The sequence below is a fragment of the Methylobacterium sp. WCS2018Hpa-22 genome (assembly GCF_031843785.1).
GTDB lineage: Bacteria > Pseudomonadota > Alphaproteobacteria > Rhizobiales > Beijerinckiaceae > Methylobacterium.
Genome location: NZ_JAVTJA010000013.1, coordinates 55860 through 111204 on the forward strand (window position 1 = coordinate 55860; position 55345 = coordinate 111204).

General features: G+C 65.1%; 58 protein-coding genes (1 of these 58 running past the window's edge). 31 read left to right on the plus strand and 27 right to left on the minus strand.

From position 1 onward, the window contains the following. On the minus strand, window positions 1-409 hold the 5' portion of the coding sequence (locus tag RQI43_RS17615; protein ID WP_311275996.1) for an SHOCT domain-containing protein. The gene continues 347 nt to the left of window position 1, outside the view; the window shows 409 of its 756 coding nt (coding positions 1-409); its start codon is at window positions 407-409; the stop codon falls past the left edge of the window. 230 nt (window positions 410-639) lie between these two features. On the opposite strand from RQI43_RS17615, the gene glgX reads away from it, so the two are divergent. The 3 genes from glgX to RQI43_RS17630 all read left to right on the plus strand — a co-directional run bounded on the left by glgX (window position 640) and on the right by RQI43_RS17630 (window position 5153). Beyond that, window positions 640-2916 carry a glycogen debranching protein GlgX gene (gene glgX, locus RQI43_RS17620; RefSeq protein WP_311275997.1) on the plus strand — a complete coding sequence of 759 codons (2277 nt, stop codon included), beginning with the start codon at window positions 640-642 and terminating at the stop codon, window positions 2914-2916. A 240-nt stretch (window positions 2917-3156) separates the two neighbouring features. After that, entirely contained in the window at window positions 3157-4794 is a 1638-nt protein-coding gene (locus tag RQI43_RS17625) for a histidine kinase famiy protein (RefSeq protein ID WP_311276108.1), read from the plus strand. A gap of 35 nt (window positions 4795-4829) precedes the next feature. After that, complete coding sequence (locus tag RQI43_RS17630) at window positions 4830-5153, plus strand: plasmid stabilization protein (protein WP_207413518.1); 324 nt, start codon at window positions 4830-4832, stop codon at window positions 5151-5153. 246 nt (window positions 5154-5399) lie between these two features. Here RQI43_RS17630 and RQI43_RS17635 read toward each other — a convergent pair whose 3' ends face one another. Further along, window positions 5400-6611, minus strand: coding sequence for an NADP-dependent isocitrate dehydrogenase (locus tag RQI43_RS17635; protein ID WP_056432812.1), 1212 nt, complete (start codon window positions 6609-6611; stop codon window positions 5400-5402). 209 nt (window positions 6612-6820) lie between these two features. Here RQI43_RS17635 and RQI43_RS17640 point away from each other — a divergent pair, with 209 nt between their 5' ends. The 3 genes from RQI43_RS17640 to RQI43_RS17650 all read left to right on the plus strand — a co-directional run bounded on the left by RQI43_RS17640 (window position 6821) and on the right by RQI43_RS17650 (window position 10608). Continuing rightward, on the plus strand, window positions 6821-7369 hold the full coding sequence (locus RQI43_RS17640) for a formaldehyde-activating enzyme (protein ID WP_018042789.1): 549 nt from the start codon (window positions 6821-6823) through the stop codon (window positions 7367-7369). 105 nt (window positions 7370-7474) lie between these two features. Continuing rightward, a complete protein-coding gene (locus RQI43_RS17645; RefSeq protein WP_056432815.1) occupies window positions 7475-8197 on the plus strand; it encodes an RNA methyltransferase in 723 nt (240 codons plus the stop codon). Window positions 8198-8262: 65 nt separating this feature from the next. Next, window positions 8263-10608: an EAL domain-containing protein gene (locus tag RQI43_RS17650; protein WP_311275998.1), complete on the plus strand. Its 2346-nt coding sequence runs from the start codon at window positions 8263-8265 to the stop codon at window positions 10606-10608. Here RQI43_RS17650 and RQI43_RS17655 read toward each other — a convergent pair whose 3' ends face one another. The 3 genes from RQI43_RS17655 to RQI43_RS17665 all read right to left on the minus strand — a co-directional run bounded on the left by RQI43_RS17655 (window position 10609) and on the right by RQI43_RS17665 (window position 13731). Then, window positions 10609-11907 carry an aminotransferase class I/II-fold pyridoxal phosphate-dependent enzyme gene (locus RQI43_RS17655; protein ID WP_311275999.1) on the minus strand — a complete coding sequence of 433 codons (1299 nt, stop codon included), beginning with the start codon at window positions 11905-11907 and terminating at the stop codon, window positions 10609-10611. It lies immediately after the preceding gene. A gap of 35 nt (window positions 11908-11942) precedes the next feature. After that, window positions 11943-12341 carry a response regulator gene (locus tag RQI43_RS17660; RefSeq protein WP_056432823.1) on the minus strand — a complete coding sequence of 133 codons (399 nt, stop codon included), beginning with the start codon at window positions 12339-12341 and terminating at the stop codon, window positions 11943-11945. 109 nt (window positions 12342-12450) lie between these two features. After that, complete coding sequence (locus tag RQI43_RS17665) at window positions 12451-13731, minus strand: O-acetylhomoserine aminocarboxypropyltransferase (protein WP_207413510.1); 1281 nt, start codon at window positions 13729-13731, stop codon at window positions 12451-12453. A gap of 370 nt (window positions 13732-14101) precedes the next feature. Between RQI43_RS17665 and RQI43_RS17670 the strand changes: the two genes are divergently transcribed. The 3 genes from RQI43_RS17670 (at window position 14102) to RQI43_RS17680 (ending at window position 16583) form a co-directional block, all read left to right on the plus strand. Continuing rightward, a complete protein-coding gene (locus RQI43_RS17670; RefSeq protein WP_311276000.1) occupies window positions 14102-14467 on the plus strand; it encodes a DUF3140 domain-containing protein in 366 nt (121 codons plus the stop codon). Between the two features lie 238 nt (window positions 14468-14705). After that, window positions 14706-15989: an MFS transporter gene (locus tag RQI43_RS17675; protein ID WP_311276001.1), complete on the plus strand. Its 1284-nt coding sequence runs from the start codon at window positions 14706-14708 to the stop codon at window positions 15987-15989. Between the two features lie 165 nt (window positions 15990-16154). Continuing rightward, on the plus strand, window positions 16155-16583 hold the full coding sequence (locus RQI43_RS17680) for a hypothetical protein (protein ID WP_156467915.1): 429 nt from the start codon (window positions 16155-16157) through the stop codon (window positions 16581-16583). Window positions 16584-16649: 66 nt separating this feature from the next. On the opposite strand, the gene RQI43_RS17685 is transcribed toward RQI43_RS17680, so the two are convergent. Beyond that, a complete protein-coding gene (locus RQI43_RS17685) occupies window positions 16650-17564 on the minus strand; it encodes a calcium-binding protein (protein ID WP_162241478.1) in 915 nt (304 codons plus the stop codon). A gap of 242 nt (window positions 17565-17806) precedes the next feature. Continuing rightward, window positions 17807-18373, minus strand: coding sequence for a CoA-binding protein (locus RQI43_RS17690; RefSeq protein WP_311276002.1), 567 nt, complete (start codon window positions 18371-18373; stop codon window positions 17807-17809). A gap of 64 nt (window positions 18374-18437) precedes the next feature. Here RQI43_RS17690 and RQI43_RS17695 point away from each other — a divergent pair, with 64 nt between their 5' ends. From RQI43_RS17695 to RQI43_RS17715, 5 genes are all read left to right on the plus strand, one after another. Next, on the plus strand, window positions 18438-18866 hold the full coding sequence (locus RQI43_RS17695; RefSeq protein WP_311276003.1) for a PaaI family thioesterase: 429 nt from the start codon (window positions 18438-18440) through the stop codon (window positions 18864-18866). 922 nt (window positions 18867-19788) lie between these two features. Then, on the plus strand, window positions 19789-20250 hold the full coding sequence (gene rplM / locus RQI43_RS17700; RefSeq protein ID WP_056252523.1) for a 50S ribosomal protein L13: 462 nt from the start codon (window positions 19789-19791) through the stop codon (window positions 20248-20250). 2 nt (window positions 20251-20252) lie between these two features. Continuing rightward, window positions 20253-20732, plus strand: a complete 480-nt coding sequence (gene rpsI / locus RQI43_RS17705; protein WP_026175762.1) for a 30S ribosomal protein S9 — start codon at window positions 20253-20255, stop codon at window positions 20730-20732. An 83-nt stretch (window positions 20733-20815) separates the two neighbouring features. Then, window positions 20816-21067 carry a hypothetical protein gene (locus tag RQI43_RS17710; protein WP_056432842.1) on the plus strand — a complete coding sequence of 84 codons (252 nt, stop codon included), beginning with the start codon at window positions 20816-20818 and terminating at the stop codon, window positions 21065-21067. A 98-nt stretch (window positions 21068-21165) separates the two neighbouring features. Continuing rightward, complete coding sequence (locus RQI43_RS17715) at window positions 21166-23256, plus strand: prolyl oligopeptidase family serine peptidase (RefSeq protein ID WP_311276004.1); 2091 nt, start codon at window positions 21166-21168, stop codon at window positions 23254-23256. 6 nt (window positions 23257-23262) lie between these two features. Here the strand turns inward: RQI43_RS17715 and RQI43_RS17720 are convergent, their stop codons facing one another. From RQI43_RS17720 to cyoA, 5 genes are all read right to left on the minus strand, one after another. Next, complete coding sequence (locus tag RQI43_RS17720) at window positions 23263-24006, minus strand: SURF1 family protein (protein ID WP_311276005.1); 744 nt, start codon at window positions 24004-24006, stop codon at window positions 23263-23265. Window positions 24007-24128: 122 nt separating this feature from the next. Next, window positions 24129-24530: a cytochrome o ubiquinol oxidase subunit IV gene (gene cyoD, locus RQI43_RS17725; protein WP_056432852.1), complete on the minus strand. Its 402-nt coding sequence runs from the start codon at window positions 24528-24530 to the stop codon at window positions 24129-24131. After that, window positions 24527-25156, minus strand: coding sequence for a cytochrome o ubiquinol oxidase subunit III (gene cyoC, locus RQI43_RS17730; RefSeq protein ID WP_056432855.1), 630 nt, complete (start codon window positions 25154-25156; stop codon window positions 24527-24529). The genes cyoD and cyoC overlap by 4 nt, the downstream gene beginning before the upstream one ends. 5 nt (window positions 25157-25161) lie before the next feature. Next, window positions 25162-27165 carry a cytochrome o ubiquinol oxidase subunit I gene (gene cyoB / locus RQI43_RS17735; protein ID WP_311276006.1) on the minus strand — a complete coding sequence of 668 codons (2004 nt, stop codon included), beginning with the start codon at window positions 27163-27165 and terminating at the stop codon, window positions 25162-25164. A 132-nt stretch (window positions 27166-27297) separates the two neighbouring features. Continuing rightward, window positions 27298-28422 (minus strand): ubiquinol oxidase subunit II, encoded by a 1125-nt coding sequence (gene cyoA / locus RQI43_RS17740; protein ID WP_311276109.1) that lies wholly within the window; start codon window positions 28420-28422, stop codon window positions 27298-27300. A 367-nt stretch (window positions 28423-28789) separates the two neighbouring features. On the opposite strand from cyoA, the gene RQI43_RS17745 reads away from it, so the two are divergent. Next, the gene (locus tag RQI43_RS17745) at window positions 28790-30121 is read left to right on the plus strand and encodes an MFS transporter (protein ID WP_311276007.1); all 1332 of its coding nucleotides are present in this window, start codon (window positions 28790-28792) and stop codon (window positions 30119-30121) included. A gap of 81 nt (window positions 30122-30202) precedes the next feature. Here RQI43_RS17745 and RQI43_RS17750 read toward each other — a convergent pair whose 3' ends face one another. Both RQI43_RS17750 and RQI43_RS17755 read right to left on the minus strand, forming a co-directional pair. Continuing rightward, entirely contained in the window at window positions 30203-30658 is a 456-nt protein-coding gene (locus RQI43_RS17750; RefSeq protein ID WP_311276008.1) for a hypothetical protein, read from the minus strand. A gap of 503 nt (window positions 30659-31161) precedes the next feature. Continuing rightward, the gene (locus RQI43_RS17755) at window positions 31162-31689 is read right to left on the minus strand and encodes a hypothetical protein (protein WP_311276009.1); all 528 of its coding nucleotides are present in this window, start codon (window positions 31687-31689) and stop codon (window positions 31162-31164) included. Window positions 31690-31904: 215 nt separating this feature from the next. Here RQI43_RS17755 and argC point away from each other — a divergent pair, with 215 nt between their 5' ends. The 4 genes from argC (at window position 31905) to RQI43_RS17775 (ending at window position 37212) form a co-directional block, all read left to right on the plus strand. After that, window positions 31905-32840, plus strand: a complete 936-nt coding sequence (gene argC, locus RQI43_RS17760; RefSeq protein ID WP_311276010.1) for an N-acetyl-gamma-glutamyl-phosphate reductase — start codon at window positions 31905-31907, stop codon at window positions 32838-32840. Window positions 32841-34202: 1362 nt separating this feature from the next. Then, the gene (locus RQI43_RS17765; RefSeq protein ID WP_056432877.1) at window positions 34203-34727 is read left to right on the plus strand and encodes a MucR family transcriptional regulator; all 525 of its coding nucleotides are present in this window, start codon (window positions 34203-34205) and stop codon (window positions 34725-34727) included. A gap of 827 nt (window positions 34728-35554) precedes the next feature. Then, the gene (locus RQI43_RS17770; RefSeq protein ID WP_311276011.1) at window positions 35555-36067 is read left to right on the plus strand and encodes a DUF4365 domain-containing protein; all 513 of its coding nucleotides are present in this window, start codon (window positions 35555-35557) and stop codon (window positions 36065-36067) included. Continuing rightward, window positions 36064-37212, plus strand: coding sequence for a hypothetical protein (locus tag RQI43_RS17775; RefSeq protein WP_311276012.1), 1149 nt, complete (start codon window positions 36064-36066; stop codon window positions 37210-37212). The genes RQI43_RS17770 and RQI43_RS17775 overlap by 4 nt, the downstream gene beginning before the upstream one ends. Before the next feature lie 118 nt (window positions 37213-37330). Here the strand turns inward: RQI43_RS17775 and RQI43_RS17780 are convergent, their stop codons facing one another. From RQI43_RS17780 to RQI43_RS17815, 8 genes are all read right to left on the minus strand, one after another. Beyond that, window positions 37331-37834, minus strand: coding sequence for a hypothetical protein (locus RQI43_RS17780; RefSeq protein ID WP_311276013.1), 504 nt, complete (start codon window positions 37832-37834; stop codon window positions 37331-37333). A 42-nt stretch (window positions 37835-37876) separates the two neighbouring features. Further along, entirely contained in the window at window positions 37877-38350 is a 474-nt protein-coding gene (locus RQI43_RS17785) for a hypothetical protein (RefSeq protein ID WP_311276014.1), read from the minus strand. A 111-nt stretch (window positions 38351-38461) separates the two neighbouring features. Beyond that, window positions 38462-38737: a hypothetical protein gene (locus tag RQI43_RS17790; RefSeq protein WP_311276015.1), complete on the minus strand. Its 276-nt coding sequence runs from the start codon at window positions 38735-38737 to the stop codon at window positions 38462-38464. Window positions 38738-38775: 38 nt separating this feature from the next. Further along, a complete protein-coding gene (locus RQI43_RS17795) occupies window positions 38776-39228 on the minus strand; it encodes a hypothetical protein (protein ID WP_311276016.1) in 453 nt (150 codons plus the stop codon). After that, complete coding sequence (locus RQI43_RS17800; RefSeq protein WP_311276017.1) at window positions 39215-39502, minus strand: hypothetical protein; 288 nt, start codon at window positions 39500-39502, stop codon at window positions 39215-39217. The genes RQI43_RS17795 and RQI43_RS17800 overlap by 14 nt, the downstream gene beginning before the upstream one ends. Then, window positions 39495-39896, minus strand: coding sequence for a hypothetical protein (locus tag RQI43_RS17805; RefSeq protein ID WP_311276018.1), 402 nt, complete (start codon window positions 39894-39896; stop codon window positions 39495-39497). The genes RQI43_RS17800 and RQI43_RS17805 overlap by 8 nt, the downstream gene beginning before the upstream one ends. Beyond that, entirely contained in the window at window positions 39889-40209 is a 321-nt protein-coding gene (locus RQI43_RS17810; RefSeq protein ID WP_311276019.1) for a hypothetical protein, read from the minus strand. Before RQI43_RS17810 ends, RQI43_RS17805 begins: the two co-directional genes overlap by 8 nt. A gap of 133 nt (window positions 40210-40342) precedes the next feature. Continuing rightward, window positions 40343-40750, minus strand: coding sequence for a hypothetical protein (locus RQI43_RS17815; protein WP_311276020.1), 408 nt, complete (start codon window positions 40748-40750; stop codon window positions 40343-40345). Window positions 40751-40941: 191 nt separating this feature from the next. Between RQI43_RS17815 and RQI43_RS17820 the strand changes: the two genes are divergently transcribed. The 8 genes from RQI43_RS17820 (at window position 40942) to RQI43_RS17855 (ending at window position 45719) form a co-directional block, all read left to right on the plus strand. Next, complete coding sequence (locus RQI43_RS17820; protein WP_311276021.1) at window positions 40942-41463, plus strand: hypothetical protein; 522 nt, start codon at window positions 40942-40944, stop codon at window positions 41461-41463. Between the two features lie 88 nt (window positions 41464-41551). Next, entirely contained in the window at window positions 41552-43123 is a 1572-nt protein-coding gene (locus RQI43_RS17825; RefSeq protein WP_311276022.1) for an AAA family ATPase, read from the plus strand. Window positions 43124-43133: 10 nt separating this feature from the next. Beyond that, window positions 43134-43307, plus strand: a complete 174-nt coding sequence (locus tag RQI43_RS17830) for a hypothetical protein (RefSeq protein ID WP_311276023.1) — start codon at window positions 43134-43136, stop codon at window positions 43305-43307. Then, window positions 43297-43536 (plus strand): hypothetical protein, encoded by a 240-nt coding sequence (locus tag RQI43_RS17835; RefSeq protein WP_311276024.1) that lies wholly within the window; start codon window positions 43297-43299, stop codon window positions 43534-43536. The genes RQI43_RS17830 and RQI43_RS17835 overlap by 11 nt, the downstream gene beginning before the upstream one ends. After that, complete coding sequence (locus RQI43_RS17840) at window positions 43523-43870, plus strand: hypothetical protein (protein ID WP_311276025.1); 348 nt, start codon at window positions 43523-43525, stop codon at window positions 43868-43870. The genes RQI43_RS17835 and RQI43_RS17840 overlap by 14 nt, the downstream gene beginning before the upstream one ends. 32 nt (window positions 43871-43902) lie before the next feature. Next, on the plus strand, window positions 43903-44511 hold the full coding sequence (locus tag RQI43_RS17845) for a hypothetical protein (RefSeq protein WP_311276026.1): 609 nt from the start codon (window positions 43903-43905) through the stop codon (window positions 44509-44511). Between the two features lie 94 nt (window positions 44512-44605). Then, window positions 44606-44986 (plus strand): hypothetical protein, encoded by a 381-nt coding sequence (locus tag RQI43_RS17850; protein ID WP_311276027.1) that lies wholly within the window; start codon window positions 44606-44608, stop codon window positions 44984-44986. Between the two features lie 184 nt (window positions 44987-45170). Then, window positions 45171-45719 (plus strand): hypothetical protein, encoded by a 549-nt coding sequence (locus RQI43_RS17855; RefSeq protein WP_311276028.1) that lies wholly within the window; start codon window positions 45171-45173, stop codon window positions 45717-45719. 165 nt (window positions 45720-45884) lie between these two features. Here RQI43_RS17855 and RQI43_RS17860 read toward each other — a convergent pair whose 3' ends face one another. From RQI43_RS17860 to RQI43_RS17880, 5 genes are all read right to left on the minus strand, one after another. Beyond that, a complete protein-coding gene (locus tag RQI43_RS17860; RefSeq protein WP_311276029.1) occupies window positions 45885-46814 on the minus strand; it encodes a histone deacetylase family protein in 930 nt (309 codons plus the stop codon). Window positions 46815-46892: 78 nt separating this feature from the next. After that, entirely contained in the window at window positions 46893-48416 is a 1524-nt protein-coding gene (adh, locus tag RQI43_RS17865; protein WP_311276030.1) for an aldehyde dehydrogenase, read from the minus strand. A gap of 376 nt (window positions 48417-48792) precedes the next feature. Further along, entirely contained in the window at window positions 48793-48909 is a 117-nt protein-coding gene (locus tag RQI43_RS17870) for a DUF2474 family protein (RefSeq protein ID WP_311276031.1), read from the minus strand. Window positions 48910-48920: 11 nt separating this feature from the next. Then, window positions 48921-49934: a cytochrome d ubiquinol oxidase subunit II gene (cydB, locus tag RQI43_RS17875; protein WP_311276032.1), complete on the minus strand. Its 1014-nt coding sequence runs from the start codon at window positions 49932-49934 to the stop codon at window positions 48921-48923. A gap of 5 nt (window positions 49935-49939) precedes the next feature. Next, window positions 49940-51382 (minus strand): cytochrome ubiquinol oxidase subunit I, encoded by a 1443-nt coding sequence (locus RQI43_RS17880; protein ID WP_311276033.1) that lies wholly within the window; start codon window positions 51380-51382, stop codon window positions 49940-49942. Between the two features lie 265 nt (window positions 51383-51647). Between RQI43_RS17880 and RQI43_RS17885 the strand changes: the two genes are divergently transcribed. The 4 genes from RQI43_RS17885 to RQI43_RS17900 all read left to right on the plus strand — a co-directional run bounded on the left by RQI43_RS17885 (window position 51648) and on the right by RQI43_RS17900 (window position 55270). Further along, a complete protein-coding gene (locus RQI43_RS17885) occupies window positions 51648-53594 on the plus strand; it encodes a heavy metal translocating P-type ATPase (RefSeq protein ID WP_311276034.1) in 1947 nt (648 codons plus the stop codon). 75 nt (window positions 53595-53669) lie between these two features. Further along, entirely contained in the window at window positions 53670-54485 is an 816-nt protein-coding gene (locus tag RQI43_RS17890; RefSeq protein ID WP_311276035.1) for a universal stress protein, read from the plus strand. Then, window positions 54485-54808 (plus strand): cytochrome c, encoded by a 324-nt coding sequence (locus RQI43_RS17895; protein ID WP_311276036.1) that lies wholly within the window; start codon window positions 54485-54487, stop codon window positions 54806-54808. The genes RQI43_RS17890 and RQI43_RS17895 overlap by 1 nt, the downstream gene beginning before the upstream one ends. 69 nt (window positions 54809-54877) lie before the next feature. Then, on the plus strand, window positions 54878-55270 hold the full coding sequence (locus RQI43_RS17900; RefSeq protein ID WP_311276037.1) for a BLUF domain-containing protein: 393 nt from the start codon (window positions 54878-54880) through the stop codon (window positions 55268-55270). Window positions 55271-55345 lie beyond the last annotated feature (75 nt).

Consider the following 55345-nt stretch of genomic DNA (forward strand, 5'->3'; position numbering starts at 1 on the left):
CGGTATCGTAGAGGACGAGCGTTCCCGAGGTCTCCACGGCGAGCAGCCGGCTATCCGGGAAATAGGCGTAGCGCATGCTGTTCTGCGAGCCGGACGTGGCCGGTCGGCCGAGTTCCGCCGGCCACCAATTCCCGGATGCCGCGCCGTCGTCCCATCCGCCGGGGGGCAGGGATTGGGCCAGATCCGCGCAGAGAGCCGCGACCCGTGACTTGAGATTGGCATCGAACATGTTGCCGATCATGGTCATGCCGCCGGACGACCATTGCCCGAAACCGCCGAGTTCGGGATGGTTGAACTGCGCCATGGTTCCGTTGCCCACCTCCAATGCGCGCATGAGGTGGCGGACGGCGTCGATGCTCACGCCGTGCCGTTCGGCGGCGGCTTGCAGGACGGAGGGTCTATCGGACATGGGCTGTCTCCAAAGACATGAGCCGTAAAGACATGGGCTGCCTCCAAAACGGCGAAGATGCCGGGTGCGGCGAAGCGGCCGGATCATAGTACGGCGCCTGCGCGCGAGTCCGTCTCGCAACGCAAAAAGTTTCCACGATCACGGACCTTACGGTCAAGCATCAGCGTTCACTCGGCGGAATTCATGCCGTCGGGCTCCGCGTCACGCAGCGAGCCCCCCCTGGAGTGATCATGGTCGCTAAGAACCCCCCGATGCCGCAGGCCGCCACGCAGACGAAGGCCGTGCGGTCGCGCATCAAAGAGGGATCGCCCTATCCGCTGGGGGCCAACTGGGACGGCCTCGGCGTCAATTTCGCCCTGTTTTCGGCCCATGCCACCAAGGTCGAACTCTGCCTGTTCGACGATGCCGGAGAGCAGGAACTCGAGCGGATCGAGTTGCCCGAATACACCGACGAGATCTGGCACGGCTACCTGCCCGACGCGCGTCCCGGCACGATCTACGGCTACCGGGTTCATGGACCGTACGAGCCCAAGGCCGGGCACCGCTTCAACCCCAACAAGCTGCTGATCGACCCCTACGCCAAGGGCCTCGTCGGCTCGATCACCTGGAACCCGGCCCTGTTCGGCTACCAGATGGAGACCGGCGACGATCTCACCTTCGACGAGCGCGATTCGGCGCCCTTCACCCGCCGCAGCCGCGTCATCGACCCGGCCTTCACCTGGGGACGGGACCGCAAGCCCCACGTGCCGTGGGAGAAGACGATCTTCTACGAAACCCATGTGAAGGGCTTCACCAAGCTGCACCCGGCCGTGCCGGAGAAGCTGCGCGGCACCTATGCCGGTCTCGGCAACCCGGCCGTGCTCGACTACATCAAGAGCCTCGGCGTCACCTCGGTCGAACTCCTGCCCGTCCATGCCTTCGTGCAGGACGATTATCTCCAGGAAAAGAACCTGGTGAATTACTGGGGTTACAACACGATCTCGTTCTTCACCCCGGCGCGGCGCTACGCGGCGGTGCCGGACTTCGCCTTCTCCGAGTTCAAGGAGATGGTGGCGCGCATGCACGGCGCCGGCCTCGAAGTGATCCTCGACGTGGTCTACAACCACACCGCCGAGGGCAACGAGAAGGGCCCGACCCTGTCGTTCAAGGGCGTCGACAACGCCTCCTATTACCGGCTCATGCCGGGCGAGGAGCGCTACTACATCAACGATACCGGCACCGGTAACACGTTCAACCTGTCACACCCGCGCGTCCTGCAGCTGGTGACCGATTCCCTGCGCTACTGGGCGACGGAAATGCGGGTCGACGGCTTCCGCTTCGACCTCGCCACCATCCTGGGGCGTGAGCCGCACGGCTTCGACGAGGGCGGCGGCTTCCTCGACACCTGCCGGCAGGACCCGGTGCTGAACTCGGTCAAGCTCATCGCCGAGCCGTGGGATTGCGGCCCCGGCGGCTATCAGGTCGGCGGCTTCCCGCCGGGCTGGGCGGAATGGAACGACCGGTTCCGCGACGATGTCCGCGGCTACTGGCGCGGCGATTCCGGCCTGCTGCCGAGCCTCGCCTCGCGCATCACCGGATCGGCCGACAAGTTCAACAAGCGCGGGCGCAAGCCCTGGGCCTCGGTGAACTTCCTCACCGCCCATGACGGGTTCACGCTGAACGATACGGTTTCGTACAACGAGAAGCACAACCTCGCGAATGGCGAGGACGGGCGGGACGGGCATTCCCACAACCTCTCCAACAATTACGGCGTCGAAGGCCCCACCGACGACGAGGCGATCAAGGCGGTGCGCACCCGCCAGATGCGCAACATGATGGCGACGCTGTTCCTCTCGCGGGGAACGCCGATGCTGCTCGCCGGCGACGAATTCGCCCGGAGCCAGGGCGGCAACAACAACGCCTATTGCCAGGACAACGAGATCTCCTGGCTCGATTGGGAGGGGATCGACGAGGCGGGCCGCGACCTCGCCGAGTTCACGCAGCGCCTCACCATCCTGCGCGAAGCCTTGCCGATCCTCACCCGCGGGCGCTTCCTCTCCGGCGCCTATGACGAGGATCTCGGCGTCAAGGACGTGACATGGCTGCGCCCCGACGGCGAGGAAATGTCCACGGAGAACTGGACGGATGGCGGCGCCCATTCCATCGCGGTCCTGCTCGACGGCCGCGCGCAGGCCTCGGGCATCCACCGCCGGGGCGGCGATGCGACCCTGCTGATCCTCTACAACGCCTATAGCGACCTCGTCTCGTTCACGCTGCCGAGCTCGGTCGGCGGCGTCGGCTGGACCCGGCTCCTCGACACCAACCTGCCCGACAGCCAGGAAGTCGGCACCTGGGAGATCGGCGACCGCTACGAGGTCACCGGACGCTCGATGCTGATGTTCGTGCTGAAGCCCGAGGAGACCGAAGGCGACGAGGCCACCGAAATGGAGCGGTCCTACCAGCACGTGATGCAGGCTTTCGAACGCGCCAATATCGAGAGCGTGCGCTTCGCCCCCTCGGGGACCTGAAGCGCGCACCGACGAAGTGGATGCCGCTTCGGCCACGACGGGCGCGGCGGAACAAAGGCCTGGAGATGCGTCCCGACCCAAGCGGTCGGGCACGACTCCGGGCCATTTCGATCGATGACGACGCGGGCGCCGTCGGCACCTGCGTCGTCATCGCGGGATTTGTCGAGGGAAACGGATGAAGCGCCAGCCGTTGGGCATTTCTGACCCACATTCATTGCCTGGCAAAACAACCGACCGATGATGACCGAGAGCCCCGAGAAACCGCCTGCAGGTGAACCGCCGCGCGTGAGAACCGGGGCGGTGTCGGAGATCGCCGATCACACCAGCGACATCTTCTTCACCGCTGTCGAGGCGACCCGGATGCCGATGGTGGTCACCGACCCCCGGCAGGACGACAACCCGATCGTCTTCGTCAACAAGGCCTTCCTGGGCCTCACAGGCTATGCAACCGAGGAGATCATCGGTCGCAATTGCCGCTTCCTGCAGGGGCCGGACACCGACCGGGAAAGCGTGAACGCCCTGCGCGAGGCGATCCAGGCCCGGCGGGAATTCACCACCGAGATCATCAATTACCGCAAGGACGGATCGACCTTCTGGAACGCGCTGTTCGTCGCGCCGATCTACAATGCGGCCGGCGACCTCGTGTATTTCTTCGCCTCGCAGCTCGATGTCTCCCGCCGCCGCACCGTCGAGGAGGCGTTGGGGCAGGCCCAGAAGATGGAGGCGCTCGGCCAGCTGACCGGCGGCATCGCCCACGACTTCAACAACCTTCTCCAGGTCATCGTCGGCTACATCGATATCCTGAGCCACGGTCTCGACCGTCCGGATGCGGACCGTAACCGCCTTCGGCGCGCCACCGACAATATCCGTACCGCCGCCGAACGGGCGACCACCCTGACCCAGCAGCTTCTCGCCTTCGCGCGCAAGCAGCGTCTCGACGGCCGCGCGGTCAACCTCAACGCCCTCGTGAAGGGCATGGAGGATATGGCCGCGCGCAGCCTCGGTGACGCGATCACGCTGCGGCTCGACGTGAGCGAAGACCTCTGGAACTGCCGTGTCGACCCGGCCCAGGCCGAGGTCGCCCTGCTCAACATCCTCATCAACGCTCGCGATGCCATGCCGGAGGGCGGCACAGTCGTCATCTCCACCGAGAACCGGGATATCGGCGCGCAGGATCTGGGCTCACAGGATTTCGGCGGATCGGATTCCCTGGGCGAGGGCCGCTACGTCACCGTGACCATCGCCGATACCGGGGCGGGCATCCCGCCGCCGATCCTGGCACGGGTGATGGAGCCGTTCTTCACGACGAAGGACGAGGGCAAGGGCACGGGGCTCGGCCTCTCGATGGTCTACGGCTTCGCCAGGCAATCCGGGGGCGCGGCGCAGATCGAGTCCGTCGTCGGCAAGGGAACGCGCGTCCGCCTGTCCTTCCCCGCCGCCGCCGAGGACGACCGGGAGCCGAACCGCGCCGTGTCGGGGCCGGTCGATCGCCAGGGGACCGAGACCATCCTCATCGTCGACGACCGCGAGGACGTGGCCGAACTGGCGCGGACCATCCTGCGCGATAGCGGCTACACGCTGTTGATGGCCCAGAACGGCCGTGAGGCGCTGGAGATCCTGGATTCGAGCGGTTCGGTGGACCTGCTGTTCACCGACCTCATCATGCCGGGCGGGATGAACGGCATCATGCTCGCCCGCGAGGCCAGGCGGCGGCAACCCCGATTGAAGGTCCTGCTGACCACCGGTTACGCCGAGGCGAGTCTCGAGCGAACCGATGCCGGGGGTTCGGAGTTCGACCTTTTGAACAAGCCCTATCGCCGTACCGATCTCATCCGCCGCGTTCGCGCCATCCTGGACGGTCCGACCGACGACAGCTGAGGCAGCGGCGAGGGGCCCGATACGGGAAACTCGCCATGCCACAGGGTGACAAGTCGAAATACACCGACAAGCAGATCCGCAAGGCCGAGCACATCGCGGAATCCTACGAAGAGCGCGGCGTCCCGGAGAAGGAAGCCGAGGCCCGCGCCTGGGCAACCGTCAACAAGGACGATGGCGGCGGCAAGCATCCGGGCGGATCGGGGAGGGGCAAGTCGAGCTCCCACCCGGCGGCCCACAAGGGCGGAGCCGCCGGCGGAAAGGCCTCGGCCTCCCGCACCGCCGAGCAACGTTCCGCCTCGGCGAAGAAAGCCGCCGCGACCCGCAAGCGCAACGCCGAGGCGGCAAGGCCCTCATCCTAAGCGAATGATGGCCGGCGCGAATCCCCTCTCCCCGCACGCGGGGAGAGGGAAGCGGCGACCTTGTCGTTGGCGTGGCGAGGCGGCAGCCGACGGTGAGGGGGCGCGTCCGGAGGAGGCTCACGCGAAGGAGCCACATCCGGAGCTACCCCCTCACCCTCGCCCTGCCGGGCTCACGTCGCCTCCCGACAAGGGGAGGACGACGTCCTCTCCCCGCCCGGCGGGGAGAGGGGAACCCGCACTTCGCGCTCAGGCCATGGCGGTCTTGAGGTTCGCGTCGACCTTGTCGAGGAAGCCGGTGGTGGAGAGCCACTTCTGCTCTGGGCCGACGAGGAGGGCGAGATCCTTGGTCATGAAGCCGGCTTCCACCGTATCGACGCAGACCTTCTCCAGCGTGTTGGCGAACTTGGCGAGGTCGCCGTTGTCGTCGAGCTTGGCGCGGTGGGCGAGGCCACGGCTCCAGGCGAAGATCGACGCGATGGAGTTGGTGGAGGTCTCCTTGCCCTTCTGATGCTCGCGGTAATGGCGCGTCACCGTGCCGTGCGCGGCTTCCGCCTCGACGGTCTGGCCGTCCGGCGTCATCAGCACCGAGGTCATCAGGCCGAGCGAGCCGAAGCCCTGGGCGGCGGTGTCCGACTGCACGTCGCCGTCGTAGTTCTTGCAGGCCCAGACGTAGCCGCCGGACCATTTGAGGCAGGAGGCCACCATGTCGTCGATGAGGCGGTGCTCGTAGGTGATGCCGAGCGCCTGGAACTTCGCCTTGAACTCGGCGTCGAACACTTCCTGGAACAGGTCCTTGAAGCGGCCGTCATAGGCCTTGAGGATGGTGTTCTTGGTCGAGAGGTAGACCGGGTACTTGCGGGCGAGGCCGTAATTCAGCGAGGCGCGGGCGAAGTCGCGGATCGACTCGTCGAGATTGTACATCGACATCGCGACGCCGGCGGCCGGGAACTTGAAGACTTCCTTCTCGATGATTGTGCCGTCGTCACCCTCGAACTTGATGGTCAGGCGGCCCTTGCCGGGCACCTTGAAGTCCGTGGCGCGATACTGGTCGCCGTAGGCGTGGCGGCCGATGACGAAGGGCTGGGTCCAGCCCGGCACGAGGCGCGGCACGTTCTTGCAGATGATCGGCTCGCGGAAGATCACGCCGCCGAGGATGTTGCGGATCGTGCCGTTGGGCGAACGCCACATCTCCTTCAGCTTGAACTCCTCCACCCGTTGCTCGTCGGGGGTGATGGTGGCGCATTTCACGCCGACGCCGTGGCGCTTGATCGCCTCCGCCGCATCGACGGTGACCTTGTCGTTCGTCTCGTCGCGGTGCTCCACACCGAGGTCGTAATAATCGAGGTCGAGGTCGAGATAGGGATGGATGAGCTTGTTCTTGATCTCGCTCCAGATGATCCGGGTCATCTCGTCGCCGTCGAGTTCGACGACCGGGTTCGCCACCTTGATCTTCGACATGATCCTCAGAACCTTTCTCATCACGCGGCCGGGACCGGCCGCGCTCCCGCTCGCCCGCGGTCATAGCGCGCTGCAACAGGACGCGAAAGCCGTGCCCCTTACAGATCGGGAACTGCGTCGGGGACCGAGATAATTCCCGGCCGGCTCTGGACATCCGCCCTCGGGCCGGGAATCTGCGGCCCATTCCGATTTCTGTGAAGGATATCTCCATGAGCGAACGCATCATCCTGCGGGCCGGCGAGGCCCTGGTCGCCGGCGGGCCGCCCAACACCGCCTCCGAGCCGGAGGTCATCATCGGCGAACTCGACGGGCCGGTCGGCACGGCGCTCGCCACCCTCACGGGCGATCAGGTGGTGGGCCATTCCCGCGTCTTCGCGCTCCTGAACACCGACATCATGGTGCGGCCGGTGACGCTCTGCGTCTCCAAGGTCAGCGTCACCGAGAGCAAATACACCTCCATCCTCATGGGCACGGTGCAGTTCGCCATCGCCAACGGCGTCCTCGACGCGGTGCGCCTCGGCTACATCCCCAAGGAGAAGGCCAACGATCTCGGCATCATCTGCTCGGTCTGGCTCAGCCCCGGCGTGATCGAGGCCGAGACGGTCGATCACAAGGCTTTGTTCGAGATCCAGCGCAAGGGCATGACCGAGGCGATCCGCAAGGCCATGACCAACGAGCCCTCGATCGACTGGCTCCTCGAGAACCAGGACAAGATCATCCACAAATACTACCAGATGGGTCTCGACGGTAAGATCTGAGCGTTTCCACTGTGAACGGGGGAGCCGCGGCGCCGACGGTGCCCGCGGCTCCCATCCTTCTCAGATGGACTTTCCGTCCGGGCCGACCCGTGGCAGAGGGCGTCGATGAGCGCCCCCGTCATCATCCTGGTCGAACCGCAGCTGGCCGAGAATATCGGCATGGTCGCCCGCGCCATGGCCAATTTCGGCCTCGCCGAACTCCGCCTCGTGGCCCCCAAGAACGGCTGGCCCAAGAAGGGCGTGCGGGAGGCCGCTTCAGGGGCGACGCATGTCCTCGACGGCGCCACCGTCTTCACCACCGTGCCGGAGGCCATCGCCGACCTGAACTACCTCCTGGCCACCACGGCCCGCGAGCGCGGGCAGATGAAGCGCGCCTACGGTCCCGACGAGGCGATGACCGACATGGCCTCGCGGACGGCACAGCGCGTCGGCGTGATGTTCGGCCGCGAGCGGATCGGGCTGACCAACGACGAGGTGTCGCTGGCCGACGCCATCGTCACCTTTCCGGTCTCCCCGGACTTTCCGTCCCTCAACCTTGCCCAGGCGGTGCTCCTCGTCGGCTACGAATGGCGCAAGGCCTCGGGCCAGGCCCGGCTCCCCTTCACCGGCGAGATGCAATCTCCACCCGCCACACGCGAGGCGATGGCCTCCCTCGTCGCCAGCTTGGAAGCCAGTCTCGACGCGGGCGGATTCTACCCGCCGGAAAAGCGGGATGTCATCGCCCGCAACATGCGCGATATGCTGCATCGCATGGCAATGACCGAACAGGATGTCAGGACGTTTCGCGGGGCATTGCGGGCCCTGACCCGAACTAAGCCTTCAGGCTGATAAATGTTATCAATCTAGTTGGTTCTTAACGCCTGCGCGACTTTTGCATGCGAGTGTCGGGCGCCATGTGGAAGCATAGACTCAACGCCATCGGCGGCGAATTCGTCTCGGTCGATCGGGAAAGGGCGTTTCAGGACGAGCGCTTTCCCGAGACCCTGCGCCATGCGCGCCTGATCTTTCTCTGCGCCATTCTCCTCAACACGCTCTTCCTGCTCAGCGACTGGCGCTTCGCCGGTCAGATCCATTTCTGGGTCGCCGTACCCGCCCGTGCCGGTATCATCCTGCTGTCCCTCGCCAGCCTGCTGGCGACCTGGAAAGTCACCGGTTTCGGCAGGCTGCAGGGAGTGATGGTGACATGGGAGATCCTCGTCGCCGGATGCGTCGCGGTCCTGTGCTCGTCGCGATCCGACATCGCGCTCTTCGTGATGCTGCTGCTTCCGGCGATCTACATGATCGTCATGCCGACGCGCTTTCTCTGGAGCCTGACGACGAGCGCGATCGCCTCCACCGCGCTGGTGGCGGGCTATCTCCTGCCGCCGCCGATGCCGTCCACGGCCCTCGGCATCTGTCTCGCGGTCCTGTTGTCCAACGTCGCCACGCTGCTGTTCGTGGTGCGGTCGAACCGCCTGAGGCGTCTCGAATGGACCGCGACCCAGGCGGAGCGGCGCGCCAATGCGGAACTGGCGGAAAGCCGGCGCCTGTTCGAGACGATGTTCAAGGCAGCGCCGATTCCAATCGTGGTGTCGCGCGCCGATGACGGCCAGATCGTCGATGCCAACGACGCCGCGAGCTGTTTCTACGGACTCGACGACGGCGAAAAGCTGACCCGATACACAATACGCGATCTGGTCGACGGGCCGACCCGACGCGTGATCCAGGCGGAACTCGACCGGAGCGGAACCGCCAGCGAGATCGAGATCGCCACGGGCGTCTCGGGCCGTGTACGCCGGGACGCCCTATTGTCGGCGGTCATCGTGGAGATGGACGGCGCGACCCGTGTGATCTCCAGCCTCGTCGACATGACGAGCCGCAAGGCGGTGGAGGAGCGGATCCGCCTCGCCGCCCAGCGCGACGTCCTCACCGGTCTGCCGAACCGCGCCCTGTTCCAGACGACCCTCGACGCCGCGCTGAGCAAGGCGGAGGCATCCGGCCAGCGCGTCGGCCTCATCCTGATCGATCTCGATGCGTTCAAGGAGGTGAACGACACCCTCGGCCACGATGCGGGCGATGCCCTGCTCAAGGAGGTCGCCCGGCGTCTCGGCAACATCATCGGCGAGCACGATCTCGTCGCCCGGCTCGGCGGCGACGAATTCGTCATCATCGCCCTGTGCGAGAAGGATCGCCATCAGCCGAGCCGGCGCATCCACGCCCTGTCCCGGGCGATCCTCGAAGTCCTGAAACCGTCGATGGCCGTCTCGGGGCGTGTGGTCTCGCCGCGTGCCAGTCTCGGCCTCGCCCTGTTCCCGGAACACGCCGCCAATCCGACCGACCTCTTCACCAATGCCGACCTCGCCCTCTACGCGGCCAAGGCGGCCGGGCGGAACCGGGCGACGCTGTTCGTCCCGGCGCTTCGGGCGGATATCGAGCACCGCGTCTCCGTCGCCCGCGAGATGCGGTCGGCCCTCGAAGTCGGCGGCCTGATTCCGTATTATCAACCGAAGATCGGCCTCGCCACGGGGGAGATCATCGGGTTCGAAGCGTTGGCGCGGTGGCAGCATCCGAGCCGCGGGCTCCTGGCACCCGCCAGCTTCTCCACGGTGTTCGACGACGCGGAGATCGGGGTCGCGGTCGGGACCGTCCTCGCGCGCCAGATCTTCGCCGATCTGGCAAGCTGGATCGCGCAAGGGTACGATCCCGGCCGGGTGTTCCTGAACCTGTCCTCGGCCCAGTTCGCCCAGGAGAACCTCGCCGAGAACCTGATCTCCGATCTGGCCGCCGTGGGCCTCTCCCATGACCGGATCGGCGTGGAGGTGACCGAAACGGTCCTGCTCGGCGGCCATGGCGACCGAGTCTCGGCGGTGCTGGCGAGCCTGCACAGCGCCGGTGTACGCGTGGCGCTCGACGATTTCGGGACCGGCTACGCGTCGCTAACCCACCTCAAGCAATATCCGGTGGACGAGATCAAGATCGACCGCAGCTTCGTGCGCGATCTTGAGCGGGACCCGAACGACGCCGCCATCGTCACGGCGGTGGTTCAACTGGGCCAGAGCCTCGGCCTCAACGTCACCGCCGAGGGCGTGGAGACCGAGGCGCAGGCGGCCTTCCTGCGCGAACAGGGCTGCGCCTATGCGCAGGGCTATCTCTACAGCAAGCCCATGCCGCAGAGCCGGGTGCCGTGGTTCCTGAAGCACCACGGCGGCGCTGTCGCGCAGCCGAAGAGCGCAGCGACCACCGAGCTCAAATTCGCCTGATCAGGCGTCGACCTGATCCAGCGCCTGGGCGATATCGGCGATGAGATCCTCGGCATTTTCGAGACCGATGGAGAGACGGACGGTCTCGGGGCCGACCAGGGCCGCCGCCTTGTCGGCATCGCTCAGCTGGCGGTGCGTCGTGGTGGCCGGGTGGATCGCCAGGGATTTGATCTCGCCGATATTCACGAGATGCGAGACGAGCTCCAGGCTCATGATGAACTTCACGGCCGCGGGCTGGCCGCCCTTCAGCGCGAAGGTGAAGATCGAGCCCGGCCCTTCCGGCACGTAGCGGGCGGCCAACTCTTCGCCCGTCTGGCCGGGCAGCGCCGGGTAGCTCACCCATGCCACCGCCGGGTGGTCCTTGAGGAAGGCGGCGACGGCCTTCGCATTCTCGCAATGCCGCTTCATGCGCAGCGGCAGGGTCTCGATGCCGGTGAGCGTCAGGAAGGCGTTCATCGGCGACAGGCCGGGGCCGAGATCGCGCAGGCCGAAGAGTCGACACGCTACCGCGAAGCTGAAATCGGGGAAGCGATCCGAGACCACGAGCCCGTCGTAATCGGCCCAGGGCTCGGTGATGAGGTTGTAGCGCCCCACCGCCGCAGGCCAGTCGAAGGTTCCGGCATCGCAGATGATGCCGCCGATGGTCTGGCCGGACCCGCCGAGGAACTTCGAGGTCGAGTGGAACACGATGTCGGCCCCGTGCTCGATGGGCCGGATCAGCGCCGGGGAGGCGAGGGTGTTGTCCACCACCAGCGGCAGGTTGTGCCGCTTGGCCACTTCGGCGATGCCGGCGATGTCCATCACCGTGGCGCAGGGATTGACGATCGACTCGCAGACGATGGCCTTCGTCTCCGGCGTGATCGCGGCCTCGAAATCGGCCGGCGTCAGGCCCTTGGCGAAGAGCGGCTTGAGGTCGTAGCGCGCGTCGAGCCGGTTCATCAGCCCGAGCGAGCCGCCGAACAGACGCGGCGAGGCCACATAGGCATCCCCGCTCTTCATCAGCGTCATCAGCACGAGGAGGAGGGCGGACTGGCCCGACGAGACGGCCACGGCCGCCTTGGCGCCCTCCAGGGCGGCGACCCGGCGCTCCAGGGCGGCCACGGTGGGGTTCGAGCCGCGCGAATAGGAGAAGCCGGTGCGCCGCATGGCGAAGATGTCGGCGGCCTGCTCGGTGGATTCGAACACGAAGCCGTTGGTGAAGTAGATCGGCTGGACGCGCGCGCCCGTGGCGGGGTCGGGCGCCGCGCCGGCATGGACGGCCTGGGTGGCGAAGCGGAGCGGGCGGGTCTCGGTGGCCATGATGGGCGTCGCGATCTTCGAAAGAGGTGGCGGGGTCAGGCAGCGCGCCTGGCGAAGGCCCGCAATGTCCGGACCAGGGTGTTGGGCGCGTAGGGCTTCGGGATGAAGCGCGCGCCCTCGGGCATGTCGTGCGGGCCGGGCGTGCCCATGCCGGACACGACGAGGACCGGGATGGTCGGCCAGCGATGGGCGACGAGGCGGGCCAAGGCGAACCCGTCCATGGAGCCCTGCGGCATGTCCACGTCGGTCATCAGCAGGTCGATCTCCTCGTTGCGTTCGAGGATGGTGAGCGCCTTGTCGGCCTGCGGCGCTTCGAGGACACGGAACCCCGCATCGACCAGGGTATCGGCCGCCTCCATCAGGAGAAGGCCGTCGTCTTCGACGACAAGGATGACCGGGGGCTCGCCGGAAGTCTCGAAAGGATCATGCGTCATGCAATGCGAACGATCTCGATGGAGGAATGGTTCGCGGGGTAGTCCCGACGCCGCCGAGGGTCAACCCGGGGGCGTCGGGCCGGGATCGCGCCCAGGCCTGCCAGCAAAATCAAGCGCTTAACGCCGCGTCGAGATCCTCGATCAGATCCGCCGGGTCCTCGATGCCGATGGAGAGCCGCACCACTTCGGGCCCGGCGCCGGCCGCGGATTTCTGCGCGTCGGTGAGCTGGCGGTGGGTGGTGGAGGCCGGGTGGATCACCAGCGAGCGGGTGTCGCCGATATTCGCCACATGGGAGAACAGCTGGAGATTGGCCACCAGCTTCACGCCGGCCTCGTAGCCGCCCTTGAGGCCGATGGTGAAGACCGAGCCGGAGCCGAGCGGCGTGTAGCGCCGGGCGAGCTGGTGATACTTGTCGGTCTCCAGCCCCGGATAGCTCACCCATTCCACCGCCGGATGGGCGTTGAGATGGGTCGCGATCTCCAGCGCGTTGTCGCAATGGCGCTGCATCCGCAGGGGCAGGGTCTCGATGCCGTTGAGGATGAGGAAGGCGTTGAACGGCGAGAGCGCCGGCCCGAGATCGCGCAGGCCCAGCACCCGGATGGCGATGGCGAAGCCGAAATTGCCGAAGGTCTCGGAGAGCACCATGCCGGAATATTCGGGGCGCGGCTGCGACAGCATCGGGTAGCGGTCGTCGCCGGCCCAGGCGAAGGTGCCGCCGTCGACCACGAGGCCGCCGATGGAATTGCCGTGGCCGCCGAGGAACTTGGTGGCCGAATGCACGACGATGTCGGCCCCGTGCTCGAAGGGGCGGATCAGGTACGGCGTCGCCATGGTGTTGTCGACGATGAGCGGGATCTTGTGGCGCCGGGCGATCACCGAGAGGGCGGCGATGTCGGTGATGACCCCGCCCGGATTGGCGATGGATTCACAGAAGATCGCCTTGGTGCGCGGCGTGATGGCCCGCTCGAACGAATCCGGGTCGTCGGTATCGGCCCAGACCACGTTCCAGCCGAAGCTCTTGTAGGAATGGTTGAACTGGTTGATCGAGCCGCCATAGAGCTTGTTGGCCGCAATGAACTCGTCGCCCGGCTGCATCAGCGCGTGCATGGTGAGGAACTCTGCCGCGTGGCCCGAGGCCACCGCCACGGCGGCGGTGCCGCCTTCCAGCGCCGCGATGCGCTCTTCCAGCACCGCGTTGGTGGGGTTGGTGATGCGCGAATAGATGTTGCCGAAGGCCTGCAGCCCGAACAGCGAGGCGGCGTGGTCCACGTCGTCGAACACGAAGGACGTGGTCTGGTAGATCGGCGTGGCCCGCGCACCCGTGGTGGCATCGGGAGCGGCGCCGGCATGGATCGCCAGCGTGTTGAAGCCTGGGATACGGTCGGTCATCACTTACTCCGGGGGCCGGCGGGCACGCACTGGACGTCGTTCTAGCGCCTGTGCCGGGCCAGACGGAAGAGGAGCTACGCCCCCGTTCCGCTTAAACGAACATAAGTTCTTTATGGCGGACGATGCGCGCGGGTCAAGGGTGGGTGATGTCGCGAGGGGGGGAAGATCAACCCCGTCATCCCGGGGCTGCGCAGCAGAGCCCGGGATCCAGAACCGCGAACCCTTATCCAGCGAAGGCCGTCACCGCGTCTGGATCCTGGGCTCGCCTGTGGCGCCCCAGGATGACGGCGCGGGCGCCGACACCTCGTGACCATTCGCCCCTCCCGTCCCTGAGGAACCCGCCCCGTGCCTTCCGCTTGACCCAGTCCCGATGCGACGGAGGCGACTAGTGAGCAAGGACGACCACGACGAGACCTGGCGCGCGTTCAAGGAGGCGGTGAACATGACGCCCGCCGCCCTGGAGACATTCCTCGACAGCGAGCAGAGCCGCTCGGTCGGGCAGAAGAAGGACGGCGCGTCCGAATCCACCGGCCACGCCTCGGGCCGGCGCATCGTCGCAATTCTGAAAGCCAAGAAGGCCGATCTCACCGACGACGATTACGCCCACATGCGCAAGGTCACCGGCTACGTGAACCGCCACCTCAAGCAGGGCGGCCCGGAGGACAAGGACGCGGTGAAAGACTCGCCCTGGCGTCTCTCGCTGATGAACTGGGGCCACGACCCGATGAAGACATAAAGGGTGAGTGATGTCGCGAGGAGCGGGAGCCTCGTGCGAGCGTCCCTCCCCCCTCTGTGGGGGAGGGTGGTCGCGGAGCGACCGGGAGAGGGGGCAACGCGTCCGAATAGGGCGCTCCCCTCATCCGACCCGCTGACGCGGGCCACCTTCTCCCGCAGAGGGGAGAAGGAGAACCGCAGGAACGATCCTGCACGAATTCGCATGGCACTCGGCCCCGCCTGCGGTTATAGCGCCGCACATGCTCCAGCCCGTTCCGCCCCCTCCCGTTCCCGCCGCGCGGATCCTCATCGCCAGCTTCGTCGGCACGGCGATCGAGTTCTACGATTTCTACGTCTACGCCACAGCCGCCGCCCTGGTGATCGGGCCGATCTTCTTCTCGGCCGACGATCCCTCGGTGCAGACGCTGGCGGCCTTCGCCACCTTCTCCATCGCCTTCATCGCGCGGCCGCTGGGGGCGGCGTTCTTCGGGCATTTCGGCGACAGGGTCGGGCGCAAGGCGACGCTGGTGGCCTCGCTGATGATCATGGGCCTCTCCACCGTGCTCATCGGCTGCCTTCCGACCTATGCCACCGCCGGGTGGTGGGCGCCCTTCGCGCTCTGCGTGCTGCGTTTCGGCCAGGGCATCGGTTTCGGCGGCGAATGGGGAGGCGCGGCCCTGCTGGCGGTGGAGAACGCCCCGCCGGGGCGACGCGCCCTCTACGGCATCTTCCCGCAGCTCGGCGCGCCGGTGGGCTTCATCACCGCCAATCTGGGCTTCCTCGGCCTCGCGCTGGCCCTGAGCCCGGCCGATTTCCAGGCCTGGGGCTGGCGCATCCCGTTCCTCGCCTCCGCCGTGCTCGTGGGCGTCGGCCTCTATGTCCGCCTGAAGCTGACCGAGACCCCGGTCTTCAAGGCCGCCATGGAGAAGGCCCCGCCCGAGCGCGTGCCACTGGCCACCATCTTCACGAAATACATCAAGGCGACGCTGCTCGGCACCTTCGCCATGGTGGCCTGCTACGCGGTGTTCTACCTCTCCACCGTCTTCGCGCTCAGCTACGGCGTCTCGAAACTCGGCTTCGACCGGCCGACCTTCCTGCTGTTCGAATGCGTGGCCGTGCTGTTCATGGCCCTCGGCATCCCGCTCTCGGGCTGGGCCGCCGACCGCTACGGCCGCCGCCCCGTCCTCCTCACCGGCCTCGCCTTCACCGCCTCGCTCGGCCTGCTCCTCGGCCCGATGCTGGGAAGCGGGCAGGGCGGCCTGGTGCTCGGCTTCCTGTGTCTGGGCCTCTTCGCCATGGGTTGGCTGTTCGGCCCCATGGGCGCGCTGCTGCCCGAACTCTTCCCCACCCGCGTCCGCTACACCGGCGCCTCGGTGACCTACAACCTCGCCGGCATTCTGGGCGCCTCCGCCGCGCCGTATCTGGCGCAGCGGCTGAGTGAGTGGGGCGGGATCGGTTGGGTTGGGTTGTATCTGGCTGTGGCGGCTGGAGTTAGCTTTATGGCTGTGGCGTTGATGGAGGAAACGGGAACACGGCGACTTTAACTTTCGATTGTCTGATACGGTTTTCAGTCCAGTGTGCAAACCACGGACCCATACACGCATCAGTAGAAATTAACGGTTTGTACACCAAGTCGCGTTAAGCATTCTAACTATCTTTAGTATGCGTGATGGCGACCAGTACGGTGCGCTGCGACCAAGAGAAACGACATGACCGCAATCGGACTTGGAAGTCTGTCGGCTTCGCAAACCAAATTTGCACCGAAGGCTGACGTCTCTAGTGAACGCCAAAAACTCCAGGCGGGCGTGGAGAAGCAGTTCGGGCAGACTTTGAGCAAACCACACATCAGTGAGTTTGCACCCGTCGAGCCGACAAGCGGCAATCAACACTTATGGAATAATGTTGACTATGTAAAGTATTTTGCCGATTTTGAAGGGACTGTTGCTGAAGGGGCTATACAAGACTACCAACAATCGATGGATGATCTACGATCACTGACGAAAAATAACGGAGATGCTGACAGTGCAAATATAAAAGAAAGATTAGAGAAAATTCGATTAATCATTGAGGCTTACAAAAACGAGTCTAGAGATCGCATCAATGGCTCTTCTAGACTCGAAGTAAATTTTTCAGCTTAAATATTTATTCGTCCCGAGGCGCACACCCGAATCTTTGATTAGGTTGAGCCAAACATATGGCTGAGCTCAAATTATAGAATCAGTGCTATAGTAAGCACCACTTATATCGCCGATCAGCTCAATTCTATAATCCGCGTTGAGAAGAAAATTCTCGACTCTTACTGCTCTATCAAAAACACCGTTATCTTCAAAATCAGCTTTATCATAGAAAATCATATCGTATCCATCACTTATATATTCAATATTCTCAATGCTTGTTGACTCGAAAACAATAGCATCTTCCTCACCAATATCCTTAATGAAAATATTCCCCGTCCCAGTAAAGTTGGAAATCTTGTATAGATCCAATCCCCGTCCGCCTTCCATTTTGGAAAGCCCATCACCCGCGATAAGTATATCGTTTCCCTCACCGCCGAATAGTCGATCGACTCCTTGATCGGCAAACAAAACGTCGTCACCTTGATTCCCGTAAATTACATCGTCTCCACTACCTCCCTTCATGTAATCGTTACCTAATCCACCGACGATCCGATCATTTCCAGAATCTCCCAGGATCGTATCGTCTCCATCGTCTCCTCTCAGGCTATCTGAACCCGATCCGCCGAGGATCTCATCGTTGCCATAGCCCCCGGAAATTTGATCATCGCCCGCCTCACCTAAAAGTCTGTCGTTCCCCCCATCTCCAGAAATTTCATCATTTCCATCCCCACCGTAGATGCGATCGTTCATTTGAGACGTCATTTCCACGCCACGCATTCCACCCTGTAGAATATCCCTCCCGCCAAAGCCTTGGATTAAATCACTGCCATCACCACCGGAAATGAAATCAGGCCCTTCGGAGCCCTGAATACGATCATTCCCATCAAGGCCATAAATTTCTTCGCCATATTGAGAAGCGATTATTCTGTTAGCCTCCCTCAATACCAAATCATCTTTATTGTAGAGAAATTTTACACCATTGGAACCGTAAATCCAGGCCATATTCATGCACTCCGCTAGAGCCGCGTCGGATCATTTACGTTCGAATGACCCAGAGCGCAGCGCGTGTGCCATACGACAGATACAATCATAAGTTTATGATAAAAATGATACACCTGGTCTGCCGTCGTCTTCGGCCTTAAAAAAACGGTTCGCAGCCATACAATCGAACAAATCAGCTATTGCCGACCTGCAGGTAGATAATAATGAAATATTTTTATGAAATAAAAACAGAATAGTTATGGTTAGAGCGTAATCTTGCGCTCAATCGTCAACCGCTGCACCCCTTTACCCCCCAAAACCGGCCGCTTCGAACTCAAAATCCGGGAATTCACCCCGGTCCAGCCGATCTCACCCGAGATCCGCCCGTACTCGATCTTGGGGCAGCGGTTCATCACCACGGTGACGCCCGCCGCCTCGGCGCGGGCGGCGGCGGCGTCGTCGCGGACGCCGAGCTGCATCCAGACGATCTTCGGCCGCACCGGCAGGGCGAGGGCCTCGTCCACGAGGCCGCCGGCCGCGTTGGAGTTCCGAAAAATCTCGACCATGTCGACCGGGCCGGGGAGGTCGGCGAGGCGGGCGACGACGGGCTTGCCCAGCAGCATCTGCCCGGCGAGGCCGGGATTGACCGGGATCACGTCGTAGCCCCGCGACAGCAGGTATTTCAGCACGATCCAGCTCGGCCGGGCCGGGTTCGCGGACGCGCCCACGAGGGCGATGGTCTTCGTCTCCGTGAGGAGCCGGCGGATCAGCGCATCGGGATAGCGGTCGTGGCGCGAGGTGTCGGGGTGGGCAGCGTCGGGCTGGGTCATCGGAACTCTTGAAAACGAAGCCCGAGACTTGTCCGCCATCGCGGCGCATGCTGCAAGGCACGTCATGACGACTGCCATGAGCCTTTCCGAGACCATCGCCTTTCTGGAGCGGGACTTCCCGCAGATGAACCATGACGGGCCGGCCTTCCACCTCGAATCGGTGGGTCCGCTCTCCGCGCGGATGCGGCTCGACTATCACGAGCGCTTCCTGCGCCCCGGCGGCACCATCTCCGGCCCGGCCATGATGGCGCTGGCCGATTACGCTCTCTACGCGGCGATCCTCGCCAATATCGGCCCGGTGGGCCTGGCCGTGACGACGAACCTCTCCTTCAACTTCCTGCGGAAACCCGGCCCCACCGGCCTCGTCGCCGAGGCCACCCTCCTCAAGCTCGGCAAGCGCCTCGCCGTGGGGGAGGCGCGCCTCTTCGCCACCGGCTCGGACGATCTCGTCTGCCACGCCACGGGGACGTATTCGATCCCGCCGGAGCGGTGAGCTTGCCACTTCTCGCGATGGGCGCAGGTTCGTCGTGAGCATCCCCTCGCTCCGCTTGGCTGGGGAGAGGGACGCGACGACCCCGTCGTCGGCGCGTCGAGGCGGCAGCCGACGGTGAGGGGGCGGTTCCGGGGGAGCCTCTTCCGGCGACGCCCCCTCACCATCGCTCCGCTCATCACAGGCACGACAAGGTGCCTGTGATCCTCTCCCCGCGTGCGGGGAGAGGGGGAGGCCGGTGCCGGATATCTCCTGACTACGGAAAATGCGCTTTCGCAGGGTTCGGCCGATTTCGCTTATCTGACACTGCTTTAGCATCCTCGATCCCGCCCGAGCGGTGAACCGGCACGCCACCCTCCCCCCTCTGCGGGGGAGGGTGCCTGCGGAGCAGGCGGGAGAGGGGGGGCGGCCTCTCCGGATAGGGCGCTCCCCTCACCCGACCCGCTTCGCGGGCCACCCTCTCCCGCAGAGGGGAGAGGGGGAGCCGATGCCGGATAGCCCAGGCCCGGACAACCAGGCTTCCTCCCGCTTCAGCCCGTCTCGCTCACCCATCGCGACGTGCCCAGTCTCGATCCCGCCGAAGCGCCCGGCCATTCCCACCCATCCACCTCATCCTGCGGCGCCGCAGCGAAGCGGAGGCCTCGAAGGAGGGCTCCAGCTTGCGCATGATGGCTGAAGCCCTCCTTCGAGGCCCGCTGGCGCGGGCGCCTCAGGATGAGGGCGCGGGTGGGAGGGGAGCGGGAAGGATGCGGTATCCTGATACCTCAACCCCGAAATGCTTCGTTTCCTTGAGGTTTTTGCCGATTCCCATCATCCGAAATGCCTTGACGACTCATCCGCAGACCCGTATTGCAGCCTCCAACGCCGCTGCGTGTCTCACGTGGCGGCGCATCGTTTTGCAAGACATCATACGGAACGCCACGGGATGAAGACCTTTTCTCTGAAGCCCGCCGACGTCGACAAGAAGTGGATCATCGTCGATGCGGAGGGTCTGGTCGTCGGCCGGCTCGCCACCATCATCGCGATGCGCCTGCGTGGAAAGCACAAGGCTTCCTACACGCCTCACGTCGATTGCGGCGACAACGTCATCGTCATCAACGCCGAGAAGGTGAAGTTCACCGGCCGCAAGCGCGAGCAGAAGGTGTACTACCACCACACCGGCTACCCGGGCGGCATCAAGGAGCGGACCGCGAAGTTCATCCTCGACGGCCGGTTCCCCGAGCGTGTGGTCGAGAAGGCCGTTGAGCGCATGCTCCCCCGTGGACCGCTGTTCCGCCAGATCATGGGCAACCTCCGGGTCTACAAGGGCACCGAGCATCCCCACACCGCCCAGCAGCCGCAGGCGCTCGACGTCGGCAGCCTCAACCGCAAGAACGTGAGCGCTTGATCATGGCGACCCTCCAGTCCCTCTCCGACCTGAACCGCGCCAACGTCGAAGATCCCGAGAACGCGGCTCCCGTCCACGTTCAGAAGCTCGACGCCCAGGGCCGCGCCTATGCCACCGGCAAGCGCAAGGACGCGGTCGCCCGCGTCTGGATCAAGCCCGGCAACGGCACCGTGGTGGTCAACGGCCGCACGGTCGAGACCTACTTCGCCCGCCCCGTGCTGCGCATGATCCTGCGCCAGCCGCTCACCATCGCCAACCGCGTCGACCAGTACGACATCACGGTCACGGTGCATGGCGGCGGTCTCTCCGGCCAGGCCGGCGCCGTCCGTCACGGCCTGTCCAAGGCGCTCACCTATTACGAGCCCGAGCTGCGCGCTCCCCTGAAGCGCGAAGGCTTCCTGACCCGCGACAGCCGCGTGGTCGAGCGCAAGAAGTACGGCCGCAAGAAGGCTCGCCGCAGCTTCCAGTTCTCGAAGCGCTGAGCGTTTCGGTTCTCTCGAGTTTTGGAAAGGGCGGCCTCGTGCCGCCCTTTTCGTTTGTCGCGACACAGTCCGAAGGTCACTCGATGCCCAACGTCTTCCGGCGCGTTCACGCCCCCGTCGTCACCGCGGTCACGCTCTGCCTGTCGAAGGCCGGCGGCGAGGTGAAGGGCGAAGTGAAGCTCGCCGACGGACGCCAGTTCAGCACCACCGGCCTGCTCCCCATCGCCCAGGCCTTCGGCATCGCCGTCCACGTGGCCAACGAGGGCGGCATGGAAATCGTGGTCATCGATCCGCAGAGCGCATGGAAGCCGAGCTGGGGAACGCTCGAGGGTTAGAGATTTGCGCGAAGCCCCGTCGCGTACCGGTCGAAAGGGGGGTCCGATTCCGGTCGGAAGCCGTCGCCATTCCGGTGGAATCGCCCTAGTTTCGGGGCATGATCCAGCCGACGAAACCCACCTTCGACCCCCGTCCCACCCGCGCCGAACCCGATGACGACCCCCATCTCTGGCTCGAAGAGGTGGAGGGTGCGGAGGCCGTCGCCTGGGTCGAGGCGCGCAACGCTGAGACGCTGGCCCGCTTCACCGACCCTGTCATGGAGCGCGACCGCGAGGCGGTGAAGGCCATCCTCGACCGGCCTGACAAGATCCCCCTCGTGTCACGGCGCGGCCAGCTCCTCTACAACATCTGGCGCGATGCCGAGCATCCCCTCGGCCTGTGGCGGCGCACCGACGAAGCCTCCTACCGCGCCGGCACCCCCGCCTGGGAAACCCTTCTCGACATCGACGCCCTGGCGAAAACCGAAGGCGTGGATTGGGTTTGGGGCGGCGCGACGCTCATCCCCGGCACCCATGACCGCGCCCTGCTGAAGCTCAGCCGGGGAGGGGGCGACGCTACCATTCTGCGCGAGTTCGACCTGCCGACGCTCAGCTTCGTCGCCGACGGTTTCACCCTGCCCGAGGCGAAAGGCGGGGCGGATTGGCTCGACCGCGACACGCTGATCCTGTCGAGCGCCCTCGGCGAGAGCATGGCCACCCGCTCCGGCTATTCCCGCACGGTTCGACTCTGGACGCGCGGCCAGGACCCGCTCGCGGCCACCATCCTGTTCGAGACCGCGCCCGAGAATATGGGCCTGTGGGGCGAGGTCGACCACGCCGCGCCCTCCGAGCGCGTGGTGTTCATGGAGCGCACCGGCTTCTTCGACGGCATCCTGCATATCGGCGACCGAACTGGCCCGACCCACCGCATCGACGCCCCCACCGACGCCGAAATCTCTCTCCACGGCGACCATCTCGTCATCCGAACCCGCTCTGAATGGAGCATCGGCGGCGCGCTCCACGTGCCCGATACGGTCCTCGCCATCGGCCTTCCGGCCTTCCTCGACGGGGATCGCGGCTTCACCGTGTTGTGGACGCCCTCCGACCGCCGGGCGCTGCAGAACGTCTCCTGGGCCGGGCCGCGCCTCATCGTCGACGCCCTCGACGATCTGCGCCCGTCCTACAACGTGTTCGAACCGGGGGAGGGCGGCTGGAACCGCCTCAGCCTTCCGGGCCTGCCGGAGATCGGCAGCGTGTCCGTCTGGCCCTTCGATTCCGAGCAGAGCGAGTCGGACGGGTCTCTGCTCGCGCTGGTTCAGGATCCGCTAACGCCGCCGACGCTGCTGTCGATCCCCGGCGATCTCTCGGCTCCCACCATCCTGCGCACGACGCCATCGGCCTTCGACACGAAAGGCCTGACGGTCACCCGCCACGAGGCCATCTCGGTGGATGGCGAGCGCATCCCCTACGTCCAGGTCGGCCCTGCCGGGGCGAGCGGTGACGCGCCGGTGCATCTGTCAGCCTATGGCGGATTCCAGATCTCGCTGCTTCCCACCTATCAGGCGGTTCTCGGCAAACTCTGGCTGGAGAAGGGCGGCGTCGGCGTCGTCGCCAACATCCGTGGCGGTGGCGAGTTCGGCACTCGGTGGCATCAGGCCGGCCGGCGCGAGGGCAAGGCGCTGGCGCATGACGATTTCGCGGCGGTGGCCGCCGATCTGGTGGCGCGCGGCATCACGAAACCCCAGCGCATCGCCGCGCAGGGCGGCTCGAATGGCGGCCTCCTCATCGCCAACATGCTGACCCGCTACCCCGAGCGCTTCGGCGCCCTGTTCTGCACGATCCCGCTCATCGACATGCGGCGCTATTCGAAACTCCTGGCGGGCGCGAGTTGGATCGCCGAATACGGCGATCCCGATGAGGAGGCGGATTGGAGTTTCCTCGGCGCCATCTCGGCCTATCACACAGCGGAAGCGGGCAAGCCCTATCCGCCGATCCTCATCGCCACGACGCGACGCGATGACCGCGTCCATCCGGGGCATGCCCGCAAGATGGCGGAGAAGCTACGCCATCTCGGGTACGACCCGGCTTTCTTCGAGCCGGCGGCCGGAGGTCACGGCTACGGCAAGGACAATTCCGAGACCGCCGCTTTCCTGGCCCTCGGAATGGGCTTCCTTCGGCAGTCGATCGGCTGGGTTCCGGAGGACAGCTGAAGCGTCTCAGGCGCCGCGCCGGCGCATCCCGTCGCGGATGACGTAGGCGCCACCAGCCGCGGCCATGATGGCGAGCGCGTACCATGTCAGGGCGTAGACGAGGTGGTTGTCGCTGAAGGCCACCACTGTGAGCCCGCCTACGGGATACTCGCCGGGATTGGCCGCCGCATCGGCATCGATGAAGTAGGGCGCGGTCGCTCCGAGGCCACGCGAAGCGGCGATGGCTGCGACATCGCGCGAGTACCAGCGATCGGCCCCGGGATCGTTGTGGCGCAGAAAGCCGCCGCCGGGCTCAGAGATGCGCAGCAGGCCGGTGACCTGGGTTTCGCCTATGGTCCGGCAAAGTTCACGCGATGCAGGATCGCGCTTATCCGCCGGGACGAAGCCGCGGTTGATGATGATGGTCGTTCCGTCCGCGCCCACCAGCGGCGTCATTACCCAATATCCGCCGCCGAGTTCCGTCACGGCCTGGACGAGGGTTTCCCGATCGTTCGCGAAGGTCCCGGTGGCGTAGACCCGGCGGTAAGCGTCGGTGCCGGCATCGATCGAGGGCCAATCCGACTGCCGAGGTGCGAGGACCGGAGCGGCATGGATCCGCGCATCGACGCGGGCGATCAGGTCGTGCTTCCACGCGCGGCGCTGGACCTGCCAAGTGCCCAGCGCAAGAAAGGCCGCTACGGTCAGGAGAGTTAGAACGCCGACTACCGCGAGGCCAGTGCCCGAGGGCCGGAGGGGTCTATCCGTTCTCATCAGAATGCCGAGACGATAAAATTACGGCCACGCCTCGGATACGTGATCCGAGGCGTGGCCGTAGGGTACTGGTCTCGCATCGTTCTTCCCGAAAACCGGCGTCCAGTAATTGGGACGGTGCGCTAGTGGTGCTGATGCAAGCTGGTCGGCGTCATCGGCATCATGTTGGTGTTCAGATGATACATCACCCAGACGGAGCCTGTGAGCGTGATCACCACTAGCGTCAGGGTGAAGATCAGCGCCAGGATCGTCCACCCGCCCTCGGACTTGGTGTTCATGTGGAGGAAGTAGACCATGTGGACAACGATCTGCACCACACCGAAGCCCATGATGACGAGGCCGGTGAGACGCGGGTTTCCGAGCACATCCCCCATGACCAGCCAGAACGGGATCGCGGTCAGGATCACTGACAGCACGAAGCCGGTAACATACCCTTTGAACGAGCCGTGACCGCTATGGTCGCCGTGGCCCTTCACGTCCTCTTCGTGGTCCGCTGCATGGGCGGACTGGCTGGCGGCGCTCATTGCAGCACTCCCATGAGATAGACGAAGGTGAAGACGCCGATCCAGATCACGTCGAGGAAGTGCCAGAACATCGAAAGGCACTGCAGCCGGCGCTGGTTCTCCGGGATAAGGCCCTTCTGTTCGGTCTGGACCATCAGCACGACGAGCCAGACGAGGCCGAGCGTCACGTGCAGGCCGTGGGTGCCCACCAAGGTGAAGAACGACGACAGGAAGGCGCTGCGCTGCGGCCCGGCGCCTTCATGGATGAGGTGTGCGAACTCGTAGAGCTCCAGGCCGATGAAGGCGAGGCCGAACAGGCCGGTCACGCCGAGCCAGAGCTGCATCCGCCGCTGCTCGCCCTTGGCCATCTCCAGCATGGCGAAGCCATAGGTGATGGACGAGAACAGCAACATCGACGTGTTCAACGCCACCAGCGGCAGGTCGAACAGATCCTTGGGAGAAGGACCTGCCGCATAGTTTCGACCGAGAACGGCGTATGTGGCGAACAGGGCCGCGAAGATGAGACAATCGCTCATCAGATAGATCCAGAAGCCCAGCATGGTGCCGCCTTCGGGATGGTGATCCTCCTCCATGTAGAAGGAGGGTGCCTCGCCTTCCTTGGCGAGGGTGGGAGCGTGCGACGCCATGGTTCTCAGACCCGACCTTCGAGCAACCGGGTCCGTTCAGCCTCGGTACCGATCACGGTGTCGGCCGGGATGTGGAAGTCGCGGTTGTAGTTGAACGTATGCCCGATGGCGACGACGGCCATGGCGATGAACGTCAGTGCGGCAAGCCACCAGATGTACCAGATCATGCCGAACGAGAAGCCGATGCTGAGGATGCCGAGGATCATGCCCGTGCCGGTGTTCTTCGGCATGTGGATCGGGCGGAAACCCTGGAGCGGTCGGGCATAGCCACGGCGTTTCATGTCCGACCACGCATCGTGATCGTGAATCACGGGCGTGAAGGCAAAGTTGTAGTCTGGCGGCGGCGAGGAGGTCGACCATTCGAGGGTACGGCCGCCCCACGGATCGCCGGTGTGGTCACGCAATGCTTCGCGTCGCATGAAGCTCACGACGAGCTGGATGATGAAGGAGAGGATGCCGAACGCGATCAACCCGGCGCCGAAGGCCGCGATGATGAACCAGATCTGCAGCGAAGGATCGTCGAAATGCTGCACGCGGCGCGTCACGCCCATCAGGCCTAGGACGTAAAGCGGCATGAAGGCGAAGTAGAAGCCCGTGAGCCAGAACCAGAACGACATCTTCCCCCAGAACGGATCGAGCTTGAAACCGAAGGCCTTGGGGAACCAGTAGGTGATGCCGGCCAGCATACCGAACAGCACGCCGCCGATGATGACGTTGTGGAAGTGGGCGATGAGGAACAGGCTGTTGTGGAGAACGAAGTCGGCCGGGGGCACGGCGAGGAGAACGCCGGTCATGCCACCGATGGTGAAGGTCACCATGAAGCCGATGGCCCAGAGCATTGGCTCCTCGAAACGGATGCGGCCCTTGTACATGGTGAAGAGCCAGTTAAAGAGCTTCGCCCCCGTCGGAATCGAGATGATCATCGTCGTGATGCCGAAGAACGAGTTCACGGAGGCACCCGAGCCCATCGTGAAGAAGTGGTGCAGCCAGACGAGGTAGGACAGGATCGTGATGACCACGGTGGCGTAGACCATCGAGGCGTAGCCGAAGAGCCGCTTGCCGGAGAAGGTCGAGACGATCTCCGAGAACACTCCGAAAGCGGGCAGGATGAGGATGTAGACCTCCGGATGACCCCAGATCCAGATGAGGTTCACGTACATCATCGGGTTGCCGCCGAGGTCGTTCGAGAAGAAGTGCGTGCCCACGTAGCGATCGAGGGAGAGCAGCGCGAGAACGGCCGTGAGGATCGGAAAAGCGGCGACGATAAGGATGTTCGTGCAGAGCGCGGTCCAGGTGAAGATCGGCATCTTCATCATGGTCATGCCAGGCGCGCGCATCTTCACGATGGTGGCGATCAGATTGATGCCGGACAACAGGGTGCCGATGCCGGCGATCTGAAGCCCCCAGATGTAATAATCGACGCCGACGCCGGGACTTCCGGCAGGGCCGGAGAGAGGCGGGTAGGCCAGCCATCCGGTACGGGCGAACTCGCCGACGAACAACGACGCCATGATCGTCGCGGCGCCGCTGACCGTCATCCAGAAGCTGAAATTGTTGAGGAACGGGAATGACACGTCGCGTGCACCGATCTGCAGCGGCACGACGAAGTTCATCAGCCCGGTGACCAGAGGCATCGCCACGAAGAAGATCATGATCACGCCGTGGGCTGTGAAGATCTGATCATAATGATGCGGCGGCAGGTAGCCCTCGTTGGCCCCGAAGGCGATGGCCTGCTGCGAGCGCATGAGGAGTGCATCGGAGAAGCCGCGCAGCAGCATCACCAGCGCGAGAACGACATACATGATGCCGATCTTCTTGTGGTCGACGGAGGTGAACCAGTCGCGCCACAGCGGACCCCACCAGCGCATATAGGTGATGAGGCCCAGCAATCCGACGCCACCGATGGCGACGCCGATGAACGTCACGAGCAGGATCGGCTCGTGATACGGAATGGCTTCGAGAGTCAGTCGCCCGAAGACGAGCTTCTGAAGATCGAGATTGGCAAACATGGGATCGCTTCGTTCCCGGTTGTCGGCGAGGGGACGTACCGACCGATTCGGTACTCGTCTCTCATGGGTTCAATTTAATGGTGCCGCCACTGTGATGCGCCTGTCCCGAAGGCCGCGCGTCATCGCGTCGGCCTAGCGGTTCAGCTGCGCGGGGGCAGGGTCACTTTGCTTCGTGTCAGACCCGGAATGGTCGTGGTGGTGATCATGCCCCTTGTCCGGGTCGACCTCCTGGCTGCGCGTCTTCTTTTCGGTGGCTGGGAACGTCGCCCCCTGGGCCTCCTCGCCGCGGACGGCATGCCTGTCGTCGTAACGAAGCCGCTCCCGGTTGGCGTGGCTCTCTTTGCCGGCGCCGCCCTTGGAGTCGATGCTCATCATCTCGCCCATGCACATCTTGCCCTCGACGACACACATGTTCAGAATGGCGCTATAGAGCCCCGGCGCGACGCTGGAATAGTAGCCCACCGGCTCACGCTCGCTCGGCTTCTCCAGGGCGATGTAGGCGTCGCGGTTGAGCTCCTTACCCTCGGCCTTCACCTTGGCGACCCACTGGTCGAAGCCGCCCTGGTCAAGCCCGTGGAACTTGAAGTTCATCCGCGAGAAGCCTTCGCCGCTATAATTAGCGGAGAAACCTTCGTAGACGCCCGCCTTGTTGATGACGGCGTGCAGCTTCGTCTCCATTCCGGCCATGGCGTAGATCTGTCCCGCCAGCGCCGGAATGAAGAAAGAGTTCATCATCGAGGCCGAGGTGATCTTGAAATTGATTGGCACATCCACCGGCGCCGCCAGTTCATTCACCGTGGCGATGCCCTGGTCGGGATAGAAGAACAGCCACTTCCAATCGAGTGCCACGACCTCGACCGTCAACGGCTTCACATCCGCAGTGAGCGGACGGGAAGCGTCGATGCGGCTCAGGGGCCGGTAGGGATCGAGCGTATGTGTGCTGATCCAGGTCAGCGCCCCGAGGGCGATGATGATCACGAGAGGCGCCGACCAGATCAGCACTTCGAGCTGAGTCGAGTGGTGCCAGTCGGGGTCGTACTCGGCCTCGGTGTTCGATTGGCGATAACGCCAAGCGAAAAAGAGCGTGAAGGCGATCACCGGAAGGATGATCAGCAGCATCAGCCCCGTCGAGGCGACAATGAGGTCACGCTGCCGCGTGGCGATGTCGCCCGCTGGCTGCATGACGACCATGTTGCAGCCCGAGAGAAGGGCCATGAGAGGCAGGAATGCGAGAGCGCGCAAGGATCTGGATGACATCCGACCGGCTGCAGTGAGACGTCCGCGGGCGGAACGTCGGGAGGAAACATTTGGTTTACGAAAAGCGGCGGCTCGTACTGGATTGCTTGCCGCGATGCCGTTTCGATACGGGCTTCTCCTGCGCAGTGCAAAGGCGCCCTGGCAAGTGCGTGCGGCTTTAATCAGCCGGGCGTTGAGAGCATAGCTGATTTCCATCGCGGAAGGCAGTAAGAAGGGAAGCATCACCCGCGGGACATATGCCTGACTGATCCGCGAAACGTGACGTTGCATCGCTTTGCCGCAGTGCAACAAGCCCTCATAATCGGAACACAGGGATGCGCCAAGTGCGGCGTGTCCTTCCCACCCTTCAAGCAGCGAATGGCCGTCCATGAGCCAAGATTACGCGTTGCAGACCCCGCCGCATCTGAGTGCAGGTGCCAGGGCCGGCGCATCCGAACCCGAAGTCGCGCCCGGCGACATTGCCGTCGGTGTCCTCATCGGCCGGACATCGGAATTCTTCGACTTCTTCGTCTTCGGCATCGCCTCGGTGCTGATTTTCCCGAAGGTCTTCTTTCCGTTCGTCCCGCCCCTGGAAGGCACGCTCTACGCGTTCGCCCTCTTCGCTCTCGCCTTCGTGGCACGGCCCATCGGTTCGGTGATCTTCATGGAGATCGACCGACGGCATGGGCGAGGCGTGAAACTGACGATCGCCCTGTTCCTGCTCGGTGGCTCGACGGTGTCGATCGCGTTCCTGCCGACCTATCACAGCATCGGGATGGCCTCGGTCTGGCTGCTCGCCGCTTTCCGTATAGGGCAGGGGCTCGCGCTGGGCGGCGCGTGGGACGGCCTCGCTTCGCTTCTGTCGATCAAAGCCCCCGGTGACCGCAAGGGCTGGTATGCGATGATCCCGCAGCTCGGAGCGCCCATCGGCTTCGGGCTCGCAAGTGCCCTGTTCTCGTTCTTTCTCGCCAACCTGACCATGGACGACTTCCTCGATTGGGGCTGGCGTTACCCGTTCTACGTGGCCTTCGCGGTAAACGTCGTCGCTCTTTTCGCGCGACTTCGCCTCGTGGCAACCGAGGAGTTCACGCAGCTTCTCGAGACGCGCGAACTCGCCCCGACCCCGGTCTGGGAAATGATCCGCGCACAGGGGCGAACTGTCCTTATCGGCGCCTTCGTGCCGCTGGCGAGTTTTGCACTGTTCCATCTCGTCAGCATCTTCCCGATCAGCTGGATCACCCTGTTCACGAAGCGCTCGGCCGGCGAGTTCCTGCTCGTACAATTCGTCGGCTCGATCGTCTTCGCTGGCGCGATTGTGATCTCGGGAATCGTCGCGGATCAGGTGGGCCGGCGTCGGCTCGTCGGCATAGCGGCCAGCCTAATCGGCTTGTTCAGCCTCGCCAGCATTCTCGCACCGCTGCTGTTCGGCGATAGCGAGACCGGCCAGACGATCTACGTGCTCGTCGGCTTCGGTCTGCTCGGCTTGTCTTACGGGCAGACATCAGGCTCGGTGACCGAGTATCTCGGCACGCGCTATCGCTATACCGGCGCGGCGCTCACATCCGATCTCGCCTGGCTGATCGGAGCCGGCTTCGCGCCGCTGGTGGCGCTGAGCCTGTCGAGCCGATTCGGCCTTGCCTGGGTGGGAGTTTACCTGCTGTCGGGTGCGGTCGCGACCTTGGGCGCGCTCGCCATCAACCGGAAGGTTGCCGCGATCTGACAATTACGGACGTGGTACAATGAGAAAAAGGCCCGCATGCACCGCATGCGGGCCTTTTTCATATCCGCTTCGGGTCGAGCCTTATCGGATTGCAGGGCAGAATTCGCCGGATGGACCCAGAGCGAGATCCCCCTGACGAGGAGTGTTCAGGGCAAACGCTCCGGTATCGTCGCGCGGAAAGAAGCTCGGGCCGAGTTCGCGTTCGAAGAACCCATTCCCGATTTCGTAGAAGCAGCGATCCATGACCGCCGTCACGGCAAAGCTGCGCTGAACAACGGGTTGTCCGAAGGGTGGGCCTCGGCGCGGGACGTCGCAATAGCCGGTCACGTCTACCGGAGCCGACCCATCGAGCTTGATTGTCCTCGACGTGCCGGGGCGAACCGTCACTGCTCCACCCTCCCCTTGGCCCACTACGAGCGTCAATGTCGACCGGTTGGCAACTTTGCGCAGGCAGGACGCCTCGGCTTCGCTGAACCCTGTCACGAGAACTACGAGGGTGGCGAAGCCGGCCGCGAGCGACTTCAGGCGGATGGGCATGTGAAGACCTCTCAAAGGTTGGGATTGCGGAGAACGTGACATCAAAACCGGATTGACGGTATCAGCGGTTAATTCCACCAGGACCGCCGGATGTTCCACCGGTACCCGGCAGGGCGCCGGTCCCAGGGGGGCCACCGACGCCGGTTCCGACGCCCGCACTGGAGGACAGCCCCGATGCCTCACCCGCACCACCGACCGGAGGCTTTCCAACCGGAGACCCGGGAGAAACGGAGTTTGTCGATGGCATGCCAAAGGCGCTCCCTGAGGGTGTGCCAGCTTCACCACTCTGCGATGGAGCCGTGCCGATGCCGGCCGGAGCCGGAATGCTCTGAGCAAGTACGGTCCCCGTCAGCAATAGGACGAGACAAGGTGCGAGCACGACGGGTCTGGCGATCATCGAAACGGGTCCTGGAAGAACAGAGATATAGGGCAGAACTCGGCGTGGCTCGCTTCCGTTCAACCACGATGCCAGGGAAGCGTGGGATCTATCAATCCTCCCACGGTCAGGAGGCATGAAGCGCTTTCTGCAACTCGTCCTTCGACATACTCGAGCGACCGCGGATATTTTCCGATCGGGCCTGCTCCATCAGTTGGGCCTTGGTGGGCCCATCCGAGGCCTTGCGGGACTTGGATCCACCTTTCCGGGCGGAGGCCGCTTTCTCGGCTACGTCCTTCGGCTGACTGGAAAACTGCTTCCCGTTTTTGGTGTCAGCACGCTTCTTTCGGGTCGAGCGGTCGTACTCCTCCTTTGACAAGGAGGAACGTGCTTTCTTCGGAAGATACCGTTCGCCCGTCTCGCTGCTCGGCTCGCCGGATTTCGTATCCCATTCCTCATTGGACCATTGCGTAAGGCTGTTGTCCTTGGACTTCCGTCCCTTGTAACCGCCTCCGGCCTCTTTATAGGCCTTCGTCGCCGCTTGAGCTTTGCGGGCGGACCATTGGCCGGGTTTGCCTCCTTTATCCGAGGAGGTGACCTCGGACTTGATTTTATCCCACAGCTTAGGATCGGACTTCTCTGCGCTGGCGGCCATCGTTCAAGCCTTTGCTTGTTTCCATGCGATCAACATGCGCCGGAAGGGCCAGTTCCCGGGGTATGACGTGTCATCAATCCGTGTGAAAGCACGACGATAAAGGTGCTTCGACCGCGAAGGCTCCGGTACCGCGACATTGACTTGAGAAGCCGGAGTCTTCACCTCGCGAGCGCGCAGGGCGGTTATCCCACGGCGAGACAAACGGAACCTTTCAAATGAGCGAAAGCGGATTGGCGAAGCCCACGGTGTTCATCGATGGGGAGGCCGGCACCACCGGGCTCGGCATTCGCGAACGCCTGGAGCGCGAGGGCCGCGTCTCCCTGAAAAGTATCCCTCATGAGAGCCGCAAAGACATCGCGGTCAAACGGGCGCTGTTGGCTGACGTAGATCTCGTCGTCCTCTGCCTGCCCGACGACGCTGCTAAGGAAACGGTGGCTTTGGCCGATGCTCTTCCGGCTGGCGGTCCCCGCATTCTCGATGCGAGCACCGCCCACCGTGTCAGTCCCGGTTGGGCTTACGGCTTCGCTGAGTTGAACGCCGGCCAAGCACAGGTGATCCGCGAGTCGCGGCGCGTCGCCAATCCCGGCTGCTATCCCACCGGGGCGATCGCGTTGATACGGCCCCTTGTCGATGCTGGATTGCTGCCGTCGGACACGCCGATCAGCGTCAATGCGGTAAGCGGCTACAGCGGTGGCGGCAAGAGCATGATCGAAGCCTATGAGGCCGGCGACGCACCGGCCTTTCAGCTCTACGGCCTCGGCTTTGCACACAAGCACCTGCCGGAACTTCAAACCTATGGCGGCTTGACCCGTAGGCCAATCTTCATCCCATCCGTGGGAAACTTCCGCCAGGGCATGTTGGTCAGCATTCCGCTTCACCTCGATACTCTGCTGGGGCGTCCGGATGCGGCAGCACTGGAAGCGGCTCTCGCAGCCCATTACGCCGGCAACACCTTGGTGACGGTGATACAGACCAGCCCGAACGACAAGCCGGATGCCGAGGGCCTGAACGATACTGATCGTCTCGAACTAAGGGTCTATGGAACACCGGACCATTCCCAGGCGCTGCTCGTTGCCCGGCTCGACAACCTTGGTAAAGGCGCCTCCGGTGCCGCTGTTCAGAATATTGGCCTCATGCTCGGGCTGGATTAAACGAACGACGCGGACAGGACTCACTACACTATCCGGGCCTGTCCATATTATGGGGCGTGGCTCGGGTATCGCCGGAACGGTCGACTGACGGAAATTGGAACTTGGCGCCGAGCCTTCACGCGGCGTCATTCGAACAATGCGTATATAATATTTCTGGCAGCGCATTTCCCATGCGAGAGCGCATCGCCATAGGCTGGCTCGGCCGCGGAGTTGCGACAGCCATACGTCGATTCTCGGACATCGAAGCGACCAACGAGTCCAACTTCATCCTCCTTCCTCTCCGACCCGAAAAAGACTATCCCCACGCGCATTAGTTGTATTTTGTTCGTCCCGTTGACGGGACATCCATATTCAGCAAAATTACGGCGGATATTTCAGACCGATCTTCACGACTCATCTTAAAAAGAGACCGCTTGAGAATCTGCCTCTCATCGTGCCGCTGATATTCGCAGCAATACGACGCATACTTTTTGCATGAAGGTGCGATTTTGACTGAAGTTACAGGGAACTGATTTCCGTTGAACAGGTTAGCCACCGTCGCCTGCCAACACGGCGATGAGGTAAGTTTCTTGTCGCTCAATGAAAGTCGAAAAACTCACCGTATGCCCCGTCGAAGTAGATGCTTGTTTCTAAGAAGCTTTTCCTGATGCGAGAGGAAGGTCTAATTCCACGAGCACCTTGAAGATGTCAGACGAGGAGGCCAAAGATCCACCGCTACCGCTGCCGAACTCCTACCTCGAAACGTCATGAGAGGGGAGGTATACGATTGCAAACTCTTAATTTCTACTATTTGCCGGCCTTCCGCACCAGAAGTCGCGACATCTGCTATTCGGCGAAGGTGGAAAATCACCTTCTACTCCAACATCGGGATCACGGCATGACATCTGGACGAATAGCCCCACCGACAGGGCTGAATGATGGATCTTCCAGATGCGTGGCAGTGCGCCGTGCAGTTGGATTCGGCTGCCGCAACGACCTTTGAGCTTATGCGAAGTGGCGGGAGCGGACTTACCCCCAGATGGAACTTCGAGGTTGGCCCAGGTGGATTTGCCAGTCGTGATTGTTTTGACCGGCAGACAATCCCACCCACGAAGTTTTCCCCTGCGACCTTTGTCGGGTCTGGTGATGAGCGAGCCGCCGCGAGGCGTTGATGCGCTGAAATGATGGATAAACTCTGCTTGGTGCCACGCCCAAACGTATGGGGATCGCATGATATGGCTCTCGCAGACGGCGAAAACCCGATACACACGAGCGAATGATCCTTAAAACACCGAATTTCCTGCAATAACATCTTGCGATAGGTGAAAACAGAGCTTAGTCTCGTGTACAGTTTCAACAAATTGAATCGATGGTACGAATATCATGAGTGAATCAGACACTGAATCGGCTCGTCTTATCACCTTAGCGGCTGATATCGTTTCCGCTTACGTCAGCAACAATCACGTTCAAAGCGCGGAACTGCCTAAGCTTTTAAGCGATGTGCACGAAGCCATTCGCACTGTGAGCACGAGCAATGCACCGGCGGTGGACACTGGGCCGCCCAAGGCGACGCCGCAGGAGATCCGCCGCTCCGTGACCCCGGATTACTTGGTCAGCTTCGAAGACGGCAAGCAGTACAAGACGCTTCGCCGTCACCTCACGCTACGGGGACTGACCCCTGAGCAATACCGGGCAAAATGGGGTCTGCAGCCCGACTATCCGATGACGTCCGCCGCTTATTCCGAACAACGGTCCGAGCTAGCTCGTGCACTCGGTCTCGGCCAGCAGCGTCGTAAGACTGTGACCAAGTCAGCTCCAGAAGAGGTTGTGAGCGAGCCGGTGGAAGAAGCTGTCGCTCCCGCGCCGGAAAAGAAGCGTCGCGGCCCGCGCAAGAAGCAGGCGGCCTGAGTCTTTTCCAAAGACCCGACCTAGTATCATCCGGGTCATCCGACAAAGCCTACTTCCGGCATGCGCCGCGAAGTAGGCTTTGTCGCGAAAAATGCTGAAATTTGCAGGAAGGTATGGTTTTTATAGGAGCTTTAGGCGAGCCGTGGATCGACGAGGATTGGACTTTATAATTGTTGTCTCAACCGTCGATCACCCTTGGTCGGAACATGCCGCAAACACAGGATCTGCGGTAGAGGAAGCCATGAAAATCCTGCTGCCTTGCAGCGTAGGCCCATCTGGTGCTCTCCACACTTGATCAGCCCAGGCAATCGGCGAGGGCTAATGACAGCCCTCCAGAGCGGTGTTAGGAAAAGCGCGGCGTCCCGACTCCGTAGCTCAGCTGGATAGAGCAGCCGCCTTCTAAGCGTCTGATTGAAAGCCCGTACGAAGTCATTCCCCTCTGCGCAGAGCGGCCGCCACGGCAACGACCAGGAGCAACTCGGACGGTATTCGGACGGCCTGAGGCGAGCTGCAGGGTCGGACGGCTGTCTGCGGTGGCGTTATCTCGGACTTGCACGAATCTGCGTTCGGGCGATCATTCCCTACTGGCCATCGCGGCCGGGGTGCTGGCAAACAACCACCGTCGAGGGGTTCGATTCCCGCGCCTGGTTGGCGCTCGATGGAAATGACCAACTATCATCACACGTCCGGGTCGGCCGGAACCACGTGAGCAGGAGGGCTCGGGTTGCACCCGGGCCCTTTCGCTTTCTGAGCGTGACCGCTGGACTCGACCGGCCAGGACTGGGAGAACCTCAGGTCACTGAAATCTCGAACGTCCGAGTTGGGTCTTGATCACCCCTGAGCATGCGAAGGAGGCCATCTCGAATGCCTACGTCCATGCCCTCGCCGGCGCGGCCGGGCTGAACCTCGCCGCCAAGCCGACCTTCGACTACGGCATCGACGGGGCGTTCCACCCGGTCAAGAACATCGGCGGGAAGCTCATCCAGTCAGCCTTCCCCGTCGAGTTCCAGATGAAGGCCACGACCAAGTGGCGCCACGAGGACGACGTGGTCGTCTACGACCTCTCGGCCCGGGCGCACGTCATCCTCACGGACAGGGAAAGGAACCAGGCCATGGCCATCCTCATCCTGCTCTGCATGCCACCCGACGCGTCCGATTGGGTCGCCGGGTGCGAGGAGCGCCTGCGCCTGCGGAACTGCTGCTACTGGTATCGCGTCCCGGGCCCGCCGACCGAGCGCTCGTCGAAGGTCCGCGTCCGCATCCCGCGGTCCCAGGTGCTGACCCCAGCCAGCCTCAGGGACGTCATGCTGATGGCCCGCGAGGAGGCCTTGGCATCATGACGGCGCCGGTCGACATCATCGAGGGCGTGCCGCTCGGCTCCCTCAAGCGGTACCTCGCCGTCACCGGCTGGCGGCGCTCAGTCCTGCGCGACGGCGCGGTCCTGTTCGCCAAGGGGGACGGCGACCCGGTCGAGATCTTCCTGCCTGGAACGCAGCAGGTCCGTGACCTGCGGGAGCGGCTGACCTCGGCCCTCGTCACCCTGACGGACATGGAGCAGCGCCCGTTCGAGATGGTCGCCGCCGCCATCCGCGCGATCAGCTACGACCTGGTGCGATCGCGCCTGCCCGATTCCGCGATCCGTCAGGACACCATCCGCCTCGGCACCGCGGAGACGTTCATCAAGCGGATGCACGGCACCCTGGAGGCGTTGGCGCACGCCGAGCTCCACGCCGGGCCATTTTACCAGCGCGTCAGCTCCGTGGCCCAGCGTTACGCCAACGACTGTCGCTTCGGTCACACCTTCCGGGGCAGCTTCGGGTTCACCATCGAGTCCCCGGTCGGCTCACGGACGCCGGACGAGGGGGACGTCCAGGCCCTCGCTATGGGGGAGGAGCTCGTCGCCCCACCGCTTGAGAGGCTCGTGGTCCAGCGCCTCGCCCGCGGGCTGCGCACCATCGAGGCGGCGATTGCCGAGGAGGACCCGACCCTGATCACCCAGGGATACGCGACCGGCCTGAACGCGAACGCCTGCGAGGAGCTCACCGCCCTGGTGTCGGAGCCCCAGGTCAGCGAGGTGCGGTTCCAGATCCTGTTCTCGCCGGAGTGGGGCGTGCCGGCTGACCTCGGTAACGCGCCCGTCATGACCATTAGCCAGGCCCGCGGGGTGGGCATCCTCCAGGAGGCTGCGAAGGTCCTGCGGGCGGTCGACTACGACAAGCGGCGGACCATCATGGGCAAGGTCCGGACGCTTCACTCGATGGAGGTGCCCGCCGACCTCTACAGCATCTCAGGCTTGCAGGACGTCGTCGTCGAGTGGGTTAGCGAAGAGTTCGGCACCCGAAATGTGCGTGTGTCCTTGGGGCCCGAGGAGTACCTCCAGGCGGTGCAGGCCCATACCGAGGGCCGCCGGATCTCCGTATACGGGGAGCTCGATCAGACGCGGCAGTGGCGTCTCGATAACGCCCGCGACTTCAGGCTGCTGTAGCCTCGCCGTTGTCGGCCTCGATGCGGTCGGCGGTGCCCTTGTCGGCGGTCGGACATGCGGCTTACTCGGGGCACTCCTCACCATTCTATGAGGAGGCCCGATTCGCGCCAGCGCCGAGTCATGCCGGGCGGATCGGCTTGCCGGTATCGACGTCCATCAGCTTGCCGCCTGGCGGAATGACGCGACCGTCCCTGATGACCATGGCCTGCTGGACGATGGGGTCGATGGCCCGCTCGCGACCGGCGAGGTGATCGGCCATGTAGGCACGGAGCCAATCCGGGTCGATGCTCGGACCGCCGTGGCGCTCGACCTCCGAGCACCACTTCACGTGACCATCGACCTTGGGCTGGTCCTTGAAGAAGTGAGCGCCCGCGTCCGCCACGCGGACCGCCAGGATGGGCACGATCTCCTCGGGTGGCGTGTCGGGCATGACCCGGCAGGACATGCGGGCCGACCACAACGCCATCGCGATCTGCTCGTCCTCGGCCTCGACCTTCCCGATCTCGGTCAGGCTGGAAGCGGTGGCCCGGGCCGCCTCGTTGGCCGCCTGTCGCTCGCGGATCTCGGTGAGCTGCATCATCAGCCCGTTGGTCTGGAAGGTCATCTCGTCCATCTCGTCCATGGTCGTCTCCGAAAGGTTCTGGATGGTTGCGCGGGGTTGGCGCTAGAAGTCTGCGATCTCTTCCAGGGCTTTCCTGTCTTCAGCCGGGATTGCCATCCAATTGAGGTAATCGCTCACCTGCTTCCAGAGATAGTCCTTGTTGCCGTTCATGTAGGTCTGTACGCGTCCGTCCACGAACGAGTAGTGGTATTGCCCATAATAAAGGTATTCGGGATTTTCGTCGGTCGTCAGGGGCGTTCCCTGATACGGGCACGTCTCCTTCAGAAGGCGATTGCTTGCCTCATGGTGACCGTCCAATAGGACCAGCGTCGCGAAGGTCGCCTTCTCACCGGGCAGGCGGATGAACCATGCCGTCAACTTGAGTTGCAGCATGATCTCGCGAGCGCGGTCCGTCAGGTTGGCCTGCTGGAACTCGGTGTCGCATTCCAAGTCGAGGTTCTTCGTCGTCTGAAGCGCCTCGACCTGGTGGCCGAAGATCTTGCGGGGGCGCCATGACGGGCCGCGGATGTAGGGCATCGGTGTCTCCGGATCGGGGCACCGTAGCTTGGCCGGATTACCGCTCGCGGAATCGGAAGGTCGCATTTGATCGGATCGGATCAATCGAATTCGAGGACTCGGGTCTGAAGGCTAGATGGCCTGGGCTCGCTCCCAAAGCTCGTCCTCGCCCATGACTACCTCGCCGTTCCGGTTGCTAACCTCCAGGGGGCGCCAGAGGTTCAGGTCGATGGCCGCGGCCGCGCAGCAGACGGCATCGTGCAGGGTGTCGAAATCCTGCGAGTAGGGCTGCCGGTGGCACTGCCCGATCATCGTGAAGGGCGGCTTCTTTGTCAGGGCCGCGGCGTCCTCGTTCAGGGACAGGGACGCCCCGTCGCGGAGGACGAGATCCTTCCAGGGCATGGTCATGCCTCGGGTGGCCTTCCATGCTGGGTGGTGCCGTCGGGCTAGTCCCAACGGTGGTCGCAATCCGGCTCGTACTCGATGCCGACGATGGTGGCCTTCAGGCGGCGAACCTTGTCCCGGAACTGGTTGACCGCGTTCCGCTCCATCCCGACGCAGCCCGCCAGGTCGCTGAGGATCGCGTAAGCCTGCCTGGAGGCCTCCTTCATCCGCTCGGGTTCGGACATGGTCGTGGGATCTGGCTCGGGCGCCGGGATCTCGTCGGCGGTCGCGATCCTCACCAGCAGCGCGGTCAGATCCGATCCGATTGATCCCTCGACGGCGGTGACGAACCAGTGATCCCATTTGGTTTTCTCGCCCTTGGTGCCGATCAGGATGACGTCGCCGGGGGCGTGGCGCTCGAACGGGGCGCGGATGATGATGAACCATCCCCGCTCGGGCACCTGATACCAGTCGCTGCCATCGACCCGGTAGATGTGCTGATCACGCTTGCCCATGGGAGCCCTCGTTCCGAAACAGCGCCGCCCCGCGGGCGACCACCATGGGCCCTTCGGCGACCCACGCCATGAACGTGGGCCTCGGCGACGTCGGCTGGGTCTTCCCGCCCCGGAGACGACGGCGCCGCCGACGGGTCATGTGCTTCGGGAAGTTGCCCAGCGTGAGGACCACGCCGTCGAGGTCGCCCCAATCGAACCCGGCTTGCCCCTTCGGACGGGCCGGGTCGTCGCTGCCCTGGGAGCAATCGATGCCGAGGATGATCCGATCAGCCATGGAAGCCTCTCGGCGCCGGCCATTCCCACTGGACCGGCTGGTGACAGGTCTTACCCAACACCATCCTCGCCGCCCGGACGCGTCCCCGATTCCTGCGGCGGGCCCGGCGGGACAGGGGCTTGCCGATTGCCGGCCGGGCGACCTTGTCCGCCTCGGCATCGACGACGACGTCGACCATCGCCCGCCAGGTCGAAGCGAGATAGCCGCGCTCGAACTCGGCGCGCCACGCATCCATCTGGCGTTCGTGGCGCTCCTTCTCGGCGCGGATGAATCCGGCATAGACGGACTGACCGCGCCGAAAATCCTCGGCCCCATCCTCGTATGGCTGCTCAACCAACGGAGCGAGGTACGACTGCGCGAAGGCCTTGTAGGCCTCGAAGGTCGCCTCAGCCATGGAAGGACCCCACCTGCGGGAGTTCGGAAGCGTGCCCCGTCAGGTACGTGGCGCCCATCTCCCGCACGTAGTCCTGAGGGGTGATGGTCCCGCGGACGTACATGGCGCGGAGGGAGGCTCGCTCCTGATCGGGCGTCACCTTCGGCTTGGCGTCCAGGGCCTCGCGGCGGGCCGGGACGCGGTTCAGGAGGTAGGCCAGCACGTGCCCACGGCCGGTGAAATCCAGCATGTCGCCGTCAGCAGCCTGAAGCTCGGTCGGCGTCATCGAGAGGATGCGGGAGATCCACTCTTCCTCATGATCCTCCAGGAGCATCAGCTTGGTATCGGCCTTGAGGGCCTGCTCCGCGTGGTACCGGCGGACCTAGTCCTCGTGGGCGGAGATCTGGTCGGGGGTCATGTCGCGGTAGAGGCGCGCCACGGTCTCAGTCAGGGTTTCCTTCGCCATGTCAGGCCTCCACCTTGAGGAGCACATGGTGCCCGGCGTTCTGCTCGGCGGATGCGTCACCCGGATTGAGGAGCCAGCGTGCCACACGCTCACGGTCGGCCTGCTCCCAGACAAGCCAGCGGCGACCGGCATCGGCGGCAGGCTCGCGTCCGTGTCCGGAGGGCTGCTCAACGACGTAGTCGCATTCCATCAAGCCAAGCCTCTGGTACTCGTCCGGGCTGAGGCTGAGCGCCTCGACGTCACGCGAAACGGGCATCAGGCGCGCCGATACGAGCTCGGTTCGCTCCTTGCGCCCGTGGGGCAGGACGTTTCCGAGGATCTGCAGTTCGCCGACACGCATCGGCCAGACGTCCTGGAAGATCGTGGCCACCTCCATCCTGGAGAGTTCGCTCCAATCAACGATCCGCATGCCCCCTCCAGGAATCCGAAGGGGGCCCCCGCACCTGGCCGGGCCCCCCTCCAACTCGGCCCGCATCGGCAGACCCGAACGCCTCGTGGCGCATCCCAACAGGGTAGCGTGATCGCGCCGATTCGGGGGAAGGGGGCGCGCGACCGGCGGCGCGAGGCTTCCCGAAACCCTGGACCGTGATATCCGGGGGCATGCCCATCCGCCTCGCCTACGTCGACCCAGGCCACTTCCCCGTCCCCTCCGGCTGGATCGCCGTGGGCTTCCTCGGGGGCGCCGTGGTGCTGGCGTATGACGAGGCGAGACGGCCCCACGCGGTCGTCGACGGCGTTCCCGCCCCCCTCGAAACGTCCGAGGTGAATCCGGCGCTGGCCGAGGCGGTCGAGGCGGCCGCGCTGCGGGTCTGGCCCGACGGGTGGACGCATGCCGTGGCCGACGTCTTCAAGGTCAACCGGCGGTCCCTTGCCCGCGACCGCCTCGCCACCGTGGCGCTGCCCCCGGCGGTGATGCGCGTGCTCGGCTCGATCTCGGACAGCCCCGACGCGGACGGCCTCGGGCGGATCATGTCGGCCATGGCCTGGTACGCCGACGCCTATGGCGAGGGGTCGGCATGGCCCGACCGGGTCGAGACCGCCGTCCAGGCCGTCGCGAACGTGACGGTCGCCCTGAGGGAGGCCCGCCGGGGCAAGCCTCTCCGGCCTGTGGATGAAGGTTAGCTTTACTTCTCCTTAGGATCTCCGGGCGTAAACCTTGGAGACCACTATACGCGGGCGGATGGCCGAACGCGTCTTGGAGATCCGTCCGATGCCCAGAACCCCCCTCCGCGGGGCGGTCGCGCCCTCGACGCGCGCGCTCTACGCCAACGCCCCCCTTCTGAACGACAGCATCGCAGACGACCTGTTGGTCTGGTCGCGCGGCCTCGTCCACGGCACCCCGTTCCTGCCGGCGATGAGGGAATATTTCACCGACGAGGACTGCATCCAATGGGTGCGCGGCCTCAACGTGTCGGCCTACTGGGCCCACACCGGCAAGATCGCCGGGGCGGCCGGCGAGCAGGTCCTCTGCACGCAGATCGAGGCCGCCTATCTCGACGCGGCTCGCCTTGCGGGCGATCCTCAGAATGCAATCGACTGCTGGTGGGACGAGGCGGCTCATCGCACGCTCGCGTATCTCATCGAATTCGGGCGGGACGAGTACCTGGAGCCGGCCCGGGAGGTGGCCCAGACGTATGCCCGGGACGCCAATTCCGGCGCGCCGGAGCACCTCCTGGCTTACGGCCTGACCCTGCTGGACCCGGCCTACCTCCGCGTACGTCGTCGGGGCGAGCCGGCCTACGCCCGCCAGCGCGCCGTGGATCTCGCCAGGGTCGCCCTCGGCCTGCGGGAGACCCATGCCGAGGCGATGCACAACGACCGGCCCGGCGGCCTCGCCCGGCTGCCCGTCGCGGCGCCGTCGGCCGCCGAGCTGATCGAGACGGCTCGGGCGGATGCGGTGCCTCCCGGGCACGTCGTCGTCATCCCCCGCATCGGCGGGAGCACGACGGGGCAGACCGCCAAGGACGTCACGTCCCAATTCAGGGACGTGACGGGCGTCCCGCTGCCCCTCTACCGATTCCCGACGGACCGGCAGGCCCTGATCGAGGAGCACGCCGCGCAGGCCCCGCATGCACGCCGGTTCTTCGAGGGCCTCGTCGCCCTGCAGGGCCCGGAGGAGCCCCTATCGATCCGCCCGTTCGTTGTCATCGGGGCTCCCGGCGGCGGCAAGACGACGGCGGTCGACGGATTCTTCCGCAGCCTCGGCGTCCACGTGGCGCGCTACGCCTGCGACGGGTCCTCGGACAACGCGGCGGCAGGCACGCCCCGGAGATGGACTTCAACAGAGGTTAATTTTCCGCTGCGGACCATCGTCGAGGCCCGGCACGCCAACCCCGTTTGCCTGTGGGACGAGGTTTCCCGCGCGGGTGGCCACCGTCAGGGGTCGGGGGGTACCCTGCGGGACTCGCTGACCAGTTTCATGGAGCCGGAGAACGCGCGCCGGTACCGGGATCCGTGCATCGAGGCTGACGTGGACATCAGCCACGTGATCCATGCCTGCACGGCGAACTCCACGGACGGGATCGCGAATCAGGTTCTCGACCGGCTGCGCGTGCTCCACTTCCCGCTCCCCGGCCCGCAGCACATGCCCGTGCTAGCCCGGCGGATGGCCCTGGAGATCGCGAGGGCCCAGGGCCTCCCCGACGACCATGGGGAGCTCGACCGAAGCGACCTGCTGGCGTTGGGCGAGAATTGGCCCGGAGGGAGCCTGCGCGGCCTGCGGCGGCTGGTCGAGGTGGCGGTCCGCGTCAAGCTGACCGCTCCTTACGAAACCCGGCAGTGAGGGGGGGATCATGCGTACGACAGCACAGCACGAGCAACTCCGCTCCCTCGCCGCCGAGGTCATGCGCCTCGGCATCCGCCAGGACCTCGCCCCGGCGGATCTCAGGGAGCTCGCCAGGGTCCTCCAGGTCCTCCTCGCGCAGGTTCCCGAGGCGCATGTCGAGGAGATCTCCGATGCGGCCTGAGACTTCCCTCCCGGCGATCCAGGCTCGCGTCCGCGGGCACTGGGCGTCCCGGCGCGTGTGCGGGCTGATCGCCCTGGCGTGCGGCCTCCGGATCGGCCGGATCATCTCCCTCCACGCCAAGGGCCGCCTCGGCGAGGAGGAGGCCCTCAGGATGGCACAGGAGACCGAGGCCGTCGCGCTTCTGTTCGCCCCCCTCCCGCGGATGGAGCGGTGCGGTGTCTCGTTCTGACGTCCACGTCTACTGGAACCGGACCGCGAGGGTCTGGTCCATCCGCCGGGCCGGCCGCGTGGTCGACCGGCGGGCCTCCCTCATCCTGGGCGCCTGCCGGTTTCACGCCGGCGAATCCGCGCGTCAAAGGGTGGTCCGATCTGGGGATCGAGATGTCCACGCGTGGGTGGCGGGTATCCTCACCGACGCGCCGCGGCCACCCTCGGCGGTGAGGGTCGGCTACCGCCCGTCAGAGCCCGGATTCCGGCGCCGGGACACGGGCGAGATCATCACCGCCGCGGTCGGCGTCGCCTTCGAGGCCGACGGGTCCGCGTGGGCCTGGTGGATTTCGTGAGGCACTCCCAGGATGGGGGGCAGGAGTACGAGATGGCGCGCTACACGAACGAGGAGGCCCTGCGCCGCATCCGCGCCGCCTACGCGGACCGGGAGCGGATCAAGGCCGGGTGGACGCCCGGGCAGGACGAGCTCGCCGACGCCCCCGTCCTCTTCGAATGGTCATGGACCCGCCATCCCGATCACGGCCTCCGGTGCGTGCAGGGAGCCGTCTCGTTCCCCGTAAAGCGGGACACGTCGTTCACGACGACGTCGCCCGTCGTGGCGGTCCTTGTCGACGAGGACGGGAATGGCTGGGCGAGGACTTGGTCCCGCTTCTACGTCCTCGTGCAGGCCGATGACCCGAGTGCCCGCCCGGGGCTCGTCACCACCAGGGACAACCTCGACACCGATACCGTGGCGTTCGAGCTCGGGTACCGCGCGCCGAGGTTTGAGTTGGAGCCTTGGAAGCCCCTCTACCAAGGCGACGCGGACGCCTGGGGCAAGCTCAGGACTTGGTTCGAGGAGTTCTACGAGGACGACGCACAGCAGGCGTTCGACGTCTACCTCGCGCGCCGGGAGGGCTGCTCCCTCGACGAGGCGCGCGTCCTCGGCCGGGCCTTCGCCGAGGGGTGGGCGGGGCAGCAGAAGAGCTACAACTAGACTTTGAATACGTAGGATTACTGCATCCGCCCAGGGTTTCGTTTACGCCTTCACTGTAAGGTCCTTGCGTCCCCTGATCCAAGGACCGCCCACGATGCGTTCGCTCATCCTTGCCGTTGCCGTCCTCTATCCTTGGGCCGCCCTCGCGGACGAGGGCCCGTGGAGCGCGCCCGCTTGGGCGGTCTCGACGTCCCAAACGCACGGGCCCTTCGTCCACGCGACGACGCTCTACGTCTCCCCCGGCCGCGGCCACGACGTCGTCGAAGCCATCTGCAGCGTCACCGACAAGCGGGCCCCCAAGGACGCGGTCATCTTCAAGCGGAAAGGGAAGGCGCTGATGCGCCAGGGCTCTTGGTGCGGCAACGTCGGGGATCTAGGGGAATGGTGCGTCCCCTTGGAGTACGGGGCGAGCATGACCTGGTACGGCAAGACGATCTGCGCGGCGGGGGTCGCCGAGTTCTCGACGGGCGACTGATCGGGGGAGGGCACACCCTGGCATGACGGCGTGCGCACGTGTGCTTCCGTGTGTGCACAGGCCTCGGAGAGATGCGCGTCACGTGTCGCCCAATCCCGGGCCTGTCGAGGAGATCGCGGACGCCGCCGTGCGAAGGGAGCTGGGCCCATCGGACGGGACGGCCTTTCCGTCGGTGGTTAAGGCGTTGGCCTCCCGACCCACGCACGGGGCGTGCCGGTTCGACCGGAAAGGTGCGCAATGGAGGCGGACGCTGACCGAATCCCTCCTAGGTGACATCGTCGACGGTGGCTTCCGCCCGGCCCTCGACCGCCTGCTGCGGCGGCATCCCGGCCTGCGGGTCGGCGAGGCGTTCCATCGGGCGGGAGACGATCTCGACGGGGAGATCGGCATCGTCACGGTCCGGGCGGGCGTCGCCGTGGACCTCATGGTGCGCTTCTCCGTCGGCAAGGGCAGCCTGGACGAAGCATTCGCGGCATCCGTGGCCGGGGGCGAGCGGCGTCCAATCGATGCCGACGGGGCGGATGCCCTCCTGGACGCCACGGTGCCCGCCGATTTCGACACCGGCGCCCATCGCGTCCTGCGGCGCATCGACGGCGTGGACGGGCGGGTGGCGCTCACGATGTCGGTGTCCGGGGAGGAAGCCGTGACCATCCGCGCCGTCCCGGGGGCGACGGTATCCACCTGGTTCGTCGAGGTCCTCGCCCGGACCGCGGAAGAGGAAGGCGTGGAGTAGTGTGGGCCATCGCTGGACAGGACACATCCCTATCGGCCGCGCTGATGGCGAATGGCTTCGTCAGGCGGGTGGAGGATGCCTTCGGCGTCCTGACCCGCGATCCGGGTGACCTGGCGGCCGGCCTCAGGCGAGTGGCGAATAATGGAATACGCTTCGAATGGCGGATTACGCTTCCATCAGCGTCGAGACGTGCGTCGAGACGGATGCTGACAGGCCAATCAAATCGTAGCCGCCCTCAAGCGCGGACACGATACGCCCACCGCACACCCGAGCGGCAACTTCCATCAGCCGCCGCGTGGCCCAGTCGAAATCCCGCTCCGTCAAATTGAGGTTGGCGAGCGGATCGCGCCAATGCGCGTCAAAGCCAGCCGAGATCAGTACAAGGTCAGGCCGGAACGCCTGAATTCGCGGCAACACAATCATATTCAGCGCCTCGCGGAACACCGTACCATCATCGCCCGCTGTGAGCGGTACGTTCACAATCGTGCCGTGTTCACCTCGCTCATCAGCAGCTCCTGTACCGGGATAGAGCGGCATCTCGTGGGTCGAGCAGTAGAGCACGCTCGGATCGTTCCAGAAGATGTCCTGCGTCCCGTTGCCGTGATGGGCATCCCAGTCGAGGATCGCAACTCGCTCGGCGCCGTGCACGGCCTGCGCATGTCGGGCTGCGGTCGCAACGGTGTTGAAGAAGCAGAAGCCCCTGGCCCGAGCCCTCTCTGCATGGTGGCCAGGCGGGCGCATGGCCAAGAAGGCGTTATGGACCTGTCCGGTCATCACCTCGTCCACGGCCTGCACAGCGCCTCCGACGCTGCGCAGCACCGCTTCGAGGGTACCAGCGGACACAGGAGTGTCGATATCCGCCCGCAAAGTTCCGCCGCGACGAAGATCCTCAAGCACACTCTCAACGTAAGGCGCATCATGCGCTCGGAGAATTGGCTCAAGGGGTGCACAAGGCGCCTGCTCGCGGGCCAGTGCGATGAAGCGTTCCTGTTCGAGGCTGCGCTCGATCACGCGGATGCGATCTGCGCGTTCCGGGTGACCGGGCTCGGCCAAATGGTTCAGGGCTGCGGCATGGTGGAGGTACAGGGTAGTCATGAAGGGGCCTTGCCCTGTGTGGCGAAAAAAAACGCTGGCCGGGGCAGGTTCACGCGGACCTCGGTCGTTGGGCCGCGCTTAGAAGAACCCGAGCTTCTTGGCCGAGTAGCTGACCAGCATGTTCTTCGTCTGCTGGTAGTGGTCGAGCATCATCTTGTGGTTCTCGCGGCCGATCCCGGACTGCTTGTAGCCGCCAAAGGCCGCGTGGGCCGGATAGGCGTGGTAGCAGTTCGTCCACACGCGGCCGGCCTGGATGGCGCGGCCGAAGCGGTAGGCACGGGTCCCGTCGCGGGTCCAGACGCCGGCGCCGAGGCCGTAGAGGGTGTCGTTGGCGATCGAGAGCGCGTCGGCATCGTCCTTGAAGGTCGTCACCGAGAGCACGGGCCCGAAGATCTCCTCCTGGAAGATGCGCATTTTGTTGTGGCCCTTGAAGACGGTGGGCTTCATGTAGAAACCCTCCGCGAACTCGCCGTCCTTGACGTTGCGCTCGCCGCCCGTGAGGCACTCGGCGCCTTCCTGGCGGCCGATGTCGACGTAGCTGAGGATCTTCTCCAGCTGCTCGGAGGACGCCTGGGCCCCGATCATGGTGGCGGGGTCGAGGGGCGAGCCCTGCGTGATCGCCTCGACGCGCTTGATCGCCCGCTCCATGAAGCGGTCGTAGATCGATTCGTGCACCAGGGCGCGGCTCGGACAGGTGCAGACCTCGCCCTGGTTCAGGGCGAACATGGTGAAGCCCTCCAGCGCCTTGTCGAAGAAGTCGTCATCCTCGTTGGCGACGTCGGCAAAGAAGATGTTCGGCGACTTGCCGCCGAGTTCCAGCGTCACCGGGATCAGGTTCTGCGAGGCGTACTGCATGATCAGCCGGCCTGTCGTCGTCTCGCCCGTGAAGGCGATCTTGGCCATGCGGGCCGAGGAGGCCAGCGGCTTGCCGCACTCGAGGCCGAAGCCGTTGACGATGTTGAGGGTGCCAGGCGGCAGGATGTCGGCGATGAGCTCGGCCAAGACGAGGATCGAGGCGGGCGTCTGCTCGGCCGGCTTCAGCACGACGCAGTTGCCGGCGGCGAGCGCGGGCGCGAGCTTCCACACCGCCATCAGGATGGGGAAGTTCCACGGGATGATCTGGCCGACGACGCCGAGCGGCTCGTGGAAATGGTAGGCGACGGTGTCGTGGTCGATCTCGGAGATCGAGCCTTCCTGCGCGCGGACGCAGCCGGCGAAGTAGCGGAAGTGGTCGATGGCCAGCGGGATGTCGGCGTGGGTCGTTTCGCGGATCGGCTTGCCGTTGTCCCAGGTCTCGGCCAACGCGATCAGGTCGAGGTTCTCCTCCATCCGGTCGGCGATCTTGTTCAGAATGCGGGCGCGCTCGCCCGGCGCGGTGCGGCCCCAGGCCTCCTTGGCGGCATGCGCGGCGTCGAGGGCCTTGTCGACGTCGGCGGCGTCCGAGCGGGCGACTTCGCAGATCACCCGGCCTGTGATGGGCGAGGTGTTCTCGAAGTAGCGGCCGGCGCTCGGGGCGACCCATTGGCCCCCGATGAAATTGTCGTACCGAGCTGAGAACGGGGACTTTGTTGCACCCACACTGAGGAATTCTGGCTTGTTCATTTGCGTTTCTCCCGTGTTATTATCGTTCTTACGGCAACCAAGATATATTACATGCAAAATATAAGTTTCTACAAGTTCTTACTTGCACGCAGCTAGCCACGACCTGGGTCGCCAGGATAGTGAAGATTGGAGGCTTGGGGAGTGGTCGAGACGCCGGACCGACATTCAGATAAACGAAGGTCTGCCCCGGCGGTCCAATGCACAGTCACCCTGGGCGGCCAGCCGTCCCCGTCCGGTTGGGTCGGACGCTGCAGATGCCATCGTCATACGCGAGGTTGCTCCGGTCGTTGAACCTCCGTGAAGGTCGCACCTGCCGGTGAACCGACATTGCGCTGGATCAAGGCGCAGGGGTTTTCGTCAAGAATGGCCGGGACGATCACACGACCTTGAGCAGCCAGCGCAGCGGCAGGGCGACCGCCGTGAGGAAGGCGATGCCACCAGCCCACAGCGCCACGAACCAGCCGATGCGGCGTACGGTGTCGGGAATGGTCATGCCGCGGCCCCTCAATGATAGCCCGGCGCGCCGGCGGTGACCTTACCCCGGAACAGCCAGTAGACGTAGGCGGTGTAGCCGAGGACCATCGGCAGGAGTACGACCGTGCCGACGAGGAGGAAGCGCTGGCTGCTCGGGTGCGTGGCCGCGTCCCAGATCGTCACGGAGGGCGGCACGATCATCGGGAACAGGCTGATGGCCAGGCCGACGTAGGACAGCAGGAACAGGCCGAGCCCGCACAGGAAGGGCATGACTTCCTCCCGCCTGTCGAGCGCGTCGCGCAGGCGCCAGCCGAGAAGGCCGACCAGGACCGGGACCGGGGCGACGAAGGCCATCGCCGGCCAGGTCAGCCAGCGACCGCGGAAGGCGGGGCTGAGGAACGACATAGCCACGGACACGACGGCGATGGCGAGGAGGGTCGCCATGCCGAAGCCCCGAGCGAGGCGGTAGGCCCGGACCTGCAGCTCGCCCTCCGTCTTCCAGATCAGCCAGCACGTTCCGAGCAGCCCGTAGCCGGCGACCAGGGCGAGCCCGGTGAACAGGGAGAACGGGGTCAGCCAGTCCCACCAGCCGCCGGCATAGGCCCGTCCCTCGACCCTGACGCCCTGCACCAGGGCGCCGAGGCAGATCCCTTGGCAGAAGGCCGCGACATAGCTCCCGGCCGAGAAGGAGCCGTCCCACGCGACCTGGGAGAGCGGGGTAGCGCTCCGGAACCGCATCTCGAACGCGACGCCGCGGAACACCAGGGCGAGCAGCATCAGTGTGAGCGGGATGTAGAGCGCCGGCAGCAACGTGGCGTAGGCCAGCGGGAAGACGGCGAATAGGCCGCCGCCGCCGAGGATGAGCCAGGTCTCGTTGCCGTCCCAGACCGGGGCGACGGTGTTCACCATCACGTCCCGGTCGGCCTTGGCGCGGATGGCCGGGAACAGGATGCCGACGCCGAGGTCAAAGCCGTCCATGACCACGTAGAGGAAGATGGCGGTGGCGATGAGGAGCGCCCAGACGAGGGTGAGGTCGATGGCCATGGGGACTACTCCGCGGGCTGGAGGGCGGGACGGCTGGCGCCGTGGTGCGGCGTGTCGAGCGCCGGGGCCGGGGTGATGCCGGCGGTCCGGATCGGCACGCCGGTCGGCGGTCCCGATTCGTGGACGTGCGGGGTCTGGTTGAAGAGGTGGAGCAGGTACCAGATGCCCGCCCCGAACACGGCGAGGTAGACCACCGCGAAGGCGGCGAGCGAGGCGGCGACGGCGGGGGCGGCGACCGGCGAGACGCTGTCGGCGGTGCGCAGCAGCCCGTAGACCGTGAAGGGCTGGCGGCCCGTCTCGGTGACGGTCCAGCCGGCGGTGACGGCGATGAGGCCGGACGGCCCCATGGCGACCGCGAAGCGCTGGAACCAGGCGGTGTCGTAGAGCCGGGCCTTCCACCTCAGCCACAGCGAGGCCAGGCCGAGGGCGATCATCAGCATGCCGAGCCCGACCATGACCCGGAACGACCAGAACACCAACGGCAGGTTGGTCGGCCAGGTCGCGCGGGGCATGTCCTTGAGCCCCTTCACGGTGCCGTCGAAGTCGTGGGTGAGGTAAAGGCTGGCCAGCCCCGGGATGCCGAAGGCGCCGCGCGTCTCGCCGGCCTCGGCGTCGGGCCATCCGAACATCAGGGCGGGTGCCCGGCTCCGGGTCTCGAAGTGCCCTTCCATCGCCGCGACCTTGGCGGGCTGGTGCTCGTAGGTGTTGGCGCCGTGCACGTCGCCGATGACGAGCTGCGCCGGTGCGACGACGGCGGCCATCCACATGGCCATCGAGAACATCACCCGGGCGCGGGGGTTCTTGGCGTCGCGGAGGAGGTGCCAGGCACCGACCGCGCCCACGATCATGGCGGTGGTCAGGTAGGCGCCGGTCACCGTGTGGGCGAAGCGGTAGGGGAAGGACGGGTTGAACACGATGGCCCACCAGTCGGCGGGGGCGAACCGGCCGTCGGCTCCCATCGTATGCCCGGTGGGAGTCTGCATCCAGGAATTGGCCGAGAGGATCCAGAAGGCGGAGGTCAGGGTGCCGAAGGCGACGAGGCAGGTCGCCAGGAAGTGGAGGCGCGGGCCGACGCGCTCCAGACCGAACAGCATGACGCCCAGGAAGCCTGCCTCCAGGAAGAAGGCGGTGAGCACCTCGTACCCGAGGAGCGGCCCCAGGATCGGCGCCGTGCGGTCGGCGAACACAGACCAGTTTGTGCCGAACTGGTAGGACATCACCAGGCCCGAGACGACGCCCATGGCGAAGGCCACGGCGAAGACCTTGAGCCAGTACCGGTAGGTGTCGAGGTAGACGGCCTTGCCGGTGGCCAGCCAGCGGCCCTCCAGCACGGCGAGGAAGCTTGCCAGGCCGATGGTGAAGGCCGGGAACAGGAAGTGCCACACGATAGTCAGTGCGAACTGGGTGCGAGCCAGGTCGACCGCGCTCGGCAGGGTCAGGGAAGGCATCGGGATCTCCGGGCGTCCAGGCCATGTGCCCGGAGCGATCTGCTCGACGATGCAGGGGCCCCGACGCCGCTTCCTTGCGCTGGATCAACGAAGCCTAGAAACTTCCCCATGGGAGATGCCCGGTCGGCCGGCGATGCAGCGGTCGCCGTCGTGAGGCTTCGACCCTCTTCTGCGGATCCACCGGCGCGCGTTGATCCAGCGCAAGGCTCCCCGGGCGGTACGAGCGCAACCCAAAGGCCCGCAACAGCCGGAAGCGAGCGCGAGAATGACGACGACGGCCATCGACTCAGGTGCGGCGGGACGGCCGGCTATCGTCGACGCGTTCCAGCGACTGCGCGGATGGCTGGCGATCCTGCCTCTGGTCGGCCTCTGCACCGGACTTTCGGCCGAGGCGCTCTCTCGTCCAGACATCGCGGCCTGGGCGTGGACACTTCCGACGCTGACCGTCCTCGCCGTCCTCATGGCTCAGGTCGTGACCAGCCTGGCGCGAGGCGACGTCGGCCTCGACCTGGTTGCCCTGCTTTCGATGAGCGGCGCTCTTGCCCTGTCCCAGCCGCTGGCCGGCGTCGTCATCGCCCTCATGTACGCCGGTGGCCAATCGCTTGAAGCCTACGCGTCCGGACGAGCCAGCCGAGCCATGACGGCTCTGCTCGCCCGCCAGCCACGCACCGCCCTTCGCGAGGAATCCGGGTCCGTGAAGGAAGTACCCATCGCGACGCTGGCGCCGGGCGACCGCATCCTCGTTCGCGTCGGCGACGTCCTGCCGGTCGACGGTCGCGTCGCTGCGGGCCGGGCCATCCTCGATCAGGCGACGCTCACCGGCGAGGCGTTGCCGGTCGCGTTCGAAACGAACGCGACCGTGCTGAGCGGCACGGTCAATGTCGGTGCGCCGTTCACGCTGATGGCCGAGCGCCGAGCCGCCGAGAGCACCTATGCCGGCATCGTCCGGCTCGTCGAGGCCGCCCGATCCCAGAAGGCCCCGATGGCGCGCCTCGCCGACCGCTATGGCCTGGCCTTCCTCGGCCTGACGCTGATTCTGGCCGGGGGGGCCTGGGCGGCCTCAGGCGATCCCGTGCGGGCCCTCGCGGTGCTGGTCGTGGCCACACCCTGTCCGCTCATCCTCGCGGTGCCCGTCGCCCTGATCTCCGGACTATCGCGGGCGGCCGGAATCGGCGTGATCATCAAAGGCGGCGGGGCCCTGGAGATGCTGGCCAGGGTGCGCGTACTGGTGGTCGACAAGACCGGCACGCTGACCCATGGGCGAGCACGGCTGACCGCCGTGCACATCCTCGGCCCTATCGGGGAGCAGGATGTGCTGAGGCTGGCGGCCTCCCTCGACCAGGCCTCCGGCCACCCGACAGCCCGTGCGCTGGTCGATGCGGCCCTCGCACGCGGCCTTACCCTGACGCAACCGACCCAGGTGGTCGAAGTCCCCGGAGAGGGCGTCACGGGCCTCGTCGAGGGGCAGCCTGTCCGAGTCGGCGGACCCCGCCTGATGCGGGCGCACGGCATCCCCTTCCCGGAAACGGACGCCGCCCGGAACGCGGACGCGGTGGCCGCCACGGTTCTGGTGGCCGTGGACGGCAAGCCGGCCGCGATCCTGCGCTTCGCCGACCCGCTGCGAACGGACGGCGGACGAACGCTCGCGGATCTGCGCCGGTGCGGCATCCAGCGCGTGGTGCTCGCGACCGGTGACCGGCGTGGCATCGCGCAGGCGCTGATCGCAGGCCTGCCCATCGATGCCCTGGAGGCGGACCTCGATCCTGCGGCCAAGACGCAGGTCGTGGCCAACGAACGGGTGCATGGACCGGTGATGATGGTGGGGGACGGCGTCAACGACGCGCCAGCCCTCGCAGCCGCCGACCTCGGAGTGGCTCTCGGCGCCAGGGGCGCGGCAGCGGCGGCTGAAGCGGCGGACGTCGTCCTGCTGGTCGACAGCCTCGCGCCCCTTCCGCATGCCATCGACATCGCAAAGCGGTCCCGGGTCATCGCACTCCAGAGCGTGATGGTCGGCCTTGGCCTGTCGCTCGCCGGCATGGTCGCGGCGGCCCTTGGCTACCTGACGCCGCTTCAGGGCGCCCTGTTGCAGGAGGCCATCGACGTCGCCGTCATCCTCAACGCCATGCGGGCACTCGGAGGCCCGGTCCCCGCGACCCCATCGGATGCTCACGTTTCCGCGCAGCCGGGCCACTTATCCCGGATGGTTCCTTGAGATGGATCAAGGCGTGCGGAGCCGGAACGACCCAAGGTTCCCTTCCGCTGGGTTCGGCGGGCTCGGGAGACGGCCGTGGGTTACGCGAACATCCTGGTATCCGTGGACCTGGACCAAGGTGCCGCCGAACGTGTCCGGCTCGCCGCCGGGCTCGCGAAACGGTTCGAGGCGGACCTGACGGGCGTGGCCGCCCGGTTGATCCTTGCCCCCCCGGCCTTCACGAACATGCAGGAGGACGGCATCCTGCGCGCCGCCGAGGAACGCCGGTACCGAGACGAGGCGGCTCAAGTTCGGGCCGTTTTCACGCGCCATAGCGGCGAAGCACTCCGAACCAACTGGCACTTTGCCGAGGGGCACCCCACAACCAATCTCGTCCGGGAGTCACGCGCGGCGGACCTCGTGGTGGTCGGACGCCATGGCGCGGCCGACGGTGTGCCGGGCCCGATGGCGGTGCTGCCCGGCCCGTTGCTGATGGAGGTGGGACGTCCGGTCCTGGTCGTTCCTCGGGATACCGAGCACCTGGGCGCCGACCGCATCGTGGTCGCCTGGAAGGACACCCTTGAGGCACGACGGGCCATCCCGGCGGCGATGCCTTTCCTTCGAGAGGCGGACCATGTCTACCTCATCTCGGTGGGAGACGAGCCACCGTCCCAGGGGACCGAGGCGGTGGCGGACCATCTCAGGCGACATGGCGCGAACGTCACTATCCATGTCCTTGACCCCTCGCTTCGCGGCGAAGCCGACGACGTCATCCGGTTCGCGCGTCGCGAGTACGCCGACCTTATCGTCATGGGGGCCTACGGCCATTCACGGCTGCGGGAATGGGCCTTCGGCGGTATGACCCAGGACATCCTGCAGACGGCACCCGTCTGCTGCCTGATGAGCCACTGATGCGCCGCCCCCACATTATCGCAGCGCTTGCGGTGTTCCCGCTCCTCGTTTCGGCCGCCTTCGCCCGTGAGGGTTCGGCATCCCGGGGCGAAGCGTTTGCCCGCACGACCTGCGCGCGATGCCATGGCGTCGGTTCTCGGGGCGCAAGCCCGATGCCCGAGGCGCCGACGTTTCGAACGCTCGCCGGCCGCTTCCCCATCGATGACCTTGCCGACATCCTGGTCGAGGGTGTCGAACGACGACATCCGGCCATGCCCGACTTCCGGCTGAACCCGCTGGATGCCGACGACCTCACGACCTACCTGAGGACCCTGAGGCGGTGATGGGCCGTCCGCAACTGCCTCAAGTAAGCGTCGGAAGGCCGAAGGGAAAAGAAGTCGATGGAGCGATCCTTGCTCTACGTCAGCCGCCGGCGAGCGACTGACGCGGACATCGTGAACATCGTGGATGCAGCGAGGGCCAGGAACGCCCGACTGCAGGTCACCGGCGCGCTGATCGCGACCGATGCGCGCTTCGCCCAGATTCTGGAGGGATCTCAGGCAGCCATCGATGAGCTCATGGATAGCATCCGCCGTGACCGGCGCCATGAGCATGTCGACGTCGTTCAAGACCGACAAACTGCCAAACGAGAATTCTCGATTTGGTCCATGGCTTATTCGGGCCGCTCAGTTTTCGCCGAAAGCCTGATCGGCGCCCTTGCGACGAACGGGTCCGACGAGCTCGATGACCGACATCTCAAGCGGCTGCAGGACTTCATGCGGGAATTTGCCCGCACCTCTCCTTGAATAAGCCTCCGCGTCGGCCGATCCGCCTGTCCGGTTTACTCGACGAAGCCCCAAGCGGCTTCCAGCGCCCGCAGG

Excerpts from the sequence above, each read along its gene's own strand:
- RQI43_RS17870 (WP_311276031.1), bottom strand. The coding sequence starts at position 48,909 with ATGACCATTCCCGACACCGTACGCCGCATCGGCTGGTTCGTGGCGCTG.
- RQI43_RS17885 (WP_311276034.1), top strand. The coding sequence starts at position 51,648 with ATGACGACGACGGCCATCGACTCAGGTGCGGCGGGACGGCCGGCTATC.
- RQI43_RS17665 (WP_207413510.1), bottom strand. The coding sequence starts at position 13,731 with ATGACCGACCGTATCCCAGGCTTCAACACGCTGGCGATCCATGCCGGC.
- RQI43_RS17850 (WP_311276027.1), top strand. The coding sequence starts at position 44,606 with ATGCGTTCGCTCATCCTTGCCGTTGCCGTCCTCTATCCTTGGGCCGCC.
- RQI43_RS17835 (WP_311276024.1), top strand. The coding sequence starts at position 43,297 with ATGCGGCCTGAGACTTCCCTCCCGGCGATCCAGGCTCGCGTCCGCGGG.
- RQI43_RS17630 (WP_207413518.1), top strand. The coding sequence starts at position 4,830 with ATGCCACAGGGTGACAAGTCGAAATACACCGACAAGCAGATCCGCAAG.
- RQI43_RS17765 (WP_056432877.1), top strand. The coding sequence starts at position 34,203 with ATGAGTGAATCAGACACTGAATCGGCTCGTCTTATCACCTTAGCGGCT.
- RQI43_RS17825 (WP_311276022.1), top strand. The coding sequence starts at position 41,552 with ATGCCCAGAACCCCCCTCCGCGGGGCGGTCGCGCCCTCGACGCGCGCG.
- RQI43_RS17680 (WP_156467915.1), top strand. The coding sequence starts at position 16,155 with ATGACCGCAATCGGACTTGGAAGTCTGTCGGCTTCGCAAACCAAATTT.
- RQI43_RS17710 (WP_056432842.1), top strand. The coding sequence starts at position 20,816 with ATGCCCAACGTCTTCCGGCGCGTTCACGCCCCCGTCGTCACCGCGGTC.
- RQI43_RS17685 (WP_162241478.1), bottom strand. The coding sequence starts at position 17,564 with ATGGCCTGGATTTACGGTTCCAATGGTGTAAAATTTCTCTACAATAAA.
- RQI43_RS17805 (WP_311276018.1), bottom strand. The coding sequence starts at position 39,896 with ATGGCTGAGGCGACCTTCGAGGCCTACAAGGCCTTCGCGCAGTCGTAC.
- RQI43_RS17690 (WP_311276002.1), bottom strand. The coding sequence starts at position 18,373 with ATGACCCAGCCCGACGCTGCCCACCCCGACACCTCGCGCCACGACCGC.
- RQI43_RS17650 (WP_311275998.1), top strand. The coding sequence starts at position 8,263 with ATGTGGAAGCATAGACTCAACGCCATCGGCGGCGAATTCGTCTCGGTC.
- RQI43_RS17895 (WP_311276036.1), top strand. The coding sequence starts at position 54,485 with ATGCGCCGCCCCCACATTATCGCAGCGCTTGCGGTGTTCCCGCTCCTC.
- RQI43_RS17785 (WP_311276014.1), bottom strand. The coding sequence starts at position 38,350 with ATGCCCTACATCCGCGGCCCGTCATGGCGCCCCCGCAAGATCTTCGGC.
- RQI43_RS17860 (WP_311276029.1), bottom strand. The coding sequence starts at position 46,814 with ATGACTACCCTGTACCTCCACCATGCCGCAGCCCTGAACCATTTGGCC.
- RQI43_RS17755 (WP_311276009.1), bottom strand. The coding sequence starts at position 31,689 with ATGGCCGCCAGCGCAGAGAAGTCCGATCCTAAGCTGTGGGATAAAATC.
- RQI43_RS17675 (WP_311276001.1), top strand. The coding sequence starts at position 14,706 with ATGCTCCAGCCCGTTCCGCCCCCTCCCGTTCCCGCCGCGCGGATCCTC.
- RQI43_RS17715 (WP_311276004.1), top strand. The coding sequence starts at position 21,166 with ATGATCCAGCCGACGAAACCCACCTTCGACCCCCGTCCCACCCGCGCC.
- RQI43_RS17635 (WP_056432812.1), bottom strand. The coding sequence starts at position 6,611 with ATGTCGAAGATCAAGGTGGCGAACCCGGTCGTCGAACTCGACGGCGAC.
- RQI43_RS17880 (WP_311276033.1), bottom strand. The coding sequence starts at position 51,382 with ATGCCTTCCCTGACCCTGCCGAGCGCGGTCGACCTGGCTCGCACCCAG.
- glgX (WP_311275997.1), top strand. The coding sequence starts at position 640 with ATGGTCGCTAAGAACCCCCCGATGCCGCAGGCCGCCACGCAGACGAAG.
- rplM (WP_056252523.1), top strand. The coding sequence starts at position 19,789 with ATGAAGACCTTTTCTCTGAAGCCCGCCGACGTCGACAAGAAGTGGATC.
- RQI43_RS17660 (WP_056432823.1), bottom strand. The coding sequence starts at position 12,341 with ATGACGCATGATCCTTTCGAGACTTCCGGCGAGCCCCCGGTCATCCTT.
- RQI43_RS17720 (WP_311276005.1), bottom strand. The coding sequence starts at position 24,006 with ATGAGAACGGATAGACCCCTCCGGCCCTCGGGCACTGGCCTCGCGGTA.
- cyoB (WP_311276006.1), bottom strand. The coding sequence starts at position 27,165 with ATGTTTGCCAATCTCGATCTTCAGAAGCTCGTCTTCGGGCGACTGACT.
- RQI43_RS17695 (WP_311276003.1), top strand. The coding sequence starts at position 18,438 with ATGACGACTGCCATGAGCCTTTCCGAGACCATCGCCTTTCTGGAGCGG.
- cyoD (WP_056432852.1), bottom strand. The coding sequence starts at position 24,530 with ATGAGCGCCGCCAGCCAGTCCGCCCATGCAGCGGACCACGAAGAGGAC.
- RQI43_RS17810 (WP_311276019.1), bottom strand. The coding sequence starts at position 40,209 with ATGCTCCTGGAGGATCATGAGGAAGAGTGGATCTCCCGCATCCTCTCG.
- RQI43_RS17745 (WP_311276007.1), top strand. The coding sequence starts at position 28,790 with ATGAGCCAAGATTACGCGTTGCAGACCCCGCCGCATCTGAGTGCAGGT.
- RQI43_RS17795 (WP_311276016.1), bottom strand. The coding sequence starts at position 39,228 with ATGGGCAAGCGTGATCAGCACATCTACCGGGTCGATGGCAGCGACTGG.
- cyoC (WP_056432855.1), bottom strand. The coding sequence starts at position 25,156 with ATGGCGTCGCACGCTCCCACCCTCGCCAAGGAAGGCGAGGCACCCTCC.
- RQI43_RS17815 (WP_311276020.1), bottom strand. The coding sequence starts at position 40,750 with ATGCGGATCGTTGATTGGAGCGAACTCTCCAGGATGGAGGTGGCCACG.
- RQI43_RS17830 (WP_311276023.1), top strand. The coding sequence starts at position 43,134 with ATGCGTACGACAGCACAGCACGAGCAACTCCGCTCCCTCGCCGCCGAG.
- RQI43_RS17780 (WP_311276013.1), bottom strand. The coding sequence starts at position 37,834 with ATGGACGAGATGGACGAGATGACCTTCCAGACCAACGGGCTGATGATG.
- RQI43_RS17670 (WP_311276000.1), top strand. The coding sequence starts at position 14,102 with ATGCGACGGAGGCGACTAGTGAGCAAGGACGACCACGACGAGACCTGG.
- argC (WP_311276010.1), top strand. The coding sequence starts at position 31,905 with ATGAGCGAAAGCGGATTGGCGAAGCCCACGGTGTTCATCGATGGGGAG.
- rpsI (WP_026175762.1), top strand. The coding sequence starts at position 20,253 with ATGGCGACCCTCCAGTCCCTCTCCGACCTGAACCGCGCCAACGTCGAA.
- RQI43_RS17750 (WP_311276008.1), bottom strand. The coding sequence starts at position 30,658 with ATGCCCATCCGCCTGAAGTCGCTCGCGGCCGGCTTCGCCACCCTCGTA.
- RQI43_RS17640 (WP_018042789.1), top strand. The coding sequence starts at position 6,821 with ATGAGCGAACGCATCATCCTGCGGGCCGGCGAGGCCCTGGTCGCCGGC.
- cydB (WP_311276032.1), bottom strand. The coding sequence starts at position 49,934 with ATGGCCATCGACCTCACCCTCGTCTGGGCGCTCCTCATCGCCACCGCC.
- RQI43_RS17845 (WP_311276026.1), top strand. The coding sequence starts at position 43,903 with ATGGCGCGCTACACGAACGAGGAGGCCCTGCGCCGCATCCGCGCCGCC.
- RQI43_RS17655 (WP_311275999.1), bottom strand. The coding sequence starts at position 11,907 with ATGGCCACCGAGACCCGCCCGCTCCGCTTCGCCACCCAGGCCGTCCAT.
- RQI43_RS17790 (WP_311276015.1), bottom strand. The coding sequence starts at position 38,737 with ATGACCATGCCCTGGAAGGATCTCGTCCTCCGCGACGGGGCGTCCCTG.
- RQI43_RS17775 (WP_311276012.1), top strand. The coding sequence starts at position 36,064 with ATGACGGCGCCGGTCGACATCATCGAGGGCGTGCCGCTCGGCTCCCTC.
- adh (WP_311276030.1), bottom strand. The coding sequence starts at position 48,416 with ATGAACAAGCCAGAATTCCTCAGTGTGGGTGCAACAAAGTCCCCGTTC.
- cyoA (WP_311276109.1), bottom strand. The coding sequence starts at position 28,422 with ATGTCATCCAGATCCTTGCGCGCTCTCGCATTCCTGCCTCTCATGGCC.
- RQI43_RS17625 (WP_311276108.1), top strand. The coding sequence starts at position 3,157 with ATGACCGAGAGCCCCGAGAAACCGCCTGCAGGTGAACCGCCGCGCGTG.
- RQI43_RS17800 (WP_311276017.1), bottom strand. The coding sequence starts at position 39,502 with ATGGCTGATCGGATCATCCTCGGCATCGATTGCTCCCAGGGCAGCGAC.
- RQI43_RS17820 (WP_311276021.1), top strand. The coding sequence starts at position 40,942 with ATGCCCATCCGCCTCGCCTACGTCGACCCAGGCCACTTCCCCGTCCCC.
- RQI43_RS17645 (WP_056432815.1), top strand. The coding sequence starts at position 7,475 with ATGAGCGCCCCCGTCATCATCCTGGTCGAACCGCAGCTGGCCGAGAAT.